Genomic DNA, 57,065 nt, shown 5'->3' with positions numbered 1-57,065 from the left:
ACGGAAAATGTTTTCTAACTTAGACCAGTGTTGATCAGTCAACATTGTACGAGGCATAGCGAGGAGTAGATTTGGTTTGGCGATTAAATTCTACTTTTTCGCTATTTTTTTTGCACAGTAAATGTCAGCAGACCCTAAAATATCACCACTAATGATTGATTTTAATTTGTAAAAAATTGCTAAAAAGCCGATCAAGCATTGATCGAAGGTCGAATTTAAAGCTATTATCAAATAATACAAAATATAGTTTCACTATACAAAATAAAAGAACGCAAGCGATAGGAGAGAGCTTCAATGAGCACACAGCCATGGATTGCTGAATATCAAAAATGGAATGTAAATCCTGAATTTACTCAGCCAGATCCCACCCAGACCTTGAGTCAGACCATCGCTGAAAATCTAGAGAAATTTCAGGATAAAACAGCCTTTATCTATTTAGATAAAAAGTTCAGTTATCATGATATTGATGTGTATAGCCAGAAAATGGCGACCTTTTTACAGAATTTGGGGCTAGAGGCGGGTAGCCGTATTGCGGTGATGCTGCCAAATATTATTCAGTATCCAATTGCAACCTTTGCCATTATTCGTGCCGGTTATATTCTGGTGAATGTCAATCCGATGTATACCCGGCGCGAGCTGTATCATCAGTTGCAGGATTCTGGTGCAGAAGCTTTATTTATCCTGAATCAGACTTTAGATCAGCTCAAGGATCTGGATGAATGCCAGACGCTTAAATATGTGATTTCGACCCATCCACTGGATCTGGTGAAAGCGCAAGATACCGCAGTGCATCCACAGGCAGCGCAATATCCGGCCAAGACATTCTTTGATTTTAAGCAGGCACTTGATCAGGTCGACACGATTGATTTTAAAACACCACCCCAACAGCAAAATGACACAGTCATTCTGCAATATACCGGTGGCACAACAGGTTTATCTAAAGGCGCTGAACTGAGTCACCGCAATATTTTATTTAATATTGCCCAGAACAGTACCGTGTTTATTAGCCATTTTGGCGACCGGATGGCAGAAGAACATGAATATGTATTTTGTGCCTTGCCGCTCTACCATATTTACGGGTTTACCATCTGTCTGTTCAGTTATGGCCTGAGCCGTGGTTTTGCCAATGTGCTGATTCCGAATCCGAGAGATCTAGACGCTTTAATTGACCAGTATGCCAAGCATCCTCCGACGGTGTTTCCGGGGGTAAACACCATGTTTAATGCCTTGGCACATCATCCACGTTTTAGAAGTCTGGATCATCGTCAGCTGAAGACCACCACCGGTGGGGGTGCGCCGGTACTGAAAGCCACAGCTGACCTGTGGTATGAAGTCACAGGCCGTTATATTTATGAAGGCTATGGTTTATCCGAAACTTCACCGACTGCAACTTTTAACCCGCCTTTAAGCCAGCGTTTTAGTGGCACCATCGGTTTACCTTTGGCAGGTACCGATATTCTGATTCTGGATGATGCAGGCCAACCGGTAGCGATTAACCAAGCTGGAGAAATTGCCATTCGCGGTCCACAGGTGATGAAAGGCTATTGGCAGCAACCGGAAGCCACGGCGCAGGTATTTACCAAAGATGGCTTTTTCCTGACTGGCGATATTGGCTGTATGAATGAACAGGGCTATATCAGTATCCTTGACCGTAAAAAAGATATGATTCTGGTGTCTGGCTTTAATGTGTATCCGAATGAACTGGAATATGTGCTGTCTCAACATGTCAAAGTGTTAGAAAGTGCCGTGATTGGAATTGATGATGAAAAGTCTGGTCAGGTCCCGAAAGCATTTATTGTTAAACAAGATGCTAGCCTGAGCGAAGATGAAGTCATGGCTTATTTAAGACAGCATTTAACCAGTTATAAACTGCCTAAATATATTGAGTTTGTGGCGGAGCTGCCAAAATCTGCAGTCGGAAAAATCTTGCGTCGGGAATTGCCAAAAACCCATCAGGCGGATGCTACAGCCTGTTAGTTCAGATTTAAGAGAGACGTAGGAGAGGAAATCCTCCAATAAAAAAGGAATCCGAGGATTCCTTTTTTATTGTCGGTGGGATGCCGCCTTAGCGCTGCTGGATAATCTTTTTGGCTTTATATGCCTGCATTTCTTCTGCGCTTAAAAACCGGCTTAAGATATTGTCGGTATCTTCACCTAAGCACGGTGGGGCTTTTTTATATTCAACCGGGGTTTTGGACAGTTTAATTGGCGAGCCAATTGAGGTGTAATCTTCGCGCAGGGTATGCGGCATCTGAATTACCATTTCACGTGCCAGCACCTGTTCTTCTTCCAGAGTCTGTTGCAGGTTATTGATCATGCCCACAGGGACCTTGACGGCGTGAATTAAATCGACCCAGGTTTTGGCCGGTTGGGTATAAAAATGTTGCTGTAAAATTTGGGTGACTTCTTCACGATGCATCACTCGGCCAGAGTTGCGACTAAAACGCGGATCTTTCGGTACTTCAGGTAGGCCTATGGCATCACACAGCGCCAAGAACTGCTGGTCATTGCCGCAGGCAATAATAAATTCGCCTTCCTGTGCCTTAAACACCTGATAAGGCACAATATTGGCATGTGCATTACCAAAACGGCCCGGCACTTTGCCTGAGGTCAAATAATTCATGGCCAGCACCGATAAAGAGGCCACCTGAGTATCTAACAGGGCCATATCAATATGTTGGCCTTCACCGGTTTTTTCACGCGACAGTAAGGCGGCCTGAATGGCAATTGCAGAATATAAACCGGTGGTCAGATCGGCAAAAGCCAATCCAGCTTTTTGCGGGCCGCCACCGGGTAAATCATCGCGTTCACCGGTAACGCTCATCATGCCGCCCATGCCTTGAATAATAAAGTCATAACCCGGTTCATGAGCACGTGGACCATGCTGGCCAAAACCGGTAATCGAACAATACACCAGACGCGGGTTTATATGGCTCAGGCTTTCATAGTCCAGACCATATTTTTTCAAAGAACCGGCTTTATAGTTTTCAATGACCACATCACTGGTTTCAGCAATTTTTTTAATAATCTGCTGGCCTTCCGGGGTTGATAGATCAACAGCTACGGAATGTTTGCCACGATTGGCCGAAAGATAATAGGCAGATTCATGGGTATCTTGTTGCTGGTTGTTTTTAAGCCAGGGCGGTCCCCAGATGCGCGTATCATCGCCATGATCAGGCTTTTCAATTTTAATTACTTCTGCACCCAGATCGGCCAGAATTTGACTACACCAAGGTCCAGCCAAAATACGGCTGAGATCCAATACCCGAAAGCCTGTTAAAGCACCCATCTATTCTCACACTCCTTGTTCCGTTTTTATTTCATGTCTACATATTTTAATAATCACAGTAAACCTATATTAAAACGATCCAACACTCAACTATGCGACCGTTAATTTCGTTTAACAAAATAATATATCAAAATTTGTTTAAAATTACTTTTATCTTGTCTACCCTGAGTGAGCTAAAAAGAACGACCAAAAAACAAACAGAGGCTGAGAAGTCTTCATGACAGCAACAAAAAGATCAGGAGCAGCACAGCTATGGATTGAAAAACGCAGCACAACAATAGGCTCACATCAGGAACTTCGTGAGCGATAAACAACTGAAAAATAAACAAGGAATAGAAAGAACAAGGATATTTAATTCATGACGGATTTGGTAACTGAGCTAAAAAAGATTCAACCCACCACCAAAAGAACCCAGCAAATTGCATTTGTATTTGCCTTTCTGGCGCTGCTGGTCGATGGGGCAGACATGCTCTTGCTCTCCTTTAGCTTAAACAGTCTGAAAGCAGAATTTGGCTTAAGCAATTTACAGGCTGGTGCCCTGGGAAGCGCGACGCTGGCCGGCATGGCCGTAGGTGGTTTTCTTGGTGGCTGGGCCTGCGACCGGTTGGGTCGGGTTCGGACGGTAGTGATTTCAATCTTAATCTTTTCAATTTTAACAGCCGCACTGGGCTTTACCCAAAATTTTGAACAGTTCGCCATTCTGCGCTTTTTGTCTGCCTTTGGTATTGGTTCACTGTATATTGCAGCGAATACACTCATGGCAGAGTATGTACCGACCGAATATCGCACCACAGTATTGGGAACCCTGCAAGCCGGCTGGACAGTGGGTTATATTGTGGCAACCGTACTGGCCGGCTGGATTATTCCGGAATATGGCTGGCGTATGCTGTTCTTTATTGCCATTATTCCATCGGTGCTGGCGATTTTTATTCAGAAACTGGTGCCAGAACCAGAATCTTGGCAACGTGCAAGATTACAGCGCTTGTATGGGCCTGCTGAAACTCAAGTCAAACAGCCTGAGAAAAAGAGTACAGTTAAAGAGATTTTTGCAGACCCGCGTAACCGTAGAATGTTTATTTTATGGATTCTCACTGCCGGCTTTTTACAGTTTGGCTATTACGGAGTAAACAACTGGATGCCAGCTTATTTAGAATCCGAGTTACATATGGATTTTAAATCAATGGCGGGCTATATGATTGGGACCTATGTCGCCATGATTTTCGGTAAAGTTCTGGCCGGTTTTGCTGCAGACCGTTTAGGCCGTCGTTTTGTATTTTCCTTTGGTGCAATTGGGACCGCGATCTTCCTGCCAGTGATTGTGCTGTTTAATAGCCCGGACAATATTGCCTATCTGCTCATTTTCTTTGGTTTCCTGTACGGTATTCCGTATGCCATTAATGCGACGTATATGACTGAAAGTTTTGCAACTTCCATTCGTGGTACCGCGGTTGGCGGTGCCTATAATGCCGGGCGTATTGGCGCCATGTTTGCACCTGCAATTATTGGTGCAGCGGCGAGCGGTGGATCAATTGGTTTAGGCTTCCTGATTATGGGCGGCGCCTATTTCTTATGTGGTGCAGTATCAGGAATCTTTATTAAAGATCGTCAATACGATCCGCAAAAGGCTTAGAGTTGTAAATCAGCTGATCAAGTAATAAAAAATGAGCCTTGCAAGGCTCATTTTTTTGATTCCAGAAGTCTTATCTTCAATGTTTAATCAAACGTCCGAAGCAGTATTCTTCTGGGCAATTTGAATGCTCTTTAGCCCATCATTCACTTTGTTTAACAGGTGAATCAGAGTCACCACATCATCAAAGGCCAATGTATTTAAAGCCTGGCCATAAAAATTAAAGAAGTCATCTTGCAGGCTGTCCCAGGTTTTAAGACCTGCATCGGTCAGCGCAACATTTTTTGCACGGCGGTCCTGTTCATTAATCACGCGCTGTACCAGACCTTCGCGTTCCAGCCGTTTTAATACGGCATCCAGGTTTTGACGGCTCACACCCAGATAGTCGGTTAAATCGGAAAATGACATTCCGGATAGAACCCGTGGGCGAGACAAAGCCCCTAAAACTGCCCAGTGCACCGGAGAAATCCCCAATTCGTTGGAGCATTTGCGGTCCAGTGTATTTCCCACCTGAAACAGTCTAAAAAAAAGTCTATTGTGGGCGGAATATAAGGATTGATCATATTTTTTTGTTAGAGCATCAGTCATTCTAAAAGACCACCCTGATCAAATTCATTCAATAAGCTGCATTATACCCAAAAGGTATCTTGTATAAATCAGTCTCTGTTTTCTATCTGGCTGTAATTCAGAGGGGATCAGCAATTTTCCTTTGCTGGTCGTGCCCACATTTTTGCGCCTCCGTTCAGTACTGTATAGATGATCCTTCCTCTTTCTTGGTTCTGTCACATCTGCTTGCTTTACGCATAAAACTTAAGATTAAAGCCAATTTATGTCAATGTATTTATTTTTAATAAATCATAAATAATTGATATATTTAATTTAAATTAATTTTAAACTTTATTTTATGTAAATGTATTGACATAAAATTATTCTACTCCTATTGTAAAGAACATGGGTATTGAATAAAAAACGGCCAGGCAAATTGGCATAAGAACAGCGCAGGGAGACATAAATGAAAGGCTTAAAGGATAAAGTGGTTATTGTGACAGGCGGTGCAGGTGGAATTGGTTCAGCAACCTGTCGCCGGCTGGCAGAAGAGGGCGCTAAAGTCGCAATCTTTGATATGAATATGACCGCAGCAGAGCAGTTGGCGCAGGAGATTAACCAGCAGAACGGTCAGGCATTGGCAGTACAGTGTGATATTACCAATCACAATACAGTTGAGCAGGCTGTACAGCAGGTCGAAAGCCAGCTGGGGCCGGTAGATGGCCTAGTCAATAATGCCGGTTGGGATATTTTTAAGCCTTTTGTTAAAACCAATCCACAGGAATGGGACAAGCTGATCCAGATTAATCTGGTTGGTATGCTGAATATGCATTTTGCTGTCCTGAAGGGCATGGTTGAGCGTAATACGGGCAGTATCGTCAATATTGCATCAGATGCTGCACGGGTCGGTTCTTCAGGTGAAGCGGTTTATGCGGCCTGTAAAGGTGGACTGCTGTCATTTTCGAAAACGCTGGCACGTGAGCATTCGCGTCATAACATCAAGATTAATGTGATTTGCCCGGGTCCAACCGATACAGCACTCTTGGCTGGCGTGACCGAAGGTGCATCGAATCCGGAAAAATTACGGGAAGCCTTTATCCGCTCAATTCCACTGGGCCGTTTGGGGCAACCTGAAGATTTGGCCTCTGCAATTGCCTTCTTTTTAAGTGAAGATGCCAGCTTTATTACCGGACAGGTGCTGAGTGTTTCAGGTGGTTTAACCATGAGTGGCTAAGTCGAAACCCGCATTAAAGGTCAAAAATAAAATCAGATGAGTACAGATAGGATTAATACAGGAAGTATAACCATGAATTTTGAAGATATTTTATATGAAGTGAAAAACGGCGTGGCCTGGATCACCATTAACCGCCCCGAAAAAATGAATGCCTTTCGCGGGACCACGTGTGATGAGCTAATCAAGGCTTTAAATAAGGCAGGCTATGACCGGGATGTGGGTGCCATTGTCCTGGCAGGAGCAGGTGAAAAAGCTTTCTGTACTGGCGGTGACCAGTCTGCACATGATGGTAATTATGATGGACGCGGCACCATTGGCCTACCGATGGAAGAATTACATACCGCCATCCGTGATGTGCCCAAACCGGTGATTGCCCGTGTACAAGGTTATGCAATTGGTGGCGGGAATGTGCTGGCGACCATTTGTGACCTGACCATCTGTTCTGAAAAAGCGATTTTTGGCCAGGTCGGTCCCAAAATGGGCTCTGTCGATCCGGGCTATGGCACAGCGTATCTGGCGCGTGTCGTCGGTGAGAAAAAAGCCCGTGAAATCTGGTACTTGTGCCGCCGTTATAGCGGTCAGGAAGCGGTTGAAATCGGGCTGGCCAATAAGTGCGTACCGGCTGATCAGCTGGATGCCGAAGTACAGGCATGGGCAGAAGAAATCTGTCAGCGTAGTCCGACAGCAATTGCTATTGCCAAACGCAGTTTCAATATGGATACCGCACATCAGGCCGGAATTGCCGGGATGGGCATGTATGCCCTGAAACTGTATTACGACACAGAAGAATCGCGCGAAGGCGTTAATGCACTTAAAGAAAAACGCCAGCCTGAATTTCGTAAATTTTATAAATAATAAGGAAAATACGTATGACTCAAAATCCTTATATCACGGAAGAACTGGCATTTTTAGCAGAAACGGTTGAAAAATTTGCACAAAAATATATTGCACCCGGTTTTTTAGCGCGTGATCAAAGTCGTGTCTTTGATCGTGACCTGGTGAAAAAAATGGGCGAGATGGGCTTTATTGCACCAGAACTTCCAGAACAATACGGCGGCCAGGGCATGGGCCGGCTGGCTGCGGGTATTATTCATGAAGCGGTGGCCAAGGCCGATTTAAGTTTCTCCTATATTAACTTGCTGGCTTCCTTAAATGGACAGATTCTGGCGGAACATGGTCAACCTGAGGTGGTGGAACCGTGGCTGAGAAAGCTGACCGCGGGTGAAGCCATTTTCTCAATTGCACTCACCGAGCCACGTGGGGGTTCAGATGCCGCCAACTTACGTTTAAAAATCGAACGTGAGGGAGATGAATATGTCATTAATGGTGAAAAAACCTCGATTTCTGCAGCTGATCAGGCTGATGCATCGGTGGTGTTTGGACGTACCGGTTCGGTTGAAGATGGTGCACATGGCGTAACGGCATTGCTGGTGCCGATGGACTTGCCGGGTATTAGCACCACACGTTTTGATTGTCATGGCCAGCGTGCCATTGGTCGCGGTTCCATTTTCTTTGATAACGTTCGGGTTCCGGTCAATCATCGCCTGGGAGATGAAAACAAAGGGTTTGTCCAGGTTATGCAAGGATTTGACTTTTCCCGTGCCTTGATTGGTTTACAGGTGCTGGCTGTAGCACGGGTGAGCCTGGATGAAGCCTGGGAATATGCAGCGCAGCGCGAAGCTTTTGGCCAGCCACTCACGGCATTTCAGGGCATTTCACATCCTCTGGCTGAATATGAAACCCAGGTCGAAGCCGCACGGTTATTGTGTTTGCAAACGTTATGGCTAAAAGACAACCATTTACCGCACACCTCTGAAGCCGGGATGTGTAAATGGTGGGGGCCGAAACTGGCCTATGATGTGATTCATCAATGCTTACTGACCTTTGGTCATGCAGGCTATGACCGCGGAGTGATGGAGCAGCGTATGCGCGATGTACTGGGCTTCCAGATTGGTGATGGCACTGCGCAAATTATGAAAACTATTATTGCGCGTAAAAAAGCCGGACGCAAAGCTGTTCCAGCTTGATGTAAACCGATGACGTGGATGCGTGATCAATCCTGCAGATGACACAAATAGAAGTTTGAGTCATCTGCATAGCAGAGTTTGTATCTGCAATTTTCGGGCTGACGACGATTGTGCGGTCTGACCAAGAGAACAGGTAGATAATTATAAAATTGGAGTTATAGAATGGATTTCGATGCGGTTCTTTTACCCCCACGCCGGGAAAAAATGTTGCAACAAGGTTATTGGTTAAATAAGACCATTCTTCAATCATTGAATGAAGCGGTACAGCAAGATCCAGATAAAATTGCCTTGGTCAGCTATAAAACTGAAAGTCAGTCAGAGCAAAGTTTTACTTACCGGGAAATGCTGGAGACAGCCAATAAAATTTCGTTGGGATTAAAACAGTTAGGTGTACAGAAACAGGATATTGTGTCTTGCCAACTCCCCAACTGGTGGGAGTTCACTTTATTGTATATTGCGTGTCGTCGGATTGGTGCCATCCTGAATCCGCTGATGCCGATTTTCCGAGAGCGTGAGCTTTCATTTATGCTGAAACATACGGAAAGTAAGGTCTTTATCGTACCGAAAGTGTTCCGTAAGTTTGATCATGAAAAACTGGCCGATCAATTACAGAAAAATATTGAGAGCCTGGAACAGATTATTGTCGTCGGTGGTGAAGGCGAGAACAGTTTTGAAAATTTATTGCTTAACCATGGACTGGATCAAGATCCACAAATCCTGAATACCCTGAATGATGTCACCATCACAGCCGATGATATTGCACAACTGGTGTTTACCTCAGGTACCACAGGTGAACCCAAAGGTGTGATGCATACTGCGAACACTTTATTTTCCAATATCGTACCTTATGCCAAGCGTTTGCATTTAAACCAGAATGATGTGATTTTCATGGGATCACCGATGGCACATCAAACTGGCTTTATGTATGGCCTGATCATGCCAGTGCTGTTAAAAGCCAAAGCGGTATTGCTGGATGTCTGGGAGGTCAATACTGCCATTGATCTGATTCACAAGCATCAGGCGACCTTCACCATGGCTTCGACGCCATTCTTAAATGACTTATCTGAAGCGGTACTCAATAGTCACAAATCTTTAGATAGTTTGAAAATATTCCTGTGTGCAGGCGCACCTATTCCAAGCACGCTGGTACAAAAAGCGCGTCAAAACATCGGTGTGAAAGTGATTTCCGCTTGGGGCATGACCGAGTGTGGTGCTGTGACTACGACTCGTCCGGAAGATGATGATGAGCGTTCATTTAATACTGACGGTCTGCCACTTCCTGGTGTTGAAGTCAAAGTGGTGGGGGATGATGGCGAGGAATTAGCACCGCATCAATCAGGCACACTAATGATCCGGAGTTGTTCGAATTTTGGTGGCTATCTGAAACGTCCGCATTTAAATGAAACCAGTGAAGATGACTGGTTTGATACCGGTGATATTGCCTACCTGGACGAGCAGGGTTATATCCGCATTGCCGGACGTAAAAAAGATGTAATTATTCGCGGTGGTGAAAATATTCCGGTGGCCGAAGTTGAATCGTTGATCTACCTGCATCCAGATGTAGCGACCGTGGCATTAATTCCGTATGCAGATGAACGGCTGGGTGAAAAAGCCTGCGCCATCGTGAAGCTCAAAGAAGGCACGCAAACCATGCAGTTAAAGGATCTGGTCGAGTTCCTGAAAGCACACAATCTGGCAATTCAGTATATTCCAGAGCGTTTAGAAATCTGGGATGAAATTCCAATGACCCCGTCAGGGAAAATCCAGAAATTTAAACTTCGGGAAATGCTGGCCCAGCATATTGCATCTGCCAGTTAATTCCTTTCATTAAAAGCAAAACTCCTGATAATTAATTCAGGAGTTTTCTATTAAGCACAAAAAGCGATGACGTCGATGACTATGCTTATTTCGAGAATTTCAATAATGCTTCTGCGGTCGCCTCTGAGGATGCCGGATTCTGTCCGGTAATCAGCAAACCATCTTGCTGTACATGCACCTGCCAGTCCTCAGCTTTTGAATATTGTCCGCCGTGTTCTTTCAGCATATCTTCAACTAAAAAGGGCACAACATTGGTCAGCCCAACCGCATCTTCTTCTGTATTACTAAAACCGGTTACAGTCTTGCCTTTGACCAGCGGTTGGCCATCCTGTGCTTTGACATGACGTAATACTCCCGGCGCATGACAGACCAACGCCACCGGTTTATTTGCTTGCAATGTTTGTTCAATCAAAGAGATAGAATCCGGGTCTTCGGCCAAATCCCATAATGGCCCATGACCACCCGGATAAAACACGGCATCAAAATCGGCAATCGACACCTCACTGAGTTTGCGTGTCTGCGCCAGATCTTGCATGGCGGCGGTATCTGCCTTAAAACGTTCAGTGGCTTTGGTCTGGGCATCGGGTGCATTACTTTTGGGATCAAGAGGCGGTTGACCACCTTTAGGAGAGGCCAAGGTGACTTCGGCACCAGCATCAACAAAAGCATAATAAGGGGCAGCCAGCTCTTCCAGCCAGAAGCCGGTCTGTTTGCCTGTATCACCCAGACGGTCATGAGAGGTCAGCACGATGAGAATCTTCATATCCTTTTCCTGAATGGTTTATATTATTCGGTTCATCGGCTGTTAATTTAGCAAGCGTAAGAAGCGCTAAGTGTTGTGATATGTTCAGTTGCTGTATCGGCGTGTGTCAATCGCCAGATACCATAAGAATTTTAAGTTCCCATTAACAGGGCCTGCTGTACATCGGCCTGTTTGCGCAGGAAATCCCAGACCAGTTTTATTTTCGGTTCATGCTGTAAATCGACCAGGGTCAACATCCAGAAGGTATGGGTAAAACTGACCTGATCACCCAGGACTTCTTGCAGATCGGGTTTATCATGCACCAGAAATCGCGGCAAAATTGCCAGTCCGGCGCCGGTACTGACCGCAATCTGCTGGGCCAGAATACTGTTACTGCGAAAACAGGCTGTCACTTGCAGCGGCAAACGTTCCAGCGAATACAGCGCCGAGCTATACACCAGATCGTCAATATAATCGACAAATCGGTGCTGTTTCAGATCTTCTAGCTGTCTAATTGGTGGATTTTGCTGTAAATAGCTTTGACTGCCGTACAGTTTTAAACAGTAATTTGAGAGCCGGGTAATGATGTAAGGCCCGGATTTAGGCCGGTCAATTGAAATGACAATATCGGCTTCACGATGTGAAAGTTTGATGGTTTTGGGCACCGGAATCAGGTCAATAGTCAGCGAGGGATAATGCTGTGAAAACTCCGCCAGCAGCCGGGCCAGAAACGCCGTCCCGAAACCTTCCGGCGCACCAGCGTACCCGGCCCTGTAAAGGGTCATGGCGTTTATCAATCTGGATAAAAGACTGTTCCATCTGTTCGACGCGGGGCACCAGTGCCAGACCTTCCGCAGTCAGCTCATAGCCTTTGGCTTCACGTTTAAACAGCTGGGTACCCAAGGTGTTTTCCAGCGCCTGAATGCGCCGTGCCACGGTGCTGTGTTCCACTTCCATCAGGCGCGCAGCATTGGTGAGGGTTTTGGCCCGGGCCAAGACCAGAAAAAAGCGTAAGTGATCCCAATCAACTTTCATTTTATGTTTAACATCCTGTTAAATCTCTGTGCAAATTTGCACAACCGTCGTGCACCAATCTCTATTGGTGCCAAAAGTGTTCTTTGTTAGTCTGCTGAAACAGCGTAAAAAATAATACGTTAAAAACAGCCAGTAAAGGCAGATAAAACGACAATAACAAACCAGCACGGAGCGACCATGAACGCGATTCATCATCCCCATTCGAATACCGGCATCACCACGGCAAAACTGCTGATTAATGGTGAATTTATCGACTCCACCACCAGCCATTGGCAGGATATTGTCAATCCTGCCACTCAGGAAGTTCTGGGTCAGGTACCATTTGCCACTGCAGAAGAAGTCAATGCCGCCATTGCCGCAGCCCAACAGGCTTTTGCCAGCTGGCGTGAAACACCTATTCAGGCCCGTATGCGGATTATGCTGAAACTGCAGGAGCTGATCCGTCAAAACTTAAAAAGTATTGCACAAGTCCTGACCGCTGAACAGGGCAAAACATTAGCAGATGCCGAAGGTGATATTCAGCGTGGCTTGGAAGTGGTAGAACATGCCTGCTCGGTCGGTTCGCTGCAAATGGGTGAATATATTGAAGGCGTGGCGCGCGGGGTCGATACCTATACCATGCAGCAACCCTTAGGTGTCTGTGCCGGAATTACTCCATTTAATTTCCCGGCGATGATTCCATTGTGGATGTTCCCAATGGCCATTGTCTGTGGCAATACTTTTGTTTTAAAGCCGTCGGAGCAGGATCCGCTATCGACCATGATGCTGGTCGAGCTGGCGATGCAGGCCGGTGTTCCTGCCGGGGTACTGAATGTGGTGCATGGCGGTAAAGAAGTGGTCGATCTGCTGTGTACGCATTCTGACATCAAGGCCATTTCCTTTGTCGGTTCAACCGCGGTCGGTACCCATGTCTATAACCTGGCAGGCCAGCATGGCAAACGGGTGCAGTCAATGATGGGCGCCAAAAACCATGTGGTGGTGATGCCGGATGCCAATAAAGAACAGACCTTAAATGCCTTGGTTGGTGCAGCTGGTCAGCGTTGTATGGCCCTGTCTTTGGCGTTGATGTTTAGTGTTTAAATTAAAATAGTGGTCTTTAAATATTGGATACTAAAGTCAGATGCACTTGGCTCAGCGATTATCATTTCAATACAGCCTCATTTTGATGATTAAGCTTTTGCTTTATATGTATTAATCCCAGCTCCCGAAGGAACTGGGATTACCTACAAAATTAAAGTGAAGAGTTGTTCATAACGTCTTCAGGATTGGGTAAATGAGCCAGAAGCTTCGTTCTGACTCAGCGGAATTACCTTACATATTTGGGTAATTCGTGTTAGCGGCAGTGTAAAACTGACCCCCTTGGTTAATATAGCGGTCATGGGGGAGATTAAGAACCACCGCACCATGAGATCGTGACGGTACATTTGAGCCACATCTTACTAAAAAGAATCAGACCAGTATCACGCAAATAGATAGCCAGATTCTATTCCTATATTCGTGACTGGCGTTTAGCCATGAGCCGATTTATTATTGAATTCGGTGACCAGTGAAGCAATCACCTTTAAATTTATCAAAAGCAATTACATAAAATTATTTACAGGTTCAATAATATACAAGCTAGAAAGTTCCACAGTTTGAAATTAAACGTCGATAAGCCAAGAAAAAGCACAAGCTGCCGATCATTCCGAGATAAAGCAATTTAGGCAAGACTAGCTCTGTAGGTACACCCATCTGATTGAGTTGAATAAACATCTGCACAATTTGGGTGGAAGGCAGGATTTCGCCAACGACTTGCATCCAGATAGGCATTGCAGCATGCGGCCAGGCCGCACCAGATAAAAAGAACAGTGGAATGGAAGTGAATACAATTACATGACCCGCACGTTCCGGCAGATCCAGAAAACTGGCGAATAGGCAGGTCATGCCAATTATTGTATAGATAAAAACCGGAACAGCCAGTAGCATCCCGAACAGGTTGCCACCACGTGGATAATCAAATAGCCAGAAGCTAAAGCCGAATAAATAGAAACATCCCAGACAGCCAATAGTAAAGACCGCTAAACACATCCCAATCAATGCATTTGTGTTTAATTCTATTTTTCTTTCCCGATATACCAAAATCAGCATACTCAAACCCAGAAGAATAGTTTGGTGGATAATTAAAGGTGCAACCGCAGGAAAGACATAACTGCCATAGCCGGATAGCGGATTAAATAAAGGAATTTGATGCACAGAAAGGGCAGGTGAAAAGTCCGAGACCTCGCCAAAGCGTTCAGTATAGTCTGCCAAAGTTTGCTCAACCGATGTGGCTAAGCCCAGACCAATTTGTTTGGTCACTAAAAAGTTGGCTGTGCTTAAATACAGGCCAATGCCGCCTGTTTCACCATGCCTTAAGCTTTGCGATAAATTGTCCGGTAGCAGTAAAATGCCATCGGCTTTTTGAGATTCAACCCATTGTTTGGCTTCGGCAAAATTGCCGGTAATCGCCTCAATTTCCACATTGGGGCTTTGTGCCACCTGACCAATAATACGGGTGCTTAAGTTACTTTGTTCTTCATCGACAATAATAATCGGTAAGGCTTCAGCCTGCTGTGCCTGATAAGCGGTTGGATAAAAAAAGCTGTAAAATAAGACGGATAGAATCAGCGTGGTAAAGATCGCGCCGTGACTGACAATATCCTTGAAGCCTTGCAGATAGTAAAACCAGAGGGATTTCATTGGACTGCTCCTTTAGCTATTTTTTTAAGAAACAGATAAGCCAGCAGAGCGTAGACTAGGGCATAGATCAGCAGCATTAATCCAGCTTGCAGTGAAATATGCAATGGACTACCAATCACCCATTGTTCAGTTTGTAATTTGGCATAGGGCGTAAACGGAATAATATTGGACCAAAACTGGGTGAATAGGGGCGCATTATTTAAAGGGAGGGTCACACCGGCAAAACTTAAAGATGAACCACCATAGACCGCAATGATGCCAAAAGATTTACTTAAATCTTTGGTTGCCAGAACCACTGCACTGCTTAAAAATGCATAAGCGCTATATAGCAGAAATTGTGCCGATAGAATCAGAGCGAGCGAGCCGGCAACAAACCAGCCGCGAATTTCAATCAGCCAGAACATCCAGATCCAGGTCCATAGACTAAAAATAGCCACATAGACCAGGTTCTTAGACAGTAATGCCATCCAGATGGATGAGTTGCTAATCCAGCTTGTTAAGGTCTGCCGCTTCAGTTCCTGACCGACGGAAAATGCCACACAACAACACAGCAGTAAATGCAGAATTGCCGGAATGACATAGAGTTCCAGATAGAATTCATAATTCAGCTGCGGATTATACAGCGGCGATATTTTGATATGCGGTGACGGTGCTTCGAGAGAAGGCAGCCGGTTGCCCAGATATTGCTGTCCGCTAAATTCAGCCAGTGCTTGCAGGGTACTGACCAGCATGGCAGAGGAAATGGTATTTCCGATACTGAAATAACTCTGGTTAAAGGCAATACTGATGTCAGCATCCCGGGCACGAACCAGACGTTGCTCGGCACCGCTGGGAATATGGATATAACCCCAAATTTTATTTTGATTTAACAGGCGCTCAATTTCAGCTGTTTGTTCCGACACCGTAGCAATTTTAAGAGTATGATTCAGCGCCACATGCTGATAAATGCTTTGACTCAGCGCACTCTGGTCTTGATCAATAATCGCAATCGGTAAATGATCCGGTTTCCCTTGAGCAAACATGCTGCTGAATAAAATAATCACCAGTGCAGGTGCGAGCGTGACCAGACACAGATCCCATTTTTCGCGGAGCAGATAGCGCAGTTCGCGCCATATACCCGTCCACATTATCGGGTCTCTTTCAGTTTAAATAACACGCTCATCCCGACTTTCAGTTCAGAAATCGCTGGTGTGGGTACAAGATGCAGCTTAAAACTGCGCACATCATAACCGCCGGTTTGACGTGTGGTCTTAATGGTGGCAAATTCACCTTCAGCACTGATCTGTCTAATTTGAAAAGTGGCGGTTTTATCTAGGGCGGGAATATAACCTTCAATACTGCTCATTTTCTGAAATGGGGCATATTGGTCTTCACGAATATTCAGGCTCACCCACATTTGATCTTCAATCAGGCTGACCACAGGGACTGCGGTGGCTACCAGCTCCGAGACTTTGCCATAGGTTTTAGACACCGTTCCGTTTACAGGTGCTACTAATTGGGTTTCTGCCTCTAATGCATTGGCTTCATCCAGCGCAGCCTGGGCAATATCTACTTGTGCATCGGCAGAACTCTTTTGCTGCGAGGTGCTGCCACGTTTGGCACGTGCGTATTGCTGATACGCTGCTTCTGTCATTTGTGCCGCTGATTGACTGGCTGCATACAATTCATCACGGCGCTGGCGTGAAATCACACCTTCCTTAAATAAATTTGCACCACGCTCATAAGAAACTTTGGCTAAATTTTGCTGTGCTTTCAACGATTGCCAGTTGGCATACAGGCTCGCGATATTTTCTTCTTGCGAGCCACGTTCAGCAGTCGATTGTAAGGCCAGCGCAGATTGTAAAGCCGCTGCGGCTTGCTGTTTTTTGGCCTGAATTTCCGGGCTGTTTAAGCGCACCAGCACATCGCCTTTTTTGACTCGCTGACCTTCTTCTACATAAATTTCTTCAATACGGCTTGGCACTTTGGTCGCCACCTGAACTGTTTCAGCTTCTACACGACCCTGCAATTCAAGCGGAGCCGGTTGGTAGCTTTTCCATAATCCAAATGCGATGACTGCCAGCAGAACTGGAATCAGGGCGAGCAATAAATATTTTTTCTTTTTAGCGATTTCAGGAGCTTGTTGTTGCTCGGTCGAAGTCGTCGCGTTGTTTTCTATTTCAGTTTTTGTTTCTACCTGTTGCGCAGGCGATTTTTCTGTATCGCTGGATGAAGCCGCTTCATTCACAGGATCATTGGGTTTTTGATCTTCGTTCATGTTCGGCTCCATTAGCGAATATAGTGAGTGTTGGTATGTTGGATGTAGTTCGGAAATTCTGCAATCGAGCCATGGCTTTGTAATAGTGTGGCCAGTGACATCACATATTTGTAAGCATTCAAGGCAGTTTCGGCTCGTAGTCCGCTCAGCATATTTTGTGCATCGATGACCTGTATGGCGGTGCCCATATCTTCTTTAAAGGACAATTCTTGGATGCGTAAATTTTCCTGTGCGGCTTTCAAATTTTGTGCCAGAAGTGCATCACTTTGCTGTGCGCTGAGTGCTTCGCTATAAGATTTATAAATCAGATTTTCAATTTCCTGCTGGGTGCGTGCAGTGAGCAGTTCTGTGGCAGAGCGTTTGAGTTCGGCAGCCTGAATATTTTTGTTTTTATCGATCCCAGAAAACAGGTTATAGCGTGCGGCAACTCCGACAATCCAGTTTTCATTTTGATCCAGACTATATTCGCCAAAAGCAAAAACATTCGGTTTTTTAGCTGCTTGCTGGGCTTTGACATTGGCTTGAGCTAATTGAGTATCCAGCTGCATTTTTTGAATCAGCGCAGAGTTCTGACTAAAGGTTTTCAGCAGATGATTTAAGGCCTGTGGCTCGGTTTTATTGACAAATAAAGGCGTCGAAAGTTCGGTGATGCTACTTTCCTGAAGCAGATTATTCAGCTGGAACAGGGCAGCATTCAAATTGGCCTGTGTATTTTGCTGGCTGCGCTCGGCATTATTGCGTGCCACTTCAAACTGCATGCGGTGCCCTTTACTGATAAAACCTTGCTGTTCCATCTTTAAGGCATTGCGATAATGCTGCTGCATGGCATTCAGATTAAACAGCGCAGCTGCATGCAGTTGCTTTTGGAGCTGTACATTAAAATAACTTTGAATCAGTTCAAAACGCTGCGTGTCTTGCTGCTGTTTGTTGCTGAGCTGACTACGACCGACCTGAATATTGGCGATTTCTTTAGCGCTGCTTGTCAGCCCACCGGTATAAAGCGGCATCATGACTGAAATCGTCGGGCGAATCACCTGATCATCCAGCACGACATGCGAACTATCAGGAATTAAGCCCACCCCATTTTGAATAGGTTGTCTTAGACTATTTTTTAGCGGGTCAGCCAGCCCCCCTAAGTTCAGTTCATCAATTCTATTATTTACACCATCCGTTAAGGATTGCTCTAAATTATTTTTTAATGCACCCAAAGGCAGATCGAGTTCATTATGAAAGGCATACGCACGAACATTCAGGTCGACTCGTGGCAGACCTATACCTTTCACTGCTTCAGCTTCAAGTTTTGAAGCCTGTTCCAGACTTTGATAGGCTTGGCTGCTATAAGAATTTTGCAACAACTGACGTTCAGCGTCCTGAAAGCTGATGCTCTGCGCATGAGCAAAGCTGCCATACATCATCGATGCAAGCAGATTTAAACCCCAGACAAGCTGTCTTTTATTTTTCTTTAAGTTCATAAAGTCGCTAAACTGATTTAAAGCCGGTGATGTTATCCGGCTAGTATAAATCAAAGGTTCGCAGATAGAACTAGTGTAAAGTTATAGTATTGTTTCTTTTACATCTGTATGGCTTTGTTGCACAAGCCTATCTGAACCGTACCGGGTTTGTCGGAGACTTTTTTATTTAAGTTAGGCCACCTGACCTAACGGGTTAATCTTATCATAGTACATTGCTTCAAACTCAAAAGGCGATACATAACCCAGTGCACTGTGTACACGCTTTTTATTGAACCAATCTACCCAGTTGAGTGTCGCTAGTTGTACATCTGCTAAACCTTGCCAATCTGCTTTTAAATATTCAATCACCTCTGTTTTGTATAAGCCATTCACCGTTTCAGCCAAAGCATTATCGTATGAATCACCAGTTGTACCGACTGATGCTCGTAAATTTGCAGCTTCTAAACGATTGGTATAGCGAATAGAAAGATATTGAACACCTCTATCGGAATGATGAATCACATTCTTTGGCATGCCTCGATCGTGCAATGCTTGCTCAAGTGCATCGAGTACCATATCTGTATTCATCCGTGTAGATACTTTCCATCCAACAATTGCTCGTGAGAACACATCAATAATAAAGGCGGTATAGACCCAGCCTGAATTTGTTTGAATATAGGGGTGAGTAGACCAAAGGAATCTCACCCTTATATCCGCACTTATGAAGGGTGGCTATATCTCGCAGTTGTGATTGACCTGTTTTCACGTCTTGTTGTTGGCTGGTCTATGAAATTCAGAATTACGGCAGATCTGGTTTTAGATGCGTTATTGATGGCTTTGTGGCGAAGAAACCCAAAGAACAAAGTCCTAATCCATTCTGACCAAGGCAGCCAATACACCAGTCATGAATGGCAGACATTTCTCAAGCATCATAATCTTGAAAGTAGTATGAGTCGTCGACTTGCGCAGTACACTGCTCATGCCATGACAATGCTGTTGCCGAGAGCTTTTTTCAACTGTTAAAACGAGAGAGGATCAAAAAGAAAATATATGCATCAAGAACTGAGGCTAGGTCTGATATCTTTGAATATATTGAGATGTTCTACAATACAAAACGCAGGCATGGTTCCAATGATCAGCGTTCTCCATTAGATTATGAAAAGGCCCATCAAAAGATGATTATGTGTGTCTAGAATTTTGGTGGCTATTCACATTGATAGTTTTGCTTGCCATATAGTTTGAGGCCATTTTTCTTTTTACTGTTACTTAGACAGGTTGGACATTTGATTTCTAGTGTTATTTGCATCTCACTATCTTATCAAAAGCCAACCTGTTTTTTTCAGCATACTTTTTGAAACACCACCAAAAAACCAGGTTGAAAAAGTCAGCTTTAAGCTTGTCTGAAGAAATGACCATTGTCATTTTATTTCATCAATCCGGTTTTAGATTCTTCAAATATTTTTATTGCCAAATGATCGTTCCATTCTGGAAATCTGCTTTATTGTTTGAACCCCAATAAGCCAACTTTCCAAAATATGCTAAAAGGCTAAGTGGATTTCATCGAACTCAGGTTATTTTAGCTCTGCATAATTCCGCTGACACCGGTCACAATCATATCAATGGCAATGGTCCCAATCAGCAAGGCAGCCAGACGCCCGACAATATCGACATACAAATCAATATAATTGGAATGTTTATGCTGCAAATGATCATGCGCATATTTCATTAAAATAAGTAGGCTACAGGTCAGAAATAGCGTCACAAAAATCACCAGCACCAGTTGCCACAGGCTTAGCTGAATTCCGGTAATGACCGCGGCGCTGATGGTTCCCGGGCCAATCATAAACGGCATGGCAATGGTGCCGGCCAAATGATGTGGCGCACCGCGCATCACCCCAATGGTATCGGCGCCTTCAAACACATAGCGATAACCAATCACCAGAAAAATAATCCCGCCAAAAATCTGGAAAGATTCAAAACGGACATGCAGGACATCATGAAAAAAGGCTTCACCGGTTTTGGCGAAAATAATAAACACCACAAAGCTGATTAAACTGCCCTGAATCAGGGCGCGATTAAACACTCGGGCCTCGGAATTACGGATAATCCCGAGCATATAAATACTCATTAAAAACGGGTTTAATAATGAGAAAAACAGTGCAAAGGCGTGAAGCGATTCAGACATCCTACAGATTCCTTATTGATCCGGGTCTGGAAAGAGCGGGCGCTTGCCTGGACTAATCCGGTTGATGTGCAAGAACATCAAATGGCGCTCGTATTTATCCAGAATGTCGTTAATGACCTGTTCCTTGCTATAACCCACCAGATCATTGCCTTGCGAGCCTTCAAACAGATAGGTTTCCAGACGGTAATAGTATTTCTTGGTGCGTTTGCCGCGTGAACTGAAGTTGGGTGTGTCATAACGGATTGGCCAGATCTGGTAAACGAAGTTTTCTTCTTCATCCAGCTGAATGGTTAAATCCAGATGTGACAGTTCCGGTTCATCATCCAGGGCTTTTTCCGCCAGATCGACCTGAATGCCTTTGTTGATGAATTCTGTGGCCACCGCCTGCATTGCCGGTTTACAGACCTCTTCCAGCATTTGCTGGGTTTGCGATAAATTGGCATGCAGCATTACCCGGCTGAGGCGTTTTTTCCAGTTAAAGATGTCGACATTGCCGACCACGGGTGCCGCATTCATGCTGGTACTGGCCTGACGGAAATCTTCCAGTCTTAATGACTTGTACAGACCCGCCATGACAAAGAAAATCACAAAGCTAAAAGGCAGCCCCATAATAATGGTGGTGTTTTGCAGTGCAGTCACGCCATTGGCCATCAGCATGGCCAAAGTCAGTAAACCAATCGCCAGTGCCCAGAAGACACTTAACCAGCGCGGCGAATCATGTTCAATATTGCTAAATTTGGTGGTGAAATTCCCCAGCACCAGTGCCCCTGAATCGGCAGAAGTCACATAAAACAGCAAACCGGTAATGGTAGCGACGCCGGCCAGAAACGGGAACCATGGATATTGGGCAAGCAGGTCATAGAAACCATGTGCTGGATTGGCCAATACGGTGTTGGCCAGCTGGGTATTGCCATCAAAAATCACGCTGTGCAGGGCGCTATTTCCAAAAATCGACAGCCAGGTCAGGGTAAACAGCAGGGGAATAATTAAGGTACCGGCCACAAATTCGCGGATGGTCCGGCCACGGGAAATTCGCGCCAGAAACAGGCCGACAAATGGCGACCAGGCAATCCACCAGGCCCAGAAAAACAGGGTCCAGCTGTTCATCCATTCTTTCGGTTGCTGAAACGGAAAACTGGTTAAGGATAGTTGCGGGAACTGGCTAATATAGTCGCCAAAGTTCTGGATTAACGCTGCCAGTAAAAACTCGGTATTGCCCATCACCAGAATAAACAGCAGCAGACCAATTGACACATAAATATTGACTTCAGATAAAATTCGAAGACCTTTATTTACCCCAGAAGCCACTGAAATTGCAGTAATAATCACTGCAACGGCAATCAGAGCTGACTGGATCAGCAGGTTTTCCGGCACATCAAACAGTACATGCAGGCCATAGTTGAGCTGAACCACACCAATCCCGCAGGTGGTGGCAATACCGAAAATGGTGCCCAAAACGGCCGCAGTATCGACACTATGTCCAATCCAGCCATTAATACGCTTGCCAAAAATCGGATAAAGCGCCGAGCGGATGGTTAGCGGCAGGTTATAGCGATAACTAAAATAACCCAAAGCCACGCCAACCAGGGCATACATGCTCCAGCCAGTTAATCCATAGTGGAACAGGGTCCAGACCATTGACTGGCGCGCAGCCTCAAAAGTCTGGCCTTCGCCGACAGGCGGATTCATATAGTGAGACAGCGGTTCGGCCACCGAGAAGAACATCAGGTCAATCCCGATTCCGGCCGAGAACAGCATTGCCGACCAGCTCAGTAGGCTAAATTCCGGCTTGGAATGTTTGGGACCTAATTTGATGTCGCCATAACGCGACAGGGCAATAAACAGTACAAAGACCAGATATAAGGTGGCCGCCAGCAGGTAATACCAGCTAAAGGTCCGACTGACCCAGTTCAAGATTTGGGTAATGAGCTGATTCGCCTGGTCATTAAATAAAATCGTAACCAGCGAAAACAGCAGGATAAGTGTTGCCGAAAGAAAAAAGACAACTTTGTTCAGACTATCGGTCGTCTGTTCAGTTTTCTTTTGCATAAATCTGTGACCATATTTTTTTAATTCGGATCTACAGCGCAGTGTGTTTTGGCTTAACCAGACTATAGGCATGGCTCTCATTACAAACATTTGCAAATGAAAAACAAACTGAGCTGTACATCAGGAAGCAGACGGGACTATAATTTATTTTAATTGAACGTTCAATTAAAATAACGTTTTTATATGTTACCTTGCCTTGTGCATGATTTTTATTAGTCAGGTCGATCTTATGCCTAAAGTTGGTATGCAACCGATTCGTCGTCAACAGCTGATTGATGCCACCTTATCTGCCATTAATGAACTGGGTTTTGCTGAAGCGTCTATCAGCCAGATTGCCCAGCGGGCAGGTGTGTCTACAGGCATCATCAGTCATTATTTTCAGGGCAAGCATGGCCTGATTGAAGCGACCATGCGTTATTTGCTGCAACAGCTGGGCGATGCCATTTCGGCCAGTTTAAATGCCGCAGAAAACACGCCGGAGCAGCGCCTGATTGCAATTGTGCGTGCCAATTTCTCGGCCGAACAGACTGACAAAGCGGCCATGAAAACCTGGCTGGCATTCTGGGCCAACAGTATGCATCAACCTGACTTGCATCGTTTGCAGCAGGTTAACCATTACCGCCTGCATTCCAATATCAAGCATGAGTTTGCCAAACAGCTGGACCGCGATCAGGCCGAACGCGCCGCACAGGGTCTGGCCGCACTGATTGACGGTTTCTGGTTACGCGGTTCCTTAATGACCACTGAACTGGATGCCGATTTACCTATTCAGATTTGTGCCGACTATATCCGTCAGCAACTCAATATTCACTAAATTACGAGGAGAACCGATTGATGCAATTCAATACACAACGACCTTATATTCACGGTCAGTTTGTCGATGCTTCATCCTCTGAAACATTCCAAAGTATTAATCCGGCCAATGCTGAGGTGTTGGCCAGCATTCAAGCATGTAACCAGGCCGATGTTGATCGGGCAGTACAGTCTGCCAAACAGGGACAAAAAGCCTGGGCCGCCATGACTGCCATGCAGCGTTCCCGCATTTTAAATCAGGCCGTAGCCATTTTACGGGCACGCAATGATGAGCTGGCAGAAATTGAAAGCCTGGACAGTGGCAAGCCTTTAAGTGAAACCCGCAGCGTCGATATTGTAACCGGGGCCGATGTGCTGGAATATTATGCCGGCATTTTACCAGCACTCGAAGGCCAGCAAATTCCGTTAAGAGAAAGTTCTTTTATTTATACCCGCCGTGAACCGCTTGGTGTGGTGGCCGGTATTGGCGCCTGGAATTATCCAATCCAGATTGCGTTATGGAAATCTGCACCAGCCTTGGCCGCAGGCAATGCCATGGTGTTTAAAGCCAGTGAAATTACCCCACTTACCGCGTTAAAACTGGCCGAAATTTATAGTGAAGCCGGAGTACCGGACGGCGTCTTTAATGTGGTGACCGGTGGTGGCGATGTGGGTAGCTATTTAACTGAGCATCCGGAGATTGCCAAAGTATCCTTTACCGGCGGTGTGAGTACCGGTAAAAAAGTAATGGCACAGGCGGCGGCGTCCAGCTTAAAAGAAGTCACCATGGAACTTGGTGGAAAATCACCGTTAATTATCTGTGAAGATGCCGATCTGGATCTGGCTGCCGATATTGCCATGATGGCCAATTTCTACAGTTCTGGACAGGTGTGTACCAATGGAACCCGGGTGTTTATTCCTAGTGCATTAAAAGCCGCTTTTGAAGAAAAGATTCTGCAGCGCATTCCCTATGTGCGCATGGGTCAGCCTTTAGACCCGAACACTAATTTCGGGCCACTATCCAGCTTTGCCCATATGGAAAAAGTATTGCATTACATTGAGCTGGGCAAACAGCAGGGCGCTCGTCTGTTAACAGGCGGGCAGCGCGCAGCGGCAGCTGAATTTGCGCACGGGGCTTTTGTCGAACCCACAGTATTTACTGATTGTCATGATGAAATGTGCATTGTTCAGGAAGAAATTTTTGGCCCGGTTATGAGTATTTTAAGTTATGACAGCGAAGATGAAGTAATCCGCAGAGCCAATGCCACCACCTATGGTCTGGCTGCTGGTGTGGTCAGTCCGGATTTAAGCCGTGCCCATCGCATTATTCATCAGATTGAAGCGGGGATTTGCTGGCTGAATACCTGGGGTGAATCTCCGGCAGAAATGCCGGTTGGTGGCTATAAACAGTCCGGTGTTGGCCGTGAAAATGGTCTGGTGACCTTACAGCACTATACCCAGACCAAATCGGTTCAGGTGGAACTGAGTCCTTTCCAGTCTGTATTTTCAGCTTAAGGGAGGATCATGCTGCATGAACTATGACTATATTATTATTGGCGCAGGTTCTGCTGGGAATGTGCTGGCGGCTCGATTAACTGAAGATCCGGACACGACGGTGTTGCTCCTAGAAGCAGGTGGGCCGGACTACCGGCTGGATTTTCGTACCCAGATGCCTGCCGCGCTGGCTTATCCCTTACAGGGCCGGCGTTATAACTGGGCTTATCTGACCGACCCGGAACCGTATATGAATAATCGCCGCATGGAATGTGGTCGTGGTAAAGGCTTGGGCGGGTCCTCCCTGATTAACGGCATGTGTTATATCCGCGGCAATGCGATGGATCTGGAACAATGGGCCAGTTTGAAAGGACTGGAACATTGGAGCTATGCCGACTGCCTGCCTTATTATAAAAAGGCCGAAACCCGTGATATTGGCGGCAATGACTATCATGGCGACAGTGGTCCGGTACAGGTCGCCACCCCGAAAGCCGGAAATAACGAGCTGTTTCATGCCATGGTCGATGCTGCGGTACAGGCTGGCTATCCACGTACCGATGATTTAAATGGCTATCAGCAGGAAGGATTTGGCCCGATGGACCGTACCGTAACCCCACAGGGACGCCGTTCCAGCACGGCGCGTGGTTATCTGGATATGGCCAGACAGCGCCCGAATTTAACCATTCGCACCCATGCCATGACCAATAAAATTCTATTTCATGGCAAGCAGGCGGTGGGAGTCGAATATTTTCAGGGACAAAGTACCGCGCAGCCACTCCAAGTCTTTGCTGAAAAAGAAGTGCTGCTCTGTGGGGGTGCCATTGCTTCCCCGCAAATTCTGCAGCGTTCCGGTGTCGGTAATGCCCAGCATCTAAAAAGCCTGGAGATTCCGGTGGTTCATGATTTACCGGGCGTAGGTGAAAACCTACAAGATCATCTGGAAATGTATTTACAGTATCAATGCAAAAAACCGGTCAGCTTATATCCCGCCTTAAAATGGTATAACCAGCCAAAAATTGGTGCAGAATGGCTGTTTTTAGGTCAGGGTGTGGGTGCCAGTAACCAGTTTGAAGCGGGTGGCTTTATCCGCACTTCCGATGAGTTTGCCTGGCCGAATATCCAGTATCACTTTTTACCGGTCGCCATTAACTACAATGGCAGTAATGCCATTCAGCAGCATGGTTTTCAGGCGCATGTCGGTTCCATGCGCTCTCCATCCCGCGGTCGGGTCAAACTGCGCTCCAAAGATCCGTTTCAGCATCCAAGTATCCTGTTCAATTATATGAGTACCGAACAGGACTGGCGCGAGTTCCGTGATGCCATCCGCATTACCCGGGACATCATGCATCAACCGGCTTTAGATGCCTATCGCGGCGAAGAAATCAGCCCGGGCAAACAGGTACAAAGCGATGCCGAGCTGGACGAATTTATCCGTAACCACGCTGAAACTGCGTTCCATCCATCTTGCAGCTGCAAAATGGGTGAAGATGATATGGCGGTGGTCGATGGCTACGGGCGGGTACATGGGCTGCAGAACCTGCGAGTGATTGATGCTTCGATCATGCCGCTGATTATTACCGGCAACCTGAATGCCACCACCATTATGATGGCCGAAAAACTGGCCGATCATATTCGCGCCAAACCGGCGCTGGCCAAATCTACGGCGCCATTTTACCGGGCCAATACGCCAGTCCGGTCAATCTAGCCGCAACAGAACACTTTGATCTCTTAGATCATTTTGATGTGCATTTTTATACACATCCTTTTTTCTTAGTTAAAACCAGATACCCAACCATCCGCACAGCTCACGGTCCGATGGTTGGCTGGGATTTTTTACATTCAATCAGGTTAAATTTTAAAACAATGATTCCATTTACAAGAACGGTGGTCGCCGCCGGATGTCTGTCATGTATCAGCATGTCCAGCTGGGCCAATGATGCATCGTCTTCCTCTATTGATGTGTCCGGTCAGCTGACCGCAGTATCCAAATATGTGTCGCGCGGTCTGACCAATGCACCAGAAAATGAAGACCTGGCTTTGCAGGCCTCTTTAACCCTGGGTTACGGAAATTTTTACGCTGCTTATTGGGGCAGTACACTGGGTTATTCATACCGCGATTTACAACAAGGCCGGCAATACAGCACCGATAAAATGGAACATGATTTTATTGTCGGGCATGTGTCAGATTTTAAAGGCCTCACTTGGGATCTGTGGAATGCGACCTATTATTATCCGGGTGGGGACAGCACCACCTCCAATGAACTGGGCCTGCGTGTCAGTAAAAACCTGAATGAGCAAGCTACACTAACCTTCGGCGTGTCGACCTATTTATATGATGTGGTGTATATGAATCAGGGCGATACCTATGTCAGCCTGAACTATGCCCATCAGCTCAGCGACAAATTAACTGGAAATCTGGCCGTTGCCGGTTCCTATTTTAATGACTCCGGCAAATATGAAGGTCAGGAATTTTTAGATACCCAGACCGATACCGCTTTTCGTTTTGCCTCGGTCGGGCTGGATTATGCAGTTGCGCCGAATGTGAATGTCTTTTCCGATTTCATTCTTGGTGGCTATGACCGCAGTAAAATCAAACAGAAAAATCAGGCGGTTTGGGGCTTAAGATATAGCTTCTAATCTAGTCCCCAAGCATCAACCCTTTAATTGAGCGTGGAAGAGGGCTGTTCCGGCCGAATGCGAATGCTTAAACCCTGAGGAAGGTTCAGGCTTAAATCCATCTGGTAGTGATGATGTTGGAGCAGCGCTTTCACCAAAGCCAGCCCTAAACCATGACCCTGTTGCTGGGCAGATTTACGCCAGAAGCGCCGGGTCATCTGGGTCAGTTCAGCGCCAGTCAGCCCCTGACCATCATCTTGTACCAGCAGTTGCTGATTATGCATGGTAATTGCAATTCGGCTTAAACCTTGGGCATGTAGCAGGGCATTTTCCAGCAGATTTTTCAGAATCGTCTGCAAGCTCAGCGGTGGTAGTTGCAGGGTCTGCAGACTTTCCCAATCGACCTGCAATATGCTATTTAAATGTGGATAAACCGGACTTAATTCTTCCATCACTTGCCTCAAAACTGGTGCGACTTCGGTGGTTTCCGAATCTGGGGCGGCTTGCGCAGCGTCATGATCGGTCTGGCTCAGTAATAACAACTGTTCCAGCAACTGCTGATAGCGCCAGATACTGTTTTCGGCCTGTTTCAGGTTTTCAATCAGCTTGCTGGCCTGCGCCGGATTCTGTTCAACCATCATCCGGCTGAGTTGTACATGAGTTTTAATTGCAGTTAAAGGACTACGCAGTTCATGCGCGGCATAGGCGGTAAACAGTTTTTCATTTTCCAGACTATGGTGCAGATTCTGAATCAGCTGATTGGAATTATCGACAAAAGGCTGGACTTCTTTGGGAATTTTGCGCGCATCCAGATGTTGCAGATAATGCGCCGCATCTGACAGCGAATGCTGTTTATCTGCCAGTTGCTGGGCCATATCATCTAAAGGGCGGAATTCTTTACGCAAAATATGAATCACCAGCGCCATACAGATCAGTAGCGATAACACCAGCGGAATCAGCACCGATTGCAGAATCTGTTGCAATAAAGAGGCTCTAAGCACCAGCCGTTCTGCGGCCACCACCTGAATGTCGCCTTTACGCAGCACATAACTGCGCCATTCCACACCATTTTCCTGCCAGGTGCTAAAACCCGGTTGCTGTCCGGTCAGCTGCACCGGCGCACCGCGGGTACGAGCCACCACATACGGTCCCAAGGTAATATCCGAACTAAACACCGACACTTCACAGGCAATCAGGTTTTGCGCATGATACTGTTCGGCCACCTGTTTTAAGGAATCGGGATTAATTTCCTGGAGCGGCAAATGCTGAATCAGCCGCGCCACCATTTGTGCAGAGGCAAACAGGCGCTGATCCAGCGTATCTTGCAGCCGCTGCTGCAAATCATAATATAGCCAGCAAAACACCAGACTCCACAGGCTAAGAAACACCATCATAAACATGCTGACCAGCCGCCATTTTAAACTGTAGTTCTGCATGTTCAGCTCTCGGTTTCCGGCACTTTAAACATATAACCAACACCACGAATGGTCTGAATCAGCTGCGGCTCTAGTTTCTGACGTAAATGATAAATATGCACATTTAGCGCATTGCTCTCGATACTGTCCTGATAACCATACAGTTTATCGAGCAGCTGTTCATTTTTTAAAATCTGGTTGGGATGGCTCATTAGGGTTTCCAGCAGGCTGTATTCGCGTCGTGACAGAGTCACCGGCTGCTGCTGGAACGTCACTTCCTGGGTATCACGGTTTAACTGCAAATCACCTAGTTGCAACAGGTTGGAAGAAAAACCACGATTACGCCGTGCCAGCGCATGAATACGGGCAATCAGCTCATCCAGTTCAAAGGGTTTGGTCAGGTAGTCATCGGCCCCCAGATTTAAGGCTTCTACACATTGCCGGGTTTGATGCCGGGCGGTTAAAACCAGTACCGGCAGATGAATTTCATCCTGGCGCCACTGCTGCAGCAGTTCCAGACCATCCTGATCGGGCAGGCCCAAATCCAGCAGGCACAGGTCGACCGCACTTTGCCGGATAAAATAATCAGCAGCGCGTGCAGTGGCCACATGCTCGACTGAAATATTTAAATAGTCCAGCGCTGAACAGATACTTTGGGCAATATAAGGATCATCTTCGACCAGAACCACAAACATAGTTACTCTCCACCTGAAATCCTATTTTATAAATAATGAGCTATGTTAATGTTCTCTTAATTTAATCTTTTTAATAATGAATCGGGTTTTCTACAGAAAAATGGACGTCATGATTACGCGTGTAAGTGCTTTGCTTGTGGTTCTTTGTGCATTCTGGCCAGTCTGGTCACAGGCGCAGGAGTTCTTGCCACCCGATCAGGCGTTTCAGTTTCAGGCGCGTTCTATTAGTGATGATCAGGCGGAACTGCGCTGGACCATCGCCGAGGATTATTATTTATATCATGATCAGCTGCAGGTGCGTAGCGATGCCGGTGCGCTAAAATTACAGCTGCCAGTCCCGGAAGATAAGAACGATCCGACCTTTGGCCAGACCAAGGTGCATTATCATCAGGTCAAGACCACCATTACGGTCGCGCCAAACCAGCAATTTAAAATTCAGTGGCAGGGCTGTGCCGAAAGCGGTTTATGTTATCCGGTGCAACGCGCCACCATTCAGACCGATGCGCAAGGCTTGTTGCCCCAGTCAGATGCGCCTTCAAGCGAACGGCGTTTATTAAGTGCCGCCAAACCGGTCGCGCTGGATGCACCGGCTAAAATTGAAGCGGCACCAAGTAAACCTGAAAAAACAGTACTGACAACTACATCTGCTGCCGCCGAAGAAGCTGTCATTGAAAATGAGTCGATTGCCGCAGTAGAGAATACAGAGCCGACAAAACTCACTGATGCTGTCGCGGCTTCAGAAATTTCAGTCGTAGCGTCTAATCCGGTGCCGGCCAGTGAAATCGCAGGCGAGACACAAACGGCAGCCGCTGCGTCATTGCAATCTGAATGGAACAACGACCAGTATTTTTTCAATTTACTCTCGGAACATCATTTATTTTTTAATCTGCTGATTTTTCTCGGTTTTGGCATTTTACTGGCCTTTTTACCTTGTTCTTTGCCACTGATTCCAATTTTGTCTGGCATTCTGGTACAGCGTCATCGTGGTTATCGTGCTGCGTTGATTGCGCTGGCTTTTGTGCTGGGTATGGCCGCAGTGTATGCGGTGATGGGACTGGCAGTTGCGCAACTGGGCTATAGTTTCCAGCGCTGGTTCCAAAGCCCGATCTTTATTGGCATCTTTGCGGTGTTGTTTATCCTGTTTGCCTTGAACCTGTTTGGGGTGTATCAGCTGTCCTTACCACAGGGTTTATTACAACGACTGGACCGATGGCAGCAAAAACAGCAGGGCGGTACGCTGGTCGGTGCTGCGTTAATGGGGATAATTTCCGCGCTGATTGTAGGTCCGTGTATGAGTGCGCCTTTGGCCGGTGCCTTGCTGTTTGTATCGCAACTGGATCAGCCGGTACTCGGCGCGACCTATCTGTTTGTACTGGGTCTGGGTCTCGGGATTCCTTTATTTATTGCCGCCGTATTTGGCGCCAAATATTTACCGAAACCGGGCCTATGGATGGACCGGTTAAAATTCAGTTTCGGCTTTTTAATGCTGGCGCTGGCGGTTTATTTCGCCCGTCCATTGCTGCCGACCGTGGCCTATTTCCTGTTGATGGGTATTATTTTTCTGGCACTGGCGATTTACTGCTTCGATTTAATCCGCAGACATCTGCAAGGGAAAATTTCGCGTGTTGGCGTTATTGTGCTGGCGCTGGCCATGACCGCTATTGGTATTTGGCATATTCAACATGGCCTTCAGCAGATGGGTGCGGTCCATGCCCAGCAAACACTCAGCTGGCAAAAGGTGCATACCCAGCAGGAACTGGCACAGCTGCTACAGCAAAACAGTGGACGCAGTATCGTGATTGATGTCTATGCCGACTGGTGTGTGGCCTGTCAACCGGTAGAAAATGAAGTCCTGCCACGTACCGATGTACAGGCAGCCTTGCAGGATGTGGTGCGGATTAAACTGGATTTAACCGAGTATCATCCATCTCAAGATGAATTACTGCGTGACTGGCAGATTCTTGGTCCACCGACCATGATTTTCCTGGACAGTCAGCAGCAGGAACAGCGTACTTTACGTTTAACTGGTACCTTTAGCGCGACCCAACTTATTCAGCGCTTACAGCAACTTCAGCAGGCAAAAACACCATGATGGTTTCTGCAACGGCGCTGCATATAGGCCCACTGATGTTGCCTTGGCAGAATGTGCTGCTGCTCACCGGATTAGTGCTGGTGTATGGGGCAGGGCGATATTTCAGACAGAAACAGCAATGGCCTGAACCTAGCTGGCGCATCTTTAGTGACAGCTTGTGGACGTCATTCTGGGTGGGATTAATTGCCGCACGACTGGTTTTTGTACTAATGCATGCCGATCTTTATCTGGCGACACCACTGGATATAATCAAGATTCAGGACAAAGGCTTTCATTTTTATGGTGGATTGATTGCCGGCATTGGGTGGTTTTTATGGAAAAACCGGGCATTGGCCAATCTGCCTAAAGCGATATTGATCGCGCTATTTGTTGCGATCCAGCTTTGTCTGAACTGGGGTATTCAATCAGTCTTGCCACAGCAGAATCAGTATCCTGACCTGCAATTTCAAAATTTACAGCAGCAACAGGTGTCGCTACAGCACTGGGTTGGCAAACCGACCATCATCAACCTGTGGGCCAGCTGGTGTCCGCCGTGTCACCGGGAAATGCCGGTTTTACATCAGGCCCAGCAGGATTATCCGGACATTCATTTTGTAATGCTGAATCAGGGCGAAACGACTGACACGGTACAGGATTATCTGCGTCAGCATCGTTTTAATTTCCAGCATGTCCTGTTTGATCCTCAAGGTGACATGGCCACCCAGATGAATATGTATGGCTTGCCAAGCACCTTGTTCTTTAATGCACAAGGACAGCTCGTGCATCGGCATATGGGAGAACTGACCCAGCCGATGCTGCGTCGCTATATCAACGATCTTTCTGCTCCATCTTCAAAATAACAGGAAACTCTTATAAAAATGATCTATCCCGCTGTGTTGTTCCTGCTGCTGTTAAATACGACAGCATTTGCCCAGACTGATCTGAAAAAACAGATTGAGCAGGAAGGCTTTAAATTTATCAAGCAGATTGAAGCGCCAGAGCAAATGACCGGATGGGCCGGGCATATGCAGCAAAGTCCGGCGACCGTGTTTATTTCCAATGACCAGAAATATTACATTATTGGCGATTTGCACAATGCCAAGGGTGAGAACCTGACCATCAAAGCGCTTGAAACCCATGTTAAAGACGCCGTGCTGGATGATGTCTGGAAAAGTCTGGAGAACTCCACCTGGATTCAGGATGGACAAAAAGATGCGCCGCGGATTGTATATGTATTTTCAGACCCGAATTGTCCGTATTGCCATACCTTCTGGCAAAAGGCACGTCCGTGGGTGAAGGCGGGGAAGGTACAGCTTAGACATATTCAGGTGGCAGTCATTCGTGATGAGAGCCGCGGGCAAGTGGCGACCATGCTGATGGCTAAAAATCCGCAGCAGGTGTTTACCAGTTACAATGCCAACAAAGGGCAAAACAAGTTAAAAATTACCAAGAATATCCCTGCTGATATTGCTGCAAAAATAGATGCCAACCAGGAACTAATGGCTAAATATGGTTTCTTTGCCACGCCGTCAATGGTGTGGAAAAACCAGCAAGGCGAGTTTAAGTCCGCCCAAGGGATGACGGAGGATTTAAGAGAGATTTTTGAGAAATAAAAGGTTCATGAACAATGGCAGGTGTTGTTTAGGTTAGCGCTTGGGGTGTAAAAAATCTTCCCCTTGTGGAATGCTGTTCCTCACCTCTTTAATAAAGAGGGGGTTAGGGGAGATTAGATATAAAAAAGACCGTCGCTAAGGGCGGTTTTTGATCATAACTTGCTAATAATGACAATTGTCGCTATTATGTATTTAATACAGCCGCCACGCTTAGTTCTTCTTTTGAAGTCCGCGCAACCTTGGCGGTTTTTTATGCCTCGATTTTAGTGAATTATGTTAAAACCTTATAAATAAAAAGCCTTTATCATATGCTGAGCAAGTGCATCATCTACAGTCTAAAGGATTGAGTATTCATAATGTTGCTTGGGCTGAAGGAATATTGGCAAAATATGGTTATTATCGCTTAAGTGCATATTGGTATCCTTACCGAATAAGGTCAGGAAATAATGTCTTAGATCGATTCAAGCCGGGCACTTCGTTTGAAAAAATTGTGCAATTATATGAATTTGATACTGAATTACGATTACAAATATTCGGTGCTATCGAAATTATAGAAACGTTTTTACGAACGAAATTAACGTATTATCTCGGTCATCAATATGGTGCATTTGGTATCTACAATGCACAAAATTTTTATCCCAAATTTAACCATAGAAAATTTTTAGAAACATGCAACAAAGAAGTTGGACGCTCTAAATATACGTTCATCCAGCATTTTCAACAAAATTATGATGGTTTTCCTCAAATCCCAATCTGGATGCTGACTGAAGTTTTAAGTTTTGGTTCATTGTCATTTTTATATAGTGGTTTAATAAATAATAAGGCAAACAATAAAGAAGATAAGAAAGCAATCGCACAGTATTTTTCTTTGCATCATGAAAAATTAGCTAAATGGTTGCATATATTGACCTATGTAAGAAATATTTGTGCCCATCATGGACGGTTATGGAATAAAGAATTAGCAATTAAATCTAAAGCTGACAAAGATCCAAATTGGCAATCACCGATTACACCGACGAATAAACGTATCTTCTATGTACTCTTAATCTTAAAAACCTTGCCAAGACCGACAGGATTTGATTCAGAGTGGTGCAATCAATTGAATAAACTCTTAAAACCTATTGTGAAAGATGAAAATTGGCATGTTGCAATGGGTTTTCCTGATAATTGGGAAGAACATCCTATTTGGAGCTTATGAAATATGGTAAAAAAAATACCAGAATTTTTAGAAGGTCGTAGCCCTGATCGTCAAACTCGAATTTTAGAAAATGCAAAAATAATTTTAAAAGATTGTGTTATGGACGAAGAGGTTCATTTATTCCAACTACAGAAAAAGCGAAAAGTGAAGAAACTATCAGGATAACTTTAGCTGACTTAAGAGCTCGAGTTCACAAAAATCGCGCTTAAAAGCTTGATAAGCTTAAACCGCGTATCGCTTAGTCTATCAAGTCATTGACGCCAAAATTGTGGTGCTTGTTTTAGACGTTGACTGCCGTGACACCATTTATAAAAAGATGTAAAAAAGACCGCAATTGAGCGGTCTTTTTAGTATTTAGACTTTTATAATTTCACCAACTCCACCCGACGGTTTTTCGCCTTACCATCTTCAGTCGTATTATCTGCAACAGGCTGAGTATCCCCGAAACCTTTGGCTGTTAGGCGATTTGAAACGATACCTGCTTTGGTTAGGGCAGCAGCTACAGCTCGCGCACGTTGCTCAGACAGTTTTAAATTATGCGCCGCATTGCCTGTATTGTCAGTATGTCCGTAAATACCAAGCTTTAAATCGGCATTATCTTTCAGTAAAGCAATAATCTGATCTATTTGTTCTTGTGAGTCTGGCAAAATCTCGGCTTGATCTATGGCAAAGTTAATTTGCACACTCACTTTACTGTCCTGATCCAGACTTTGTTTCAGTGCACTCGACGTCAGTGCTTTGGCAGTGATATTTAAGGGCTGACTTTCCGCTACCATTAAACCCATATAGTGACCAGATTGCGCCAAATGGAACCAAATATTTTTATCCGCTTGTCGAATCACATACGTTTGCGCAGGGTAATTATAAATATCAGCCAAACCTGAACCATGTTGCACCCGAATGGCATCAGGCAGACTGTTGGCAAGCTCTTTGGGGATTTGACTATTGGCAACTTCTACACCGCCAAGCTGTTTAATTACCGCATCAAGATTACGCTGTATTTCTAAATAACTGCCTTCTTTATAATCTGATTTAGCGGTAATACCCGAACTAAACAGTTTTCCTTCAACCCAGTGAAAGTCATGTCCTGTCCAAAACGGCACACGTTCAAACTTTCGATTTTCATCATTCTGATAGCGATAACCCTGTGGTAACTCAATATAAGGAAACTCGCCAAGCACTGCGGTCGAAATGGGGATGTTATTCAGATCAAAATCTGGGCTGGCTTTGGCAGTTTCATTTGAATCCGATGTGATTTCAGAAGTACTGACTTCAGTTTCAGCCTGATCAGAAGCCGGTTTGGTACAGCCATACATAAGTGCCAGTACACAACTTAAACTTAGCCCCAAAATTGTTTTTTGAAAAGTCATCAGATATTTCCTTATTTTACTGATCTCAATATTCTGCTTATATTTTAAACAGTATAGCTGAGCCGGTTTAAATTTTCATTTCTTAGAGAAGCTGAAAGTCGCAAAGTCGTTTCTCAAGGAAATTGGGCTACAGAAGAACACTGCATCTATTCGTTTAATAGGAAGGTAAATCACTGATCATTTACAAGCTAAACCCCTTGATTTTTCCTCATCTTCAACTGAGCCAAATTCATGTTGATGCTTTTATAGACATTCTTATATAAGCGCCGTTTGACCTAAACAGACCAGATCCAAATATTTAGGCGAGCCAATTTTTTATTCCATCAAGAAGCTCATTTTCTTCAACAAAATGTGAAGATATTTAGCTACAATAAAAATTATAAATAATTGTTTTTATTAAAATTAAAAAAATCTATTTTGATTCTAAATCTAGCTTTTTGGCCTTTTTCCAGCAAGAAAAATTGGACTCGATTGATGACTCATAGGGCAGTCTATTTTTCTATATTTTCGCCTTAAATAACGCTATTCAAATCAAAACATGAATTTAATTCACTATTAACTTAGATTAAATCATTTTTATTCATCTTAGGGTTCACGTATAACTAAAACCAGAAAGACATTCAGATTTTTATTTTTAGATATTTAAAGCGGTGGAACAGATGAGTCAACAGTTTGCATGTTCAATTAAACGTATTCGTTTTGATGAAAACTATCAACCAGCGGACAGTACCCGTTTAACAACCAACTTTGCCAATCTGGCACGTGGCGAAAGCCGTGAACAGAACCTGCGTAACACGCTGCGCATGATCAATAACCGTTTTAATGCCTTGGCACATTGGGATAATCCGAAGGGTGACCGTTATTCACTGGAAATTGATATTGTGTCTGCAGATCTTGATGTCGAAGGCAATGGTAACGCCTTTCCAGCCATTGAAATGCTGAAATCGACGATTGTTGATCATCGTACCAATCAGCGTATTGAAGGCATGATCGGAAACAGTTTTTCATCGTATGTACGTGATTATGACTTTAGCGTGCTTTTATTGTCCCAAGGCCATAAAGCCGGGGAAATGCCTGACAACTTTGGTGATTTGCACGGCAAGCTGTATCAGTACGTGGTGAATTCCGAGGCGTTCCAGTCACAGTTTAATAAACAGCCGGTGATCTGCCTGAGCGTATCGACCACCAAAACCTATTATCGTACCGCCAATATTCATCCGGTGTTAGGGGTTGAATATCAGCAAAATGAATACTCAAGAACAGATCATTATTTCGCAAAAATGGGTTTAACTGTTCGCTATTTTAAACCGGAAAATAGTGCTGCACCTTTGGCGTTCTATTTTAGCGGTGATTTATTGGCGGATTATACCGATCTTGAATTAATCAGCGCGATTAGCACCATGGAAAGCTTCCAGAAGATTTATCGTCCTGAAATTTATAATGCCAACTCGACTGCAGGTCAGGTCTATCAACCTAGTCTTGAGTACCCGGATTATTCCTTAACGCAAATTGTCTATGACCGTGTCGAGCGTAGCCAGCTGGCCGTAAAACAGGGCAAATGGACAGAAGAACACTTTATTAAACCGTATCAGCACATTCTGGAACAGTGGGCTGCCAGCTACGCCGTAGCAACCAACGCTGCTTAATTCAACGTATAGAGATAGAAGATTAAAGATGAGCATTTTACTCCCAACCTCAACCGCAGGCAGCTTACCGAAACCATCCTGGCTGGCAGAACCGGAAAAACTCTGGTCGCCATGGAAACTTGAAGGCGATGCACTGCGTGAAGCCAAACAGGATGCCTTGAGCCTGTCACTGCATGAACAGTTACTGGCCGGAATTGATATTGTCAGCGATGGTGAGCAGACCCGTCAGCATTTTGTCACCACCTTTATTGAACATCTCGAAGGTGTGGATTTTGAAAAACGGGAAACGGTGCGTATTCGTAACCGTTATGATGCCAGCGTACCTTCGGTGATCGGTGAGGTGGCCCGGAAACAGCCGGTGTTTGTGGAAGATGCCAAGTTTTTACGCAGCCAGACCACTCAGCCAATTAAATGGGCTTTGCCGGGTCCAATGACCATGATTGATACCCTGTACGATGGTCATTACAAAAGCCGTGAAAAACTGGCCTGGGAATTTGCCAAAATCCTGAATCAGGAGGCAAGGGAACTCGAAGCCGCTGGGGTCGATATTATCCAGTTTGATGAACCTGCTTTTAACGTGTTCTTTGATGAAGTCAATGACTGGGGTGTGGCCACGCTGGAACGCGCACTGGAAGGTCTGAAATGCGAAACCGCCGTGCATATCTGCTATGGCTATGGCATTAAAGCCAATACCGACTGGAAAAAAACCTTAGGCTCTGAATGGCGTCAATATGAAGCCGTGTTCCCGAAACTGCAACAATCCAAAATTGATATTGTTTCGCTGGAATGTCAGAACTCACGCGTACCGATGGACCTGATTGAGCTGATCCGCGGCAAAAAAGTTATGGTTGGCGCTATTGATGTGGCCACCAACCAGATTGAAACCGCAGAAGAAGTGGCCAATACCTTGCGTAAAGCTTTGCAGTTTGTTGATGCCGACAAGCTTTATCCATCGACCAACTGTGGTATGACGCCGTTATCGCGTCAGGTGGCGCAAGGTAAACTTCGTGCTTTAAGCGCTGGCGCCGATATTGTGCGTCAAGAATTGAGTGCTTAACGCGCAGGCACATCATGTGGCAGAGCTGATGGGAATGGATGGAAAACATCTGGCCCATCCGCTTAACAACCATTTCAAGCATAACCCAAGAAAATGAAGGAATCCGGTGATGATTGAAGCAGCAGACTTTAGAAATGCCATGTCTTTGCTCAGCAGCGCGGTCAATGTGGTGACCACGGCAGGGGCGTCTGGTGTGCATGGATTTACCGCATCTGCCGTGTGTAGTGTAACCGATACACCACCGACCTTATTGGTTTGCATGAATCAGGCTTCACGCTCACACGCCCATTTTATTGAAAATAAAATCTTGAGCGTGAATGTGCTAGGCGCGCAGCATCAACAAATCTCCAATGTCTTTGCCTCCAAAATGAAGTCTGAAGAGCGCTTTCAATATGGAACCTGGACTGAGCTGGAAACCGGCGCGCCGGTGTTAACAGATGCCTTGACCAGCTTTGATTGCGAGATTGAGCAGATTCAGCAGGTGGGTACGCATAGCATTTTTATGTGCCGTGTGCTGGCCATTCAGCACAGTCAGCAAGAACATGGTCTGGTGTATTTTAATCGTGCCTATCATCAGGTTGGTGAGCTGGAACTTGCTTAAGGCGCCTTGTCTTTAATTTCAAATTATTCAGTCAGTATTTCGTGGAAATTATCATTTTTTTAATTATCGGGGCATGCGCAGGTTTTGCCGCTGGGCTGTTTGGGGTCGGTGGCGGAACAATCATTGTACCACTGTTATATATCGTGTTTATGCAGATGGGTTATAGTCCGGATGTGATTATGCATTTGGCTTTAGGTACATCGCTAGCAACTATTGTGATCACCTCTATCAGTTCATTGATGGCGCACCATAAGAACGAGGCAGTGCTGTGGCCAGTCTTTAGACATCTAGCTCCGCCTATGGCCATTGGATGCTTTTTCGGTGCAGGGATTGCCGGTTTAATTTCGGGCTTACATTTGCAGATTGTGGTAGGAATCTTTCTGATCTGGGTGGCGTATACCATGTTTACAGGTAGCAAAAAGCCGGCAGAGCAGGGGCGAACCTTGCCCACAACCGGTCAACAAATCGCTGCAGGTTCGGGAATTGGTTTTGCTTCAGCCATCTTTGGGATTGGCGGTGGCAGCTTGACCGTACCGTATCTCAACCGTTATGGCGTGGTCATGCAACAGGCAGTAGGCACATCTGCAGCCTGTGGTTTCCCCATTGCAGTTGCCGGTGCTTTGGGATTTATGATTTTTGGGATGCAGGCGCAGGTGAATGTGCCCAATACTATTGGCTTTGTTCATATTTATGCTTTTCTTGGTATTAGCATTATGAGTTTCTTTACTGCCAAACTTGGGGCGAAAACAGCACATGCATTATCGCCACAAATCCTGAAAAAATGTTTCGCCGTGTTATTGGTGATTGTGGGCTGTTTCTTTCTGGTTAAGGGTTTGGGTTAAGCTGAAGGCAATTGGAAGATAACGAATACGCTCATAATAGTGGTTTGATTATAGAGCGTATGCTTCTCAGCAGATTCATGATCTAAATAATTATCTTTAGAAGGAGCTTCCTGTTCAATTTGGATTACTTGATTTACTTAGAAGAAGTCGGTTACCTCAATTAAAAATAGATCAATAAATATTAATTTTTTTCATTTCAAAGCAGTGTTCATTGTCTGTTTTATGAAATTTTTCCTGTGAAGTTTCAAGCCAGGAAAGTACTCAATAAAATTTTTAAATAATAATTTTACATCATTAATAATAATGATTATCATTTGCCACAAAATTAAAAATTGCAATCTAGGGAATGAAAATGCGGCGATCTCAATTTAATCTTTGTCTTCTCACAATCGCTATTTCTATGCATCTTTATGCAAAAGAGAGTAGCCCAGCAGCTGCACCAGAAAAACCGGATATCACTCAACTTTCAACAATGGTGATGACCGCCACACGTACACCTAAAACAATCGCCGAGATCGCAGGGACAGTACAAACCATTCATGGCGAAGCAATTGTTCAACAAGCTGGCGCAGGTCGAAAAGTCGCGGATATTTTAGCGCAGCTTGTACCATCTTTAGCACCTAGTAGTGGAACTACAAGTAATTATGGTCAGACCATGCGTGGACGTAATGTACTGGTCATGATTGATGGAGTTTCACAGACAGGTTCACGGGATGTTGCTCGTCAACTGAATAGTATTAGTCCAAATATGATTGACCATATTGAGGTGGTTTCCGGCGCATCCAGTATTTATGGTTCAGGTGCTACGGGTGGCATTATTAATATTATTACCAAACGCGCAGATAAATCTGAACCCGTAAGTTTTCAAACCAAGCTGGGCATCACATCAGCCGATAATTTCCGCCGTGACGGTTTAACTTACCAAGTAGGTCAAACTGCCTCATTTAGTAATGATCAAGTGGATGGATTTTTAGGCCTAGATTATACCCGCCGAGGTTCTCAATTTGATGGTCGAGGAGAGCGTATTTCATTAAGTCCTTGGCAGGGTAGCACAATGGATACCGATACCCTTGACATCAATGGCCGTTTAAACTTTGACTTAACAGATACGCAAACTTTCAGTGTAGGGGCGCAATATTATAAAGATAAACAGGATACAGAATATGGACCAGACTATTCCTACTTACAAACTGTTACTGAGCCTTCCCATAAAGCAATAAAAGGATGGAGCCTCGATAATCAGCCCTTTACAGAGCGCTATGCCGTTAATACCCAATATCAAAATCAAGATGTCCTTGGACAGACTTTGAATGTGGAGGCATATTATCGTAATGAAAAAGTACGCTTTGTACCTTACGGCTATTCGAAAGATGGGAGTAAGGTAAAGCAAAGCCAATCCAATATTGACTATGCCGGTATTCGTTCTACCATTCAATCTAATATACAGGTCGCAGATCGAGATTTAAAACTGACTTATGGCCTCGACTATGACTGGGAAAAAGACCATCAATGGGCAGATTACTATACACCTAGTCATAATGGTCTGGTTTATACCGCTACAGGGGAAAAACAGGGTTCCGGTCCTGATACAGAAATTCAGAATATTGGCACATTTGTCCAAGGAGATTATGCCTTAACAGATCGTCTAAATATTCAGGCCGGTGTGCGTTATCAATATGTTCAGGCAGACACTGACAGTTATTTAACCGCACGTAAACCGATTACTTTAATGGCGGCTGACTCCACCCATTCGGACAAATTTTTATTCAATTTGGGTGCAGTCTATGAGTTAACAGACGCGCAGCAAGTTTATGCTAACTTCTCACAGGGTTATAGTTATCCAGATGTACAACGGGTGCTGCGTGATGTGGCTGCTTATACCTTAACGACTTCTGGTATTGCACCGATTACAGTAAACAGCTATGAATTAGGCTGGCGTTTAAATCAGGACACGGGCTTAAATCTTGGCTTAACCGGCTTTTATAATACCTCGGATCAGGTGGTACAGTTTAATGCTGACCGTTCTGTAAACGTAGTAGATGCTGATCAAAGAGTATATGGTGCAGAAGCGACTGTCAGCTATCCATTTATGCAAAACTATAAGGTCGGAGGTACTCTAGGTTATACACGTGGGCAGTATAAAGATGTTGCCGACAATTGGCATGAATTAAATGCTTTTGCCATTTCTCCAACCAAAGGAACTTTATTCGCTGAATGGAATAACGACGCTGGCTATGGTGTCCGTGCACAAATACAGGCCATTAAAGGTACCAATAAAGCCTATAAGGATGACCAGCAATTAAAGACAGCCGGTTTGAGTGACAGCAATAGTGCTGCAGATATTAAAGGCTACAGTACTATGGATGTATTAGCCCATTTTCCAATGGCAAAAGGGCGCGTAGATTTTGGTATTTATAATCTTTGGGATAGCCAATACAAAACTGTATTTGCTCAACAGGCTGCGGTAACAAATGCCAATTCTTTATTAGCAATTCCTGCCGAAGGCCGAACTTTCGCCTTAAGTTATACCATTAACTATTAATTTTAATAATGGTAGTTCTTGAACAAGTATTTAAGCATCGGATTATGAGTTCACAGCTCATATATCTCAAGTGAAGTTGTGCCAGCATACAGTTTGTATAGGGCACAATCCCCGACATCCTAGTTAACTTATGTTTACCTAAAGTCTAGTTCATAAAAAAACTAAATATATTTTTATAAAATTTAATAAGTTATTTGGAACTGTAAGATAATTTATAAAACTTACTTCATGAACCTATGAGGATTGGCAGTTTTAGACCAACTTACCTCTAAACGTAATTACTTTGATAGGAAGTCGTTGTTTAACCCCAGAAATAGTTCAGTCTCAGAAATCATAAATTTACTTAAATAACTGATGTTATCCAGCAAGAGAACTACAACTAGCAGAATGTTAGACACAAGATAGCTTCAAAATGAAGGTATCTCAATGCTTTTGTCTACAGCCTGTGATCATACGCAGAGAGAACCATAAAAAAGACTTCATCATAAGACCATATGAAAGGGAGGAATCGAATAAGTTTGATCTCATTCTCACTGATTTGACATCTTTTTTTAACTTCGGTTATTTATGGAATAGGTGCAAATTAGGTGTAACCAGAGGAATGTAAGTCTATTACTTACTTCGAATGAGTATGACTTAGAAAATTTGTCGTAAAGGTATAATTTTTCTAAAAAATTCCCCGATACATAAAATAATTCTGTATTATTATCACAGAAGTTTTTCTTTAGAAAATTGTCCTGACAACCAATATGTTATGTATTGAAAGAATTTTCTATTTATTTTATGTCAAGCCCAGGTTAGTTAAAAGATTCTATTAAAAGCATATGAAAATATTTTTTTATGATAAGCCAAATAGCTATGCAGAAGACTCTTGTATAGTTAAACCAATAAATACAACTTGGAATGATTTTGGAATCCAATCAAAAGTAAAGCTTGAACTATTAGTTGCAAATAAAAAAATTATATTTCAGGCATATCATACTGTATATATTAATAATAATTTTGTTACATTAAGCTCAATGACTCAAGAGGAGTTAGAGAGTGACAACATCAAACAATATATTTTATTAGAATCAGTTGCGGAATATGAAAAATTAAAAAATTATTTTCCTGATAAATTTGATAGTATTCTAAAAACTTTAAATGATATCTCTTTTCTTAGAATGAAGAAAAATAGAGATAAAAATTTCAATTTTTTATTACAAAGTGATATTTTTAATAAGAGTTTCATCAGATCTAATGAGTCATTTTTAGCTTATTTGTATGGTTATACGGGATTAGGATCTACACTTACTCTAGATGTAGGGGAAATTTCATCTCTAAATCCTTTAATAAATAAAGAAGTCTTTTTTTATATAAATCATGAAAAAAGTAATGATTTGAATTTTCTACCTTTTAAACATTTTATTATGATTGGAAGGAATGGATCTGGAAAAAGTCAAACTTTAAGAAAATTAGCATTAAAGTATAAAGATAAAAAAGTATTTAATTGTGTTTCTTGTTTTTCTCAATCTGATAAATCAAATTCTTTCTCAAAAAATATAAAAAATGTAAATCATGTTAATTTAACTAAATCTAAAAAAAACATAGAAATCCTTCATTCAATTATTAGATTTAGATTTGATAAAAATAGATTTGAAGACTATGATTTTGATATTTTAATTGATCTTATAAATAACATTAATTTTATGAAAAAAATAGTTCTTTATAAAGACAAAAGCTCCTATTTATCGTTAAAAGATTTAGTTGAATTTAATAGTGGTGAGCAAAATACTCTTGAAAAAATTCAAGAAATAGCAAGTTATAATAGATTTAAAATAAAAAATGGTTCAAACTTTTATGATCTTAGTTCTGGCGAGAATTTTTTCATAAATCTTATTTTTAATTTACTTCATATCACTAGTCAGTATAAAAATAATATATTATTTTTATTTGATGAGCCAGAAAGCTTTCTACACCCAAATTTTATTTCCATTTTTTCAGAAATAGTTTGCTATTTTACCAATCGATTATACTGCATAGCTATTACAGCTACTCACTCTATATACTTGGTTAAAAATTCTCTTCAAGAGAATATTGTTGTTTTTAGAAAAAATGACGAAAAAATTGAATTAGAGAAACCCTCTTTTAATACTTTTGGTGCAAATCTTAATTCATTATCATATTTTATATTTGGCTTTGAATCACCATTAGAACACGAGGAGTCTGTTATTAAAAAAATTGTGGAAATTGAAAGGTATACACAAAAATCTTTCATAGAACTTATTGATAAATATGGTAAAATTTTATCATCAGAAACCATTGATCGTATATATATGAAGCTGCAAAATGAAAAAAGTTAATTTAGGAATTGATGATATTTCTATTCTCAATGATCTTTATTTATCCACATCAAAATTAGTAGTTAATTTAAAGGATAGAGAAGACTTCTTTTTAAAACATAGATATAGAATGTATATTTCTTTTGCAGAAAAACAAAAATTAAGCAACTTACCTAAAATACCATATTTTCATAAACAAAGAGCTCAAATTTTTGAAAGTCTCTATTCTTCAAAATTATCCTCTTTAAATTATATCAAGCAATATAGAAAAACAACTAGCTACAAAGTTTGTAGTTTGTGTGGCAGTCCTGCAGCTGGGACTTTAGACCATTTTTTACCTAAAGATATTTATCCAGAGTTTAGTATATTTTCTAAAAATCTTATTCCTGCATGTAAATGTAATTTTTCAAAAAATAAAAATATTAGTATGATTTATCATCCGCAATTTTTCGATTTTCTTGAAAATCGCTTGTATTATATTGATTTTTTAATAATAAATGACAGTGTAAATTATAGGGGTATTAAAATGAACATTAAACCTAATCACCCATACTATAAGTTAATAGAGTCTCACCTTGTAAATCACATTCTTAAATGTGTTGATGGTTTTGAAAATGAAATGAGAACACGTCTTCAATCCTTATATGATACACCTCAAACTTGTATCTTTGCCTTAGACTCCATAGTAACTAGCTTATCTAAACAACAATTAAGAAAAATTATTCATAATCAATTAAAACGTGAAAATGAAAAATTTCAAACTCCTAACTCCTGGGACTCATTAATTCTATCCAGTTTTTTAAAAAAAGAAGTTTTTAATCAATTTTTTTTGCGAGTTAATACCATTTTATAAATAACCCAAATCCTGCTTAAGAAGTGTATATTTATACTACCACCTAAAGTAACATTTAAAATCCTCGGTATGGTTCATTTTTTAAAAACCAATAAATTAAATATAAAAATAGAAAAAGAACCTACTTTTATTTGATACTGGCTCTTTTTTGTATTCAAAAATTATTTTAAATGTTATATGTGGTCTGCTAATTATGTAAGTAATCCTGTGTCTAGTTTATCTGTCATATTTCTTATGAATGAGTGATTACTAGCCAAAAGCTCATCCCACGTATCCAGACAGTAACTCAGTGTTTCATCATCTTGATCATTTTCTGCTTGATCATATAATTGCTGAATGACTCTTGTGATGGCATCTGTATCTAAATTACTCATTAAATCTTGAGTTTTTAACTTAAGAATATTTTGAGTCATGATAATGATGAGATCACTAAATTGAGCCATACCTATAGAGCTTTCTTCTATTGAGTGTAAGACATTATAAATATTATGATTTAATGCTTTTGACTGTACATAAATTTCAAAAAACTCTCGGGCATATCTTTTTGACCAGAACCGTTGATTAAAGAATCTTCCCATCTTTTTTAAAATATCTTCATTTTCTGAATTGACTAATATTTCAAAGATAGCTTTTAAATTTGAATGGTCATAACCTTTGGTATCATCTCCCAATAGTTGATTTATGACAGAAGCATATCCCAAAAGGCTTTCTACATTTTTTGATTCAAGTCCTAGTTGAAGTTCTGCCTCAAATAAATCATTGAATAGCCAGCGAGCAACAACTTGTTTATGACCTTCTTTTCTCACATCTTCATACTTAGATTCGAGCATAGTTTTGACAAGAGATAAAAATGACTCTCTATACTGACCTGTAAAAGCATTATTGAAATAATAGTGATAGCCATAACTTAGAGTATTTCTAATGTCTTTTTGACATAGTTCTATAAACTTCTCGAAAGCATAGTCTTTATCATAATTATACATAGGTAATAGCAGGTCAGCAGTTGCCATTCTAACCGCTGCATGCTCATCATTCAGTGCATTCTCAATGAGATATTTATGCGAAAGTGCATAATCTTGATCATCCCAAAATTTACTAGCAAGACCTGTATATGCAGAGCCTCGAGTGCAATTAATGGTATTGCTTCTTAGATCATGGCTCGATATTTCATCTAATTGATCAGCATGACCTATTGTATGAATATTTAATTTGCCTGGTAAAGGATCAACTGATAATTTAGCAATATCTTCTAATAAGGTTATATATTGAGGGGACAACAGTTTGACCTTGGCAGAGAGCAAGCTTTGGAGAGCTCTAGAATATTCAGTTGATGAAAAATGATTGATTACCTGTTCAATTAACTCAATAGGGCAAGGCTCCCATGTTTCTTTCAACTCCTCTGGAACTCGACTAGGATCATTTTCTCTAAGCCCATTATACAAGGCATTAATGTAATCTTGAGGTATATCTACAGGTAATGTTAAAGCAAACTCCGCAAAACGTTGAGGAGCACTAATTACTGCTCTTTCGAAAGCATTAGAAAATTGATGAATACTTGCTTCGCTACCGTCTTTTCGGAATCTATTTTCATTAAACCTACGAGGATCACTAGTAATAAGCTTTTTCCAAGCCTTATGTGAAAGTCTGAATATGTTTTTTAGAGGGGAGGTTACAATCCTTGCTATGCTATCAAATCTATGACAAAAATCATCCTCTGTGTATTTCTCGTATTTGCGACTAACAACTGCGATTAACTGCCTAGTTCTATTAGAAATTTTTGATGGATCTAATCTAGGTAATAAGTGGTATTGGGTCTTTCCCCAATAAGGAGTATAGTAATTTTTACGAGTAGCTTCTAAACGCCATTTGATTTGATCTAACTCATAATCAGGAGAGAAGTAATATATTGTTCTTTCAAGTTGTTCAAAGTTCGTTTGACTACAGTGCGGTGAGAATTTTTTAATTAATTCTCCTGTTAGCTTCCAAATTGGTTCTTTATTGTCATTTCCTAGTTTAAATTTTTGATTTGGATTAGCTAATAACCACTTGATCACGTCATCAGCATATTGAACGTCTAAATTTAGAAGTACATTTGCATATATACGATTAAAAATTAAATTAGTATTATCTTGATATGATCTGAGTAATTGGAATAATTGAGCAGGTTCTGAAGCAACATTTTTTGAAGCTTTAATTATTATCTGAAACAGACACTTGAAAATAAATTCTTCTAACGTGTTTCTAGTTCCATATTCATGTGACCATTTATAAATGTCACAATATTCATCCTGTTTGCTGTAAGCGAAGAAAGTATTCAAGATAGGTAAGAAGGTGTTGAGTATTTCTTGTGGATGAGTTTCCGTAAGTTTTTCTAAACCTTCCGTATTGTAATCAGACCATTTTTCTCTAGAATTTAATCTTATGTGTAGTTCTTCATCACACATAAGCTCTAATAGATACAAAGCTCTTAATGGGTGTTGTTTAGTTAAGTCATCCCAGAAAATATAATGACTACTAGCACCATTTTTAATCAACTGCATACGAAAATCAAAGTGCTCATCCGAATCACTTTTCATATTCCAACATAAACAGTTATATATTCTCTGATTCCACTCAGGTGATTGATTCACAAACCTAGACAACTCATTGATTAAAATGGCAGGAGCTTTATCGGATACTGAACTTAGAAGTTCTAAAGCTCTAGATTGTGTCTCTCCATCTTGTTCTAAACAATCACTTAGATAATGACTCTCTGATAGATATTGGATGAGAGCAGGAGTTCCATTGCAGCTTAACCTTATAAAATGAGGGGCGAGTTCAGCATCATTAATAATTTTATTAATCAGCTTTTTGAGAGGAGCTTTAAAGTTTTCTATATGGCGCAATACACTAAATACGAGTGATTTTAAATGAAAGCGAATTTCAGGATGATAAAGGACCGCTTCAATACAATTACAGAATTTTCTTTCATCTGCTTCATATAACAGTGCAAGTGCATATCTAAGATGTTCACGTTTCAATAACGTTTGTTGATTTCTTGCACCTAATTCAGTTAAGAAATCTTCGGTTGAACTAAGACCAAGAGAAAATAGCTTTTTCCCTATTGCGTAATCATAAATTGCTTGATGCCTAAAACTAATTTCTCTATTTTGTTCAGACAGCAATCCAACAGAAACCATAGCATTTTTAATTTCTGATGATCCGTCAGGTAGTTGAGTTGAAGGAATACTTAATTTGTTGAGTTGATTCATCAAAAGTATAACTTCATGGAAAAACCTATCGCTATCGACTATAGGAATACCAGGATGTTCATTGAGTTGTTTAAAACGATCTTCAATGAAAAATTTGATCAAATCCAATTTGGTTGAAAATGTAGGAGCCTTACCTAAATAATTGGCCAAGTTAATGTAAATTCCTAACCATAAAGGTATTTTTAAAATATTTTTCTGCTCATTGCTTAACTGATCGTAGTCTTCAAACTGGCTAATATACGGCTTGATTTGATCTGACTCAAAGAGTTTTAATTCTATTTGTTTGACATCATTGTTAATTGTACTGATCCAATTTTTTAGACGTAAATCATCTTCGAGCTCAAAATTTCTAGTTGCCACAATAATTTTTATATTGGCGCTAGCATGTTGGCGTAGTAAAAGAATTTCTGTAACCATTTTAATGCATATATCCAATGCATTTGATGAGTGAAGAGCAGTCCAACGCAAGGCATCTAATTGATCTAAAATAACAATAACTTCTTGCCCTTGACTATACTTTTCTAGGCAGTAAATTGGAGAGCAAGGAAAACCTAAGTCCTCTCCAAATTGATTGATATTTTTCTCTGGAACTCTTCTATCAAGTCGAATAGGAAGAACAATTGCCCCTGATTGAATGAAATGCTTCTTTAAGTCCAGTAAAAATGCACTTTTTCCTACGCCTGCATCTGCTTTAATTAACGTTATAGGACTACTGTTAACACTTTCCAATACAGTAGTGAATTCAGTTCGATAAATATTATTCTGTGATATGAGATAAGGTTCGATTGACTGATCAAATTCCTGGTTTAGCGTTACTATTACATCAGACGTATGTGGATCACTTGGAGATGGTCTGAAAGAGAATTGATGAGTTTCTAAATCTTTTTTTAACAGATGAGTGGTAATTTTTTCTCTGAGTTTGTTACATTTTACTGGATAAGTTTGTAGGAAATGAACTAGCTGAATAGGAGGCTCAAAGACTAATTTTTCAGCGAGCAATTTGCAGATTTCATGATCTGTATCATCCTCATTGAACAGTCTAATTTCAAAACATTTTAAAAATTGTAGAGCTTTGTCTAAATCATCAGATTTTGATTGGTCTAAGCTGAGTTTTTTGCATAATTCATTAAACAACTTTATTCGGTCTTGGCTTATCTCTTTAATTTGATGTTCAAAGAATTCTGAGCCAGAGCCTGTACTATTTAAAGCACTTTCAAAGATATCTTCTAGTAGTCTAAAACCAATTCTTGAAATAACTTTATAGGATTTTGAACCAGACAAGATGTGCTCAAAACCTTTAGTTAGGAGTTCTTTAGACTCAAGCGTTGCAATTGTCCAAGCTTCAACAGATTTTTCTCCAATTTTACATTGGTGATGTTCTTTAGAGCCATCAAGATTACCAACAATGACATCTACAGCATCTTCATCATCACCCAATGGTTCAACTTGAACAAAGGAAATTTTTTCGTCCAGTAGTCTTAATAATTGGTATGTGATCCAAGATGATTCATAACGATTTCCAATTTTTTCAGCGAAACCACCTGGCTCTAAAGACACGTAAAACCACCATAAAATAATTATTAATTTTAATAATTTAAGGTCTTTTTTTAATTTTTCAAGGATTAATATTTAATCATTTTAGTTTTGTGAAAAAAAATTATAACTCTAAAAGATTAAGACATCGCTAGGGGGGAGACATCTTTTTTCATCGTTGTTTCGTAGATAAATCGATAAGATGTCTTCAAATTAATTCTGGATACACTTATAACATGGGCACTTTACCAAAAATTGAATCAGTACTGTTAGAAATCCATCAAAGTCTTGGTGGTAATACCTCATATTCGACAGTTCAAAAGAATAAATTTGCCACTGGAAAAATCAGTATCAGTAAGCAATCTGATATGATGAAAACAATTATTTTATCTATTTTTGAAAAACTCAATGTTCGCCCTGAGTCTTTTGATGCCATTTGGCAATCATTCACCAATATTGCCAATTTCTATAAAAGTCTTGAGCTCAAAACGTGGTCATTTAATGCTGATCAAAAACAAATTAACTGGATGCTTTTAACGCATTTTTTAGTGCCAGGTTTAGCACGATTTTCGGCATTCCAAGCTATTGAGACCCCTTTTGATAAAGGTATGCCAGGTGGTCGTTTCTGGTATTTACCAGAGGTGGTTGAAAGTGATGGTGATAAGAAGCTAATTCTACCTGTGCCACAAGTGATTGATTGGTTAACAGATCTATTAGGAACAGATGTAGACAATATTGCCAACCAGAGCTTAGATATAGACATTCAAAATTTAAGACGTTCTCTCTATAACTGGAAGAATGGTACAAATACTATTCGTTACAGCTCTATTTATGAATATTTCCCAGATGGGCTAAGTTTAGATTTTGCAGGTGCCTTTACCCTAGATGAAACTATCACTCTTGATGAGCAATTTAATCGAGCATTAGCTTTTATCAACAAAAAGGAACTAAATGCTCAAAAGCTTAAATTTGAAATTCCTTTGTCTGAGGAAATCCTTACCGATATTTTGCAGGGGAATGTAAATGAAAAAGAAAAAATTAGATTAATTGAATGCTTATTAAATCGCTATTCAGCACCTTCTATAGAAGTTATTCGCCAAAGACTTATTATTGCTAGTGTAGTGCAGGATATTTATCAGCGTTTAGTCAAATCTCAATGTCCTGATGTAGATAAGTATTGTATTGCCCCCCAAAAAAACAAAGTCCTACAACTATTCGCATTATATAAAGGCGTTTATAACCTAACTGTTGAGGCATGGAGAAATTGTAGCGATAAAGGTGAATTGGCAGAAGATATGTGGTTTGAGGCTCAGTTACCTGAATGGGATAAACAAAGCATATTTCTTTCAATTTTACCCTCTGGTAAAGAAACAGCTATTGATGAGCTAGCAACCTATCTGAGCTATAGCTTCCGTATCAATGCAAGTGATGTACTTGATGATGTGATTGGTCATGATCCGAAATCATGTGCCGAAATTGCTGAACGCACTGTACGTAAACTGCATCACTTTTATGAGGAACAAACCAAAACTCAAGAGCTAAAAGCTCGTATGCAACAAAGCTCACCATGGAGAGCTTTACAAAATGAGCAGAATTATTGGGTAGTAAGTGGCGTAGCTCAGTCAACAGATCTACCTATTCGCTTGAAAGAAATGACCGCTAAGCGTATGAGGGAATTGGCTAATACGCCTTTCGAGAAAATTCTAGTTGTTATTCCAGAGCTTGCTTACTATTTAAATGGTGAAAGTAAAAACAGACCTAAAGATTGCAAAAATAAGGTTGACGCTTTACTTGATGAAGCAGAAAAAACCGAAGGATATGATTTATGGAAGTTTGCCATTTTGCAATACAAAGCTAAACACTTATTGGCACAAAATAATTTTGGCGAGGCATCACAATATTTCAGAGAGGCGTTGGAAGAAAGTTTTAAATGTAGTTATGGTCTAATAACTGGAGAAATTGCAAGAGATTGTCTAGCTATAGCGGTAGCGAATCAAAAACTTATCACGAACAATCACGAAAAATATTATCGTGAAATGCTTAGTGGTGGAATGATAGAAAGTGATCAAATTCCTTCTATAGAAGAAGTAGCACGTTGGGCTCATTCTTATTTCTGGGAAGACCTTTATAAACCATATCCTGGAGTCAAGCCTCAACAACCGCTTGGTCAAACTCTTGTACAACCAGCTTTGGATAAACTTTTTCCTTTGCTAGAACAAAATAATTTAGCAGGATTGAAGGATTGGCTAAACTCTAATAAAGCTTTGTTCAAATCTAATCTGCCTGACGTTGAAGGCAACTCAATGCTCATGCTGATGCTGAAACTATTTCTTAAAGCTCAAAAAGTGATGGATGCGAAGATATTAGAAGTTTGGGAGACCCTTTTAAAAGATATTTTTGAAAAATATCCAAAACAACTGAATATTCCTGATCTAAAAGGCCAAACACCATTAATGTTGGCTGTCGAGGCTCGTGAAACGTTGTTAGTTGAACAGATGTTAGTAGCTGGAGCCGATGCGAATATTCAAAATTATCAAGGTATGACGGCATTACATACAGCTTGTAAAATTAGATTTCCAAAAGTTTTTGATACTTTCTGTACAGAGTCTTCTGATTGGAATTTGAAAACAATGGATGGAAGATTACCGTTACATACTGCTTGTTGGTCTGGAAATATTTATGCTGTCGAGAAGTTAGTAGAATTAGTGCCGAAACAACTTCGGGAAAAAGATCATGCTGGATTCACACCATTAGAATTGGTTGAATACCTCATAGAGAATCCTGAAGCATTAGGTTTATTAGAACAACAAAGTAGAAGAAATGGTTACTCTTGTGGATCGCGACAAGAACTTGAAAAAATTCTTGAAGTTTTAGACCAATCTTTATCTATGAACAGTTAATTTTAAAACAGCCCTGTACATCAAAACGTACAGGGCTGCATTATATTAATACCTATAAACTCTTTTTATATTTCTCTGATGAATTTGAATACCAAGAACTATAAAGAATCCTAAGGCTACCAAAGGTATTAACCACATACCATGTATAACATAATTGATATTAGTCTCTATTATTGGTTTAAAAGGGAACTGTCCAAAGAATTGAAAGTTGTAGATCACATTTATAACTTTAGGATAAAAATGTTGTGCTACAAGCATAGATATAATGCCGATTACCCAGATAAAGTAGGGAGACCTATATTTTTCTAAAATTTCTCCGTGAAAATATAACCATTCCATAAAGCTATCTTTCATCTTTTCTCCTAATGTGATTAAATAAAACTGATTATTAATTAATCAAAAAAGAATTGTCTATATGTATAGTTGCTTAGACGACATAATTTGACGTTTTGAAGATGATTGATTTTGATGGCAGGTACTTTTCTACAGATTAAGACTTTGATAAATAATTAATTAATGAAATTATTGCACGCACTTTTATTTCTAAGCACTTAATTCTATGTATTTTCAAGTCTATTAGCTGTTCGATTTTAGTTTGAATATCAGGAAATTGATCTTTTAATTCTTCTAAAACATCGATTTCTTCTTCTAAATAAATAAGCTCACTTTCAAATTTCAATTTTTCTGAACTTATCTTTTTAAGTATCGTCAGTGAGCCAAAACAGAATGCTGAACGAAATTCCTGTAATTTATTATTTTCATTGTATTTTGTTAGATTATATTTACTTTTTTCGAAATCAATATCCAAATATCCTTCATTAGCTAATCGAACTATCAATCGATAAACGCTTTGGTAATTTATATTGTTATCAGACACGTTTAAAAGCTTAACTTTTTCCCAAAAATCCTTAGTTTGCCAAGATTCGATCTTATAACTACAAAGAACTGACGAAAGTTCCCTGAACAGCGGTAAATTCTGAATTTCCATAAATAGCACACTAAAAAATGAGGATTATAGTCCGTGGATTAAAACACTTCAATTCTTGATAGTTCTGGTATTTATGGTGTTTAACTATGAACCAGGAACTAGCAATATCAATTGGCACTAAAATAAGAGAAACTCGGAAAAGTAAATCGATTAGCCAGGAACAGTTGGCATTACGAACAGCAATTGATCGTAGCTATCTAGGCCGAATTGAAAGGGGAGAAGTTAATATAACTGTTGAAAAACTTTATCAAATTTCACAGACCTTAGATATTGATCCTAAAAATCTACTCCCGTGATAAATACTTTTTCAGAAGATGTGGAGCTAGTAGATGATCAATCTTCAAATTGCTTCGTAGCTTTACTTCCTCAATAATATCTATCAGAGTTTCAGTATTTTGATGAAGTTGTAATTCAAGTTCATCAACTTGAGTCCGTAAATTTTTATTGGTATTAGTAAGTGCTTGTCGTGTTTTTTTATTCACATAAAGCTGTTGATCCTTAGCCTTCAGGTTCAAGGGCGAAATTTGCTCGGTCATATAAAGACTGATTAATTTTTTGCGTTCAGCAGAGCTTAGGGTACTTAAACCACCAGATATATACCCTTTATTTGTTAATCGATCATGCAATGTTTTATGTGAGATAGGGGATTTCTCAAAACCTTCTATCAGCATCATTTGCAATTCTTGTTCGATCACTTCATCTAATTGTTTGCCACGTAACATACTAAACTTCCTTTGACTCTATTTTTTGCTGCTCTATGGCAAATAACTCACTTAAAGTACTCGGTAATTTACTAAGCTGATCCCCATAAGAGAAAATTGATATAGGCGTTAAATTATTCTGTCTAGTTAATGCCTTTTCTTTCAAACCGGTTAAATAAAGAATCTTCTGGCGTAAATCTTCAAGCATTTCATCATAAGTAGAGTCATGAGCTACTAATTGTTCGATACTTTCAAACTGTAGCAATAATCTATTTAAAATAAGTTTCAATGTTTCTAATTCACCTTTACGGCCTGTTAAAGCGAAGCTGCCGCATTGACCACCTGATTGGCATGCAAGGCGTTTAGGGCAATCATGAACAGTCACTTCACGCATACAGCCTCCAAAAGGCAAGGGGTGTAAACAGGCATGGCGCTGAATTAATGAGTTTGCTAGGGATTGATCTTCTTTTACTAATTCATTAAATGACTCAGCAATATCTTCAAAATATTCATCAAAAAAAGAATCTTTTATATAACTTGCGACTTCATTTTTTGAATCGAAAGTCTGTAAGTTCATCTTTAGATTCTTCTCAAGATCTAATTGATCTGAAAAATACATTAATCCATCTTTCTTAATTGCATCTACTGGATATTCTGGCTTGAACTCTTCTACTTCTTTATAAAGTGTCAATTCATGCTTATCTAGGATACTAGCTGCTACTTTACGTTGTTTTAGAGCTAGATGCTGATAATGCTGATTTTGCTTGATATCTACGCGACCCATTAACATTGCTTGTAAGTGCTCAGCGAGTCCGGTCAAAGCTAGAAAGGTATTAATATTATGGCGTGGAATATGGGTAGTTAATTTTGAATGTTCGTTCTCATCTTCCAATAAATTATATTTTTTAAAGACAGATACACTTAAAGTATTACCTAAAAAACTATTCACAAGATTTACATTTAATGGAATTATATTGGTCTTATTTATAAATGCTCTCTGCAAGGTAGCTGACCTAAATTCGTGAATAAAAAGTAAATTTTCAAAACTTATTTTCTCTATCTTACCCTCATAATTAAAAACATGATCTATTGGAAATTCAGAATTATAATTAGCTTGTCCTTTAATGAAAGTATCAATATCATCTTTTAAATAATATCTTCTTTTTTCCGCCCCATTCTTAAACTCTTTAAATATTGGAGTATTTTTGAGAGTTTTGATAACAACTTCTCGTTGACCAGCCCGTCCTCTATAAGTATCTTTCACTCCAAAAACTGTATCTATTAGATCATCCACTTCTACATAATCTGCACTAATATCATCTATTCTTTTGGGTAAGAAACTAGGGCTTGTTGAGAATTAACAAAGGCTACTGATTAATTTATAATAGTACTATGGATAGATACATACTTACTGATGCCCAATGGGCAAAAATGGAACCTTTTTGCCTAGGTAAAGTGATTGATCGAGGTCGTAGTGGAAAAGATAATCGATTATTTTTAGAAGCAGTCCTATGGATTGCCCGTACAGGCAGTCCATGGCGTGATCTACCTGCTCATTTTGGTAAATGGAATACCGTCTTTAAAAGAT

General features: G+C 41.8%; 41 protein-coding genes and 7 pseudogenes. 28 read left to right on the top strand and 20 right to left on the bottom strand.

Annotation, left to right across the window (positions count from 1 at the left end):
- Positions 1-294: 294 nt before the first annotated feature.
- On the top strand, positions 295-1,977 hold the full coding sequence (locus FTT64_RS11990) for an AMP-binding protein (protein WP_180182431.1): 1,683 nt from the start codon (positions 295-297) through the stop codon (positions 1,975-1,977).
- An 88-nt stretch (positions 1,978-2,065) separates the two neighbouring features.
- On the opposite strand, the gene FTT64_RS11985 is transcribed toward FTT64_RS11990, so the two are convergent.
- Positions 2,066-3,289, bottom strand: a complete 1,224-nt coding sequence (locus tag FTT64_RS11985; protein ID WP_180182430.1) for a CaiB/BaiF CoA-transferase family protein — start codon at positions 3,287-3,289, stop codon at positions 2,066-2,068.
- A 358-nt stretch (positions 3,290-3,647) separates the two neighbouring features.
- Here FTT64_RS11985 and FTT64_RS11980 point away from each other — a divergent pair, with 358 nt between their 5' ends.
- Positions 3,648-4,919 (top strand): MFS transporter, encoded by a 1,272-nt coding sequence (locus tag FTT64_RS11980; protein ID WP_104489322.1) that lies wholly within the window; start codon positions 3,648-3,650, stop codon positions 4,917-4,919.
- Positions 4,920-5,006: 87 nt separating this feature from the next.
- On the opposite strand, the gene FTT64_RS11975 is transcribed toward FTT64_RS11980, so the two are convergent.
- Positions 5,007-5,504 carry a MarR family winged helix-turn-helix transcriptional regulator gene (locus FTT64_RS11975; protein ID WP_005177946.1) on the bottom strand — a complete coding sequence of 166 codons (498 nt, stop codon included), beginning with the start codon at positions 5,502-5,504 and terminating at the stop codon, positions 5,007-5,009.
- 424 nt (positions 5,505-5,928) lie between these two features.
- Here FTT64_RS11975 and FTT64_RS11970 point away from each other — a divergent pair, with 424 nt between their 5' ends.
- The 4 genes from FTT64_RS11970 to aliA all read left to right on the top strand — a co-directional run bounded on the left by FTT64_RS11970 (position 5,929) and on the right by aliA (position 10,541).
- The gene (locus FTT64_RS11970) at positions 5,929-6,696 is read left to right on the top strand and encodes a glucose 1-dehydrogenase (RefSeq protein ID WP_005177943.1); all 768 of its coding nucleotides are present in this window, start codon (positions 5,929-5,931) and stop codon (positions 6,694-6,696) included.
- A gap of 72 nt (positions 6,697-6,768) precedes the next feature.
- Positions 6,769-7,551 (top strand): 2-ketocyclohexanecarboxyl-CoA hydrolase, encoded by a 783-nt coding sequence (gene badI, locus FTT64_RS11965; RefSeq protein WP_005177941.1) that lies wholly within the window; start codon positions 6,769-6,771, stop codon positions 7,549-7,551.
- A 14-nt stretch (positions 7,552-7,565) separates the two neighbouring features.
- Positions 7,566-8,723 carry a cyclohexanecarboxyl-CoA dehydrogenase gene (gene aliB, locus FTT64_RS11960; RefSeq protein ID WP_005177939.1) on the top strand — a complete coding sequence of 386 codons (1,158 nt, stop codon included), beginning with the start codon at positions 7,566-7,568 and terminating at the stop codon, positions 8,721-8,723.
- A 162-nt stretch (positions 8,724-8,885) separates the two neighbouring features.
- A complete protein-coding gene (gene aliA, locus FTT64_RS11955) occupies positions 8,886-10,541 on the top strand; it encodes a cyclohexanecarboxylate-CoA ligase (RefSeq protein ID WP_127800771.1) in 1,656 nt (551 codons plus the stop codon).
- An 85-nt stretch (positions 10,542-10,626) separates the two neighbouring features.
- Here aliA and FTT64_RS11950 read toward each other — a convergent pair whose 3' ends face one another.
- Both FTT64_RS11950 and FTT64_RS11945 read right to left on the bottom strand, forming a co-directional pair.
- A complete protein-coding gene (locus FTT64_RS11950; protein ID WP_180182429.1) occupies positions 10,627-11,304 on the bottom strand; it encodes a type 1 glutamine amidotransferase domain-containing protein in 678 nt (225 codons plus the stop codon).
- Between the two features lie 131 nt (positions 11,305-11,435).
- Positions 11,436-12,318, bottom strand: a pseudogene (locus tag FTT64_RS11945) (LysR family transcriptional regulator).
- A 177-nt stretch (positions 12,319-12,495) separates the two neighbouring features.
- On the opposite strand from FTT64_RS11945, the pseudogene FTT64_RS11940 reads away from it, so the two are divergent.
- Positions 12,496-13,386: pseudogene (locus tag FTT64_RS11940) on the top strand (aldehyde dehydrogenase family protein); the annotation flags it as partial.
- Positions 13,387-13,935: 549 nt separating this feature from the next.
- Here the strand turns inward: FTT64_RS11940 and FTT64_RS11935 are convergent.
- The 5 genes and pseudogenes from FTT64_RS11935 to FTT64_RS11915 all read right to left on the bottom strand — a co-directional run.
- Positions 13,936-15,036 carry an ABC transporter permease gene (locus tag FTT64_RS11935; RefSeq protein ID WP_127800767.1) on the bottom strand — a complete coding sequence of 367 codons (1,101 nt, stop codon included), beginning with the start codon at positions 15,034-15,036 and terminating at the stop codon, positions 13,936-13,938.
- Entirely contained in the window at positions 15,033-16,163 is a 1,131-nt protein-coding gene (locus FTT64_RS11930; protein ID WP_180182428.1) for an ABC transporter permease, read from the bottom strand. The genes FTT64_RS11935 and FTT64_RS11930 overlap by 4 nt, the downstream gene beginning before the upstream one ends.
- Entirely contained in the window at positions 16,163-17,293 is a 1,131-nt protein-coding gene (locus tag FTT64_RS11925; RefSeq protein ID WP_163170103.1) for an HlyD family secretion protein, read from the bottom strand. The genes FTT64_RS11930 and FTT64_RS11925 overlap by 1 nt, the downstream gene beginning before the upstream one ends.
- Positions 17,294-17,304: 11 nt before the next feature.
- Positions 17,305-18,765 (bottom strand): TolC family protein, encoded by a 1,461-nt coding sequence (locus FTT64_RS11920; RefSeq protein ID WP_127800761.1) that lies wholly within the window; start codon positions 18,763-18,765, stop codon positions 17,305-17,307.
- Between the two features lie 171 nt (positions 18,766-18,936).
- Positions 18,937-19,425: pseudogene (locus FTT64_RS11915) on the bottom strand (IS3 family transposase); the annotation flags it as partial.
- 27 nt (positions 19,426-19,452) lie between these two features.
- Here FTT64_RS11915 and FTT64_RS11910 point away from each other — a divergent pair.
- Positions 19,453-19,937, top strand: a pseudogene (locus tag FTT64_RS11910) (IS3 family transposase); the annotation flags it as partial.
- A gap of 14 nt (positions 19,938-19,951) precedes the next feature.
- On the opposite strand, the pseudogene FTT64_RS11905 reads toward FTT64_RS11910, so the two are convergent.
- A pseudogene (locus FTT64_RS11905) lies at positions 19,952-20,050 on the bottom strand (IS1 family transposase); the annotation flags it as partial.
- Positions 20,051-20,104: 54 nt separating this feature from the next.
- On the opposite strand from FTT64_RS11905, the pseudogene FTT64_RS14585 reads away from it, so the two are divergent.
- Positions 20,105-20,242: pseudogene (locus FTT64_RS14585) on the top strand (IS982 family transposase); the annotation flags it as partial.
- 78 nt (positions 20,243-20,320) lie between these two features.
- Here the strand turns inward: FTT64_RS14585 and FTT64_RS11900 are convergent.
- Both FTT64_RS11900 and FTT64_RS11895 read right to left on the bottom strand, forming a co-directional pair.
- On the bottom strand, positions 20,321-20,929 hold the full coding sequence (locus FTT64_RS11900) for a MarC family protein (protein ID WP_005177911.1): 609 nt from the start codon (positions 20,927-20,929) through the stop codon (positions 20,321-20,323).
- A gap of 12 nt (positions 20,930-20,941) precedes the next feature.
- Positions 20,942-22,978 (bottom strand): choline transporter, encoded by a 2,037-nt coding sequence (locus tag FTT64_RS11895; RefSeq protein ID WP_180182427.1) that lies wholly within the window; start codon positions 22,976-22,978, stop codon positions 20,942-20,944.
- Between the two features lie 229 nt (positions 22,979-23,207).
- Between FTT64_RS11895 and betI the strand changes: the two genes are divergently transcribed.
- From betI to FTT64_RS11875, 4 genes are all read left to right on the top strand, one after another.
- Positions 23,208-23,792, top strand: coding sequence for a transcriptional regulator BetI (betI, locus tag FTT64_RS11890; protein ID WP_168400231.1), 585 nt, complete (start codon positions 23,208-23,210; stop codon positions 23,790-23,792).
- A gap of 17 nt (positions 23,793-23,809) precedes the next feature.
- Entirely contained in the window at positions 23,810-25,285 is a 1,476-nt protein-coding gene (betB, locus tag FTT64_RS11885) for a betaine-aldehyde dehydrogenase (RefSeq protein ID WP_171526855.1), read from the top strand.
- 16 nt (positions 25,286-25,301) lie between these two features.
- Positions 25,302-26,969 carry a choline dehydrogenase gene (betA, locus tag FTT64_RS11880; RefSeq protein ID WP_127801582.1) on the top strand — a complete coding sequence of 556 codons (1,668 nt, stop codon included), beginning with the start codon at positions 25,302-25,304 and terminating at the stop codon, positions 26,967-26,969.
- 158 nt (positions 26,970-27,127) lie between these two features.
- Entirely contained in the window at positions 27,128-27,901 is a 774-nt protein-coding gene (locus FTT64_RS11875; protein WP_152342388.1) for a hypothetical protein, read from the top strand.
- A gap of 23 nt (positions 27,902-27,924) precedes the next feature.
- Here the strand turns inward: FTT64_RS11875 and FTT64_RS11870 are convergent, their stop codons facing one another.
- Both FTT64_RS11870 and FTT64_RS11865 read right to left on the bottom strand, forming a co-directional pair.
- Positions 27,925-29,316, bottom strand: a complete 1,392-nt coding sequence (locus FTT64_RS11870; RefSeq protein ID WP_180088433.1) for an ATP-binding protein — start codon at positions 29,314-29,316, stop codon at positions 27,925-27,927.
- Positions 29,317-29,318: 2 nt separating this feature from the next.
- A complete protein-coding gene (locus FTT64_RS11865; RefSeq protein ID WP_016658141.1) occupies positions 29,319-29,990 on the bottom strand; it encodes a response regulator transcription factor in 672 nt (223 codons plus the stop codon).
- A gap of 109 nt (positions 29,991-30,099) precedes the next feature.
- Between FTT64_RS11865 and dsbD the strand changes: the two genes are divergently transcribed.
- The 5 genes from dsbD (at position 30,100) to FTT64_RS11840 (ending at position 35,037) form a co-directional block, all read left to right on the top strand.
- Positions 30,100-32,082, top strand: a complete 1,983-nt coding sequence (dsbD, locus tag FTT64_RS11860; protein ID WP_180182426.1) for a protein-disulfide reductase DsbD — start codon at positions 30,100-30,102, stop codon at positions 32,080-32,082.
- The gene (locus FTT64_RS11855; RefSeq protein WP_180182425.1) at positions 32,079-32,921 is read left to right on the top strand and encodes a TlpA disulfide reductase family protein; all 843 of its coding nucleotides are present in this window, start codon (positions 32,079-32,081) and stop codon (positions 32,919-32,921) included. Before dsbD ends, FTT64_RS11855 begins: the two co-directional genes overlap by 4 nt.
- Positions 32,922-32,933: 12 nt before the next feature.
- Positions 32,934-33,674, top strand: a complete 741-nt coding sequence (gene dsbG, locus FTT64_RS11850; protein ID WP_373685945.1) for a thiol:disulfide interchange protein DsbG — start codon at positions 32,934-32,936, stop codon at positions 33,672-33,674.
- Between the two features lie 319 nt (positions 33,675-33,993).
- Positions 33,994-34,872 carry an Abi family protein gene (locus FTT64_RS11845; RefSeq protein WP_180182424.1) on the top strand — a complete coding sequence of 293 codons (879 nt, stop codon included), beginning with the start codon at positions 33,994-33,996 and terminating at the stop codon, positions 34,870-34,872.
- 3 nt (positions 34,873-34,875) lie between these two features.
- Entirely contained in the window at positions 34,876-35,037 is a 162-nt protein-coding gene (locus FTT64_RS11840) for a hypothetical protein (RefSeq protein ID WP_168417306.1), read from the top strand.
- A gap of 197 nt (positions 35,038-35,234) precedes the next feature.
- Here the strand turns inward: FTT64_RS11840 and FTT64_RS11835 are convergent, their stop codons facing one another.
- Complete coding sequence (locus FTT64_RS11835; RefSeq protein WP_180182423.1) at positions 35,235-36,242, bottom strand: OmpA family protein; 1,008 nt, start codon at positions 36,240-36,242, stop codon at positions 35,235-35,237.
- A 659-nt stretch (positions 36,243-36,901) separates the two neighbouring features.
- On the opposite strand from FTT64_RS11835, the gene FTT64_RS11830 reads away from it, so the two are divergent.
- From FTT64_RS11830 to FTT64_RS11800, 7 genes are all read left to right on the top strand, one after another.
- Entirely contained in the window at positions 36,902-37,888 is a 987-nt protein-coding gene (locus FTT64_RS11830) for a DUF1852 domain-containing protein (RefSeq protein WP_016658148.1), read from the top strand.
- A gap of 28 nt (positions 37,889-37,916) precedes the next feature.
- Complete coding sequence (locus tag FTT64_RS11825; RefSeq protein WP_104498182.1) at positions 37,917-38,945, top strand: methionine synthase; 1,029 nt, start codon at positions 37,917-37,919, stop codon at positions 38,943-38,945.
- 109 nt (positions 38,946-39,054) lie between these two features.
- Entirely contained in the window at positions 39,055-39,546 is a 492-nt protein-coding gene (locus FTT64_RS11820; RefSeq protein WP_005177877.1) for a flavin reductase, read from the top strand.
- Between the two features lie 41 nt (positions 39,547-39,587).
- Complete coding sequence (locus FTT64_RS11815; protein ID WP_180182422.1) at positions 39,588-40,388, top strand: sulfite exporter TauE/SafE family protein; 801 nt, start codon at positions 39,588-39,590, stop codon at positions 40,386-40,388.
- 352 nt (positions 40,389-40,740) lie between these two features.
- Positions 40,741-42,930, top strand: a complete 2,190-nt coding sequence (locus tag FTT64_RS11810; protein ID WP_180182421.1) for a TonB-dependent receptor — start codon at positions 40,741-40,743, stop codon at positions 42,928-42,930.
- 824 nt (positions 42,931-43,754) lie between these two features.
- On the top strand, positions 43,755-45,272 hold the full coding sequence (locus tag FTT64_RS11805) for an AAA family ATPase (RefSeq protein WP_180182420.1): 1,518 nt from the start codon (positions 43,755-43,757) through the stop codon (positions 45,270-45,272).
- Positions 45,259-46,104 (top strand): hypothetical protein, encoded by an 846-nt coding sequence (locus FTT64_RS11800; RefSeq protein ID WP_180182419.1) that lies wholly within the window; start codon positions 45,259-45,261, stop codon positions 46,102-46,104. The genes FTT64_RS11805 and FTT64_RS11800 overlap by 14 nt, the downstream gene beginning before the upstream one ends.
- 191 nt (positions 46,105-46,295) lie before the next feature.
- Here FTT64_RS11800 and FTT64_RS11795 read toward each other — a convergent pair whose 3' ends face one another.
- The gene (locus FTT64_RS11795) at positions 46,296-50,912 is read right to left on the bottom strand and encodes a hypothetical protein (RefSeq protein WP_180182418.1); all 4,617 of its coding nucleotides are present in this window, start codon (positions 50,910-50,912) and stop codon (positions 46,296-46,298) included.
- A 212-nt stretch (positions 50,913-51,124) separates the two neighbouring features.
- Between FTT64_RS11795 and FTT64_RS11790 the strand changes: the two genes are divergently transcribed.
- Entirely contained in the window at positions 51,125-53,788 is a 2,664-nt protein-coding gene (locus FTT64_RS11790) for an ankyrin repeat domain-containing protein (RefSeq protein WP_180182417.1), read from the top strand.
- A gap of 45 nt (positions 53,789-53,833) precedes the next feature.
- Here FTT64_RS11790 and FTT64_RS11785 read toward each other — a convergent pair whose 3' ends face one another.
- Entirely contained in the window at positions 53,834-54,142 is a 309-nt protein-coding gene (locus tag FTT64_RS11785) for a hypothetical protein (protein ID WP_180182416.1), read from the bottom strand.
- 136 nt (positions 54,143-54,278) lie between these two features.
- Complete coding sequence (locus tag FTT64_RS11780) at positions 54,279-54,776, bottom strand: hypothetical protein (RefSeq protein ID WP_180182415.1); 498 nt, start codon at positions 54,774-54,776, stop codon at positions 54,279-54,281.
- Positions 54,777-54,862: 86 nt separating this feature from the next.
- Between FTT64_RS11780 and FTT64_RS11775 the strand changes: the two genes are divergently transcribed.
- Positions 54,863-55,072: a helix-turn-helix domain-containing protein gene (locus FTT64_RS11775; protein WP_180182414.1), complete on the top strand. Its 210-nt coding sequence runs from the start codon at positions 54,863-54,865 to the stop codon at positions 55,070-55,072.
- Here the strand turns inward: FTT64_RS11775 and FTT64_RS11770 are convergent.
- Together FTT64_RS11770 and FTT64_RS14480 are read right to left on the bottom strand one after the other, a co-directional pair.
- Positions 55,061-55,498, bottom strand: a complete 438-nt coding sequence (locus FTT64_RS11770) for a hypothetical protein (protein ID WP_180182413.1) — start codon at positions 55,496-55,498, stop codon at positions 55,061-55,063. The genes FTT64_RS11775 and FTT64_RS11770 overlap by 12 nt on opposite strands.
- Position 55,499: 1 nt before the next feature.
- Positions 55,500-56,816 (bottom strand): annotated as a pseudogene (locus FTT64_RS14480) (hypothetical protein); the annotation flags it as partial.
- 53 nt (positions 56,817-56,869) lie between these two features.
- On the opposite strand from FTT64_RS14480, the gene FTT64_RS11760 reads away from it, so the two are divergent.
- A partial coding sequence (locus FTT64_RS11760; RefSeq protein ID WP_180182412.1) for a transposase occupies positions 56,870-57,065 on the top strand: 196 nt, incomplete at its 3' end.

Origin of the sequence: Acinetobacter sp. Q186-3 (genome assembly GCF_013420655.1) — a bacterium.
Lineage (GTDB): Bacteria > Pseudomonadota > Gammaproteobacteria > Pseudomonadales > Moraxellaceae > Acinetobacter > Acinetobacter indicus.
The sequence above is the reverse complement of the archived record's forward strand: the minus strand, read 5'-3'. Positions and strand labels throughout refer to the sequence as shown.

Coding starts and splice junctions, on each gene's coding strand:
- FTT64_RS11875 (WP_152342388.1), top strand. CDS start 27,128: ATGATTCCATTTACAAGAACGGTGGTCGCCGCCGGATGTCTGTCATGT.
- FTT64_RS11820 (WP_005177877.1), top strand. CDS start 39,055: ATGATTGAAGCAGCAGACTTTAGAAATGCCATGTCTTTGCTCAGCAGC.
- FTT64_RS11925 (WP_163170103.1), bottom strand. CDS start 17,293: ATGAACGAAGATCAAAAACCCAATGATCCTGTGAATGAAGCGGCTTCA.
- FTT64_RS11935 (WP_127800767.1), bottom strand. CDS start 15,036: ATGAAATCCCTCTGGTTTTACTATCTGCAAGGCTTCAAGGATATTGTC.
- FTT64_RS11990 (WP_180182431.1), top strand. CDS start 295: ATGAGCACACAGCCATGGATTGCTGAATATCAAAAATGGAATGTAAAT.
- FTT64_RS11805 (WP_180182420.1), top strand. CDS start 43,755: ATGAAAATATTTTTTTATGATAAGCCAAATAGCTATGCAGAAGACTCT.
- FTT64_RS11930 (WP_180182428.1), bottom strand. CDS start 16,163: ATGTGGACGGGTATATGGCGCGAACTGCGCTATCTGCTCCGCGAAAAA.
- FTT64_RS11980 (WP_104489322.1), top strand. CDS start 3,648: ATGACGGATTTGGTAACTGAGCTAAAAAAGATTCAACCCACCACCAAA.
- dsbD (WP_180182426.1), top strand. CDS start 30,100: ATGATTACGCGTGTAAGTGCTTTGCTTGTGGTTCTTTGTGCATTCTGG.
- FTT64_RS11975 (WP_005177946.1), bottom strand. CDS start 5,504: ATGACTGATGCTCTAACAAAAAAATATGATCAATCCTTATATTCCGCC.
- aliB (WP_005177939.1), top strand. CDS start 7,566: ATGACTCAAAATCCTTATATCACGGAAGAACTGGCATTTTTAGCAGAA.
- FTT64_RS11835 (WP_180182423.1), bottom strand. CDS start 36,242: ATGACTTTTCAAAAAACAATTTTGGGGCTAAGTTTAAGTTGTGTACTG.
- FTT64_RS11985 (WP_180182430.1), bottom strand. CDS start 3,289: ATGGGTGCTTTAACAGGCTTTCGGGTATTGGATCTCAGCCGTATTTTG.
- FTT64_RS11785 (WP_180182416.1), bottom strand. CDS start 54,142: ATGAAAGATAGCTTTATGGAATGGTTATATTTTCACGGAGAAATTTTA.
- FTT64_RS11920 (WP_127800761.1), bottom strand. CDS start 18,765: ATGAACTTAAAGAAAAATAAAAGACAGCTTGTCTGGGGTTTAAATCTG.
- FTT64_RS11970 (WP_005177943.1), top strand. CDS start 5,929: ATGAAAGGCTTAAAGGATAAAGTGGTTATTGTGACAGGCGGTGCAGGT.
- FTT64_RS11825 (WP_104498182.1), top strand. CDS start 37,917: ATGAGCATTTTACTCCCAACCTCAACCGCAGGCAGCTTACCGAAACCA.
- FTT64_RS11840 (WP_168417306.1), top strand. CDS start 34,876: ATGGTAAAAAAAATACCAGAATTTTTAGAAGGTCGTAGCCCTGATCGT.
- badI (WP_005177941.1), top strand. CDS start 6,769: ATGAATTTTGAAGATATTTTATATGAAGTGAAAAACGGCGTGGCCTGG.
- FTT64_RS11800 (WP_180182419.1), top strand. CDS start 45,259: ATGAAAAAAGTTAATTTAGGAATTGATGATATTTCTATTCTCAATGAT.
- FTT64_RS11865 (WP_016658141.1), bottom strand. CDS start 29,990: ATGTTTGTGGTTCTGGTCGAAGATGATCCTTATATTGCCCAAAGTATC.
- FTT64_RS11950 (WP_180182429.1), bottom strand. CDS start 11,304: ATGAAGATTCTCATCGTGCTGACCTCTCATGACCGTCTGGGTGATACA.
- FTT64_RS11775 (WP_180182414.1), top strand. CDS start 54,863: ATGAACCAGGAACTAGCAATATCAATTGGCACTAAAATAAGAGAAACT.
- FTT64_RS11810 (WP_180182421.1), top strand. CDS start 40,741: ATGCGGCGATCTCAATTTAATCTTTGTCTTCTCACAATCGCTATTTCT.
- FTT64_RS11830 (WP_016658148.1), top strand. CDS start 36,902: ATGAGTCAACAGTTTGCATGTTCAATTAAACGTATTCGTTTTGATGAA.
- FTT64_RS11780 (WP_180182415.1), bottom strand. CDS start 54,776: ATGGAAATTCAGAATTTACCGCTGTTCAGGGAACTTTCGTCAGTTCTT.
- betA (WP_127801582.1), top strand. CDS start 25,302: ATGAACTATGACTATATTATTATTGGCGCAGGTTCTGCTGGGAATGTG.
- FTT64_RS11895 (WP_180182427.1), bottom strand. CDS start 22,978: ATGCAAAAGAAAACTGAACAGACGACCGATAGTCTGAACAAAGTTGTC.
- FTT64_RS11770 (WP_180182413.1), bottom strand. CDS start 55,498: ATGTTACGTGGCAAACAATTAGATGAAGTGATCGAACAAGAATTGCAA.
- FTT64_RS11855 (WP_180182425.1), top strand. CDS start 32,079: ATGATGGTTTCTGCAACGGCGCTGCATATAGGCCCACTGATGTTGCCT.
- aliA (WP_127800771.1), top strand. CDS start 8,886: ATGGATTTCGATGCGGTTCTTTTACCCCCACGCCGGGAAAAAATGTTG.
- FTT64_RS11900 (WP_005177911.1), bottom strand. CDS start 20,929: ATGTCTGAATCGCTTCACGCCTTTGCACTGTTTTTCTCATTATTAAAC.
- FTT64_RS11790 (WP_180182417.1), top strand. CDS start 51,125: ATGGGCACTTTACCAAAAATTGAATCAGTACTGTTAGAAATCCATCAA.
- betI (WP_168400231.1), top strand. CDS start 23,208: ATGCCTAAAGTTGGTATGCAACCGATTCGTCGTCAACAGCTGATTGAT.
- FTT64_RS11870 (WP_180088433.1), bottom strand. CDS start 29,316: ATGCAGAACTACAGTTTAAAATGGCGGCTGGTCAGCATGTTTATGATG.